This is a genomic window from Aeromonas sp. sif2416 (assembly GCF_019218665.1).
In the GTDB taxonomy this organism is placed as follows: domain Bacteria; phylum Pseudomonadota; class Gammaproteobacteria; order Enterobacterales; family Aeromonadaceae; genus Aeromonas; species Aeromonas encheleia.
The window spans coordinates 345,193-396,798 of sequence record NZ_JAHUXC010000004.1 but is presented as its reverse complement, the minus strand read 5'-3'; the positions used below and the strand labels follow the sequence as shown (position 1 = coordinate 396,798).

At 61.6% G+C, this 51,606-nt stretch carries 40 protein-coding genes and 1 other annotated feature (1 of these 41 only partly in view); of the genes, 26 read left to right on the top strand and 14 right to left on the bottom strand.

Annotation, left to right across the window (positions count from 1 at the left end; all coding sequences use genetic code 11):
- From tssH to KW821_RS10915, 15 genes are all read left to right on the top strand, one after another.
- A partial coding sequence (gene tssH / locus KW821_RS10985) for a type VI secretion system ATPase TssH (protein WP_218291475.1) occupies window positions 1-2,096 on the top strand: 2,096 nt, incomplete at its 5' end.
- Between the two features lie 2 nt (window positions 2,097-2,098).
- The gene (locus KW821_RS10980) at window positions 2,099-3,679 is read left to right on the top strand and encodes a sigma-54-dependent Fis family transcriptional regulator (protein ID WP_218291474.1); all 1,581 of its coding nucleotides are present in this window, start codon (window positions 2,099-2,101) and stop codon (window positions 3,677-3,679) included.
- Complete coding sequence (gene vasI, locus KW821_RS10975; RefSeq protein ID WP_218291473.1) at window positions 3,676-4,272, top strand: type VI secretion system-associated protein VasI; 597 nt, start codon at window positions 3,676-3,678, stop codon at window positions 4,270-4,272. The genes KW821_RS10980 and vasI overlap by 4 nt, the downstream gene beginning before the upstream one ends.
- 7 nt (window positions 4,273-4,279) lie before the next feature.
- Window positions 4,280-5,701 carry a type VI secretion system protein TssA gene (gene tssA, locus KW821_RS10970; RefSeq protein WP_218291472.1) on the top strand — a complete coding sequence of 474 codons (1,422 nt, stop codon included), beginning with the start codon at window positions 4,280-4,282 and terminating at the stop codon, window positions 5,699-5,701.
- Between the two features lie 30 nt (window positions 5,702-5,731).
- A complete protein-coding gene (gene tssM / locus KW821_RS10965; RefSeq protein WP_218291489.1) occupies window positions 5,732-9,223 on the top strand; it encodes a type VI secretion system membrane subunit TssM in 3,492 nt (1,163 codons plus the stop codon).
- A gap of 45 nt (window positions 9,224-9,268) precedes the next feature.
- Complete coding sequence (locus tag KW821_RS10960; protein WP_218291471.1) at window positions 9,269-10,681, top strand: VasL domain-containing protein; 1,413 nt, start codon at window positions 9,269-9,271, stop codon at window positions 10,679-10,681.
- A 344-nt stretch (window positions 10,682-11,025) separates the two neighbouring features.
- The gene (gene hcp1, locus KW821_RS10955) at window positions 11,026-11,544 is read left to right on the top strand and encodes a type VI secretion system effector Hcp1 (protein ID WP_218291470.1); all 519 of its coding nucleotides are present in this window, start codon (window positions 11,026-11,028) and stop codon (window positions 11,542-11,544) included.
- A 198-nt stretch (window positions 11,545-11,742) separates the two neighbouring features.
- Window positions 11,743-12,030, top strand: coding sequence for a type VI secretion system PAAR protein (locus KW821_RS10950; protein ID WP_218291469.1), 288 nt, complete (start codon window positions 11,743-11,745; stop codon window positions 12,028-12,030).
- An 11-nt stretch (window positions 12,031-12,041) separates the two neighbouring features.
- Window positions 12,042-14,984, top strand: coding sequence for a type VI secretion system tip protein VgrG (locus KW821_RS10945; RefSeq protein WP_371317603.1), 2,943 nt, complete (start codon window positions 12,042-12,044; stop codon window positions 14,982-14,984).
- A 330-nt stretch (window positions 14,985-15,314) separates the two neighbouring features.
- Window positions 15,315-15,584, top strand: coding sequence for a hypothetical protein (locus KW821_RS10940; RefSeq protein ID WP_218291468.1), 270 nt, complete (start codon window positions 15,315-15,317; stop codon window positions 15,582-15,584).
- Window positions 15,581-16,375 (top strand): DUF4123 domain-containing protein, encoded by a 795-nt coding sequence (locus KW821_RS10935; protein WP_218291467.1) that lies wholly within the window; start codon window positions 15,581-15,583, stop codon window positions 16,373-16,375. The genes KW821_RS10940 and KW821_RS10935 overlap by 4 nt, the downstream gene beginning before the upstream one ends.
- Window positions 16,375-18,318: a DUF2235 domain-containing protein gene (locus tag KW821_RS10930; RefSeq protein WP_218291466.1), complete on the top strand. Its 1,944-nt coding sequence runs from the start codon at window positions 16,375-16,377 to the stop codon at window positions 18,316-18,318. Before KW821_RS10935 ends, KW821_RS10930 begins: the two co-directional genes overlap by 1 nt.
- Window positions 18,315-19,004, top strand: coding sequence for a DUF2931 family protein (locus KW821_RS10925; RefSeq protein WP_218291465.1), 690 nt, complete (start codon window positions 18,315-18,317; stop codon window positions 19,002-19,004). The genes KW821_RS10930 and KW821_RS10925 overlap by 4 nt, the downstream gene beginning before the upstream one ends.
- Window positions 19,005-19,043: 39 nt before the next feature.
- A complete protein-coding gene (locus tag KW821_RS10920) occupies window positions 19,044-19,220 on the top strand; it encodes a hypothetical protein (protein ID WP_218291464.1) in 177 nt (58 codons plus the stop codon).
- Between the two features lie 133 nt (window positions 19,221-19,353).
- On the top strand, window positions 19,354-20,733 hold the full coding sequence (locus KW821_RS10915; protein WP_218291463.1) for an SEL1-like repeat protein: 1,380 nt from the start codon (window positions 19,354-19,356) through the stop codon (window positions 20,731-20,733).
- 325 nt (window positions 20,734-21,058) lie between these two features.
- On the opposite strand, the gene hisIE is transcribed toward KW821_RS10915, so the two are convergent.
- The 10 genes from hisIE to hisG all read right to left on the bottom strand — a co-directional run bounded on the left by hisIE (window position 21,059) and on the right by hisG (window position 33,341).
- On the bottom strand, window positions 21,059-21,694 hold the full coding sequence (gene hisIE / locus KW821_RS10910; protein WP_218291462.1) for a bifunctional phosphoribosyl-AMP cyclohydrolase/phosphoribosyl-ATP diphosphatase HisIE: 636 nt from the start codon (window positions 21,692-21,694) through the stop codon (window positions 21,059-21,061).
- Complete coding sequence (gene hisF, locus KW821_RS10905) at window positions 21,687-22,460, bottom strand: imidazole glycerol phosphate synthase subunit HisF (RefSeq protein WP_218291461.1); 774 nt, start codon at window positions 22,458-22,460, stop codon at window positions 21,687-21,689. Before hisF ends, hisIE begins: the two co-directional genes overlap by 8 nt.
- Before the next feature lie 199 nt (window positions 22,461-22,659).
- Window positions 22,660-26,079: a PAS domain S-box protein gene (locus KW821_RS10900; protein ID WP_218291460.1), complete on the bottom strand. Its 3,420-nt coding sequence runs from the start codon at window positions 26,077-26,079 to the stop codon at window positions 22,660-22,662.
- 117 nt (window positions 26,080-26,196) lie between these two features.
- Window positions 26,197-27,306 carry a two-component system response regulator gene (locus KW821_RS10895; protein ID WP_218291459.1) on the bottom strand — a complete coding sequence of 370 codons (1,110 nt, stop codon included), beginning with the start codon at window positions 27,304-27,306 and terminating at the stop codon, window positions 26,197-26,199.
- 127 nt (window positions 27,307-27,433) lie between these two features.
- The gene (hisA, locus tag KW821_RS10890; protein ID WP_042654819.1) at window positions 27,434-28,183 is read right to left on the bottom strand and encodes a 1-(5-phosphoribosyl)-5-[(5-phosphoribosylamino)methylideneamino]imidazole-4-carboxamide isomerase; all 750 of its coding nucleotides are present in this window, start codon (window positions 28,181-28,183) and stop codon (window positions 27,434-27,436) included.
- 5 nt (window positions 28,184-28,188) lie between these two features.
- On the bottom strand, window positions 28,189-28,815 hold the full coding sequence (gene hisH / locus KW821_RS10885; RefSeq protein ID WP_218291458.1) for an imidazole glycerol phosphate synthase subunit HisH: 627 nt from the start codon (window positions 28,813-28,815) through the stop codon (window positions 28,189-28,191).
- A gap of 79 nt (window positions 28,816-28,894) precedes the next feature.
- Window positions 28,895-30,028, bottom strand: coding sequence for a bifunctional histidinol-phosphatase/imidazoleglycerol-phosphate dehydratase HisB (gene hisB / locus KW821_RS10880; protein WP_218291457.1), 1,134 nt, complete (start codon window positions 30,026-30,028; stop codon window positions 28,895-28,897).
- Between the two features lie 11 nt (window positions 30,029-30,039).
- Window positions 30,040-31,110 carry a histidinol-phosphate transaminase gene (hisC, locus tag KW821_RS10875; RefSeq protein WP_218291456.1) on the bottom strand — a complete coding sequence of 357 codons (1,071 nt, stop codon included), beginning with the start codon at window positions 31,108-31,110 and terminating at the stop codon, window positions 30,040-30,042.
- Complete coding sequence (gene hisD / locus KW821_RS10870) at window positions 31,107-32,432, bottom strand: histidinol dehydrogenase (RefSeq protein WP_218291455.1); 1,326 nt, start codon at window positions 32,430-32,432, stop codon at window positions 31,107-31,109. Before hisD ends, hisC begins: the two co-directional genes overlap by 4 nt.
- A gap of 12 nt (window positions 32,433-32,444) precedes the next feature.
- On the bottom strand, window positions 32,445-33,341 hold the full coding sequence (gene hisG, locus KW821_RS10865; RefSeq protein ID WP_042654814.1) for an ATP phosphoribosyltransferase: 897 nt from the start codon (window positions 33,339-33,341) through the stop codon (window positions 32,445-32,447).
- Between the two features lie 28 nt (window positions 33,342-33,369).
- Window positions 33,370-33,494, bottom strand: a sequence feature (His leader region).
- Window positions 33,495-33,679: 185 nt separating this feature from the next.
- Between hisG and KW821_RS10860 the strand changes: the two genes are divergently transcribed.
- The 7 genes from KW821_RS10860 (at window position 33,680) to rnd (ending at window position 41,351) form a co-directional block, all read left to right on the top strand.
- Entirely contained in the window at window positions 33,680-33,922 is a 243-nt protein-coding gene (locus tag KW821_RS10860; RefSeq protein WP_218291454.1) for a hypothetical protein, read from the top strand.
- Window positions 33,923-34,066: 144 nt separating this feature from the next.
- Complete coding sequence (locus tag KW821_RS10855) at window positions 34,067-35,977, top strand: ATP-dependent DNA helicase (RefSeq protein WP_218291453.1); 1,911 nt, start codon at window positions 34,067-34,069, stop codon at window positions 35,975-35,977.
- 179 nt (window positions 35,978-36,156) lie between these two features.
- On the top strand, window positions 36,157-36,870 hold the full coding sequence (gene tsaB, locus KW821_RS10850; protein ID WP_218291452.1) for a tRNA (adenosine(37)-N6)-threonylcarbamoyltransferase complex dimerization subunit type 1 TsaB: 714 nt from the start codon (window positions 36,157-36,159) through the stop codon (window positions 36,868-36,870).
- A 48-nt stretch (window positions 36,871-36,918) separates the two neighbouring features.
- Window positions 36,919-37,434, top strand: coding sequence for a Slp family lipoprotein (locus tag KW821_RS10845; RefSeq protein WP_042654810.1), 516 nt, complete (start codon window positions 36,919-36,921; stop codon window positions 37,432-37,434).
- A gap of 2 nt (window positions 37,435-37,436) precedes the next feature.
- Window positions 37,437-38,279 (top strand): alpha/beta fold hydrolase, encoded by an 843-nt coding sequence (locus KW821_RS10840; RefSeq protein ID WP_371317605.1) that lies wholly within the window; start codon window positions 37,437-37,439, stop codon window positions 38,277-38,279.
- A gap of 198 nt (window positions 38,280-38,477) precedes the next feature.
- Entirely contained in the window at window positions 38,478-40,154 is a 1,677-nt protein-coding gene (gene fadD, locus KW821_RS10835) for a long-chain-fatty-acid--CoA ligase FadD (RefSeq protein WP_126623320.1), read from the top strand.
- A gap of 84 nt (window positions 40,155-40,238) precedes the next feature.
- A complete protein-coding gene (gene rnd / locus KW821_RS10830) occupies window positions 40,239-41,351 on the top strand; it encodes a ribonuclease D (protein WP_218291450.1) in 1,113 nt (370 codons plus the stop codon).
- A gap of 140 nt (window positions 41,352-41,491) precedes the next feature.
- On the opposite strand, the gene KW821_RS10825 is transcribed toward rnd, so the two are convergent.
- Window positions 41,492-45,301: an S-layer family protein gene (locus KW821_RS10825; RefSeq protein ID WP_218291449.1), complete on the bottom strand. Its 3,810-nt coding sequence runs from the start codon at window positions 45,299-45,301 to the stop codon at window positions 41,492-41,494.
- An 80-nt stretch (window positions 45,302-45,381) separates the two neighbouring features.
- Entirely contained in the window at window positions 45,382-45,675 is a 294-nt protein-coding gene (locus KW821_RS10820; RefSeq protein WP_256353433.1) for a PilZ domain-containing protein, read from the bottom strand.
- A gap of 187 nt (window positions 45,676-45,862) precedes the next feature.
- On the opposite strand from KW821_RS10820, the gene KW821_RS10815 reads away from it, so the two are divergent.
- Window positions 45,863-46,519 (top strand): response regulator transcription factor, encoded by a 657-nt coding sequence (locus KW821_RS10815; RefSeq protein WP_218291447.1) that lies wholly within the window; start codon window positions 45,863-45,865, stop codon window positions 46,517-46,519.
- Window positions 46,520-46,790: 271 nt separating this feature from the next.
- Here KW821_RS10815 and KW821_RS10810 read toward each other — a convergent pair whose 3' ends face one another.
- Both KW821_RS10810 and dusC read right to left on the bottom strand, forming a co-directional pair.
- Window positions 46,791-47,159 carry an RNA polymerase-binding protein DksA gene (locus tag KW821_RS10810; protein WP_042654804.1) on the bottom strand — a complete coding sequence of 123 codons (369 nt, stop codon included), beginning with the start codon at window positions 47,157-47,159 and terminating at the stop codon, window positions 46,791-46,793.
- A gap of 96 nt (window positions 47,160-47,255) precedes the next feature.
- On the bottom strand, window positions 47,256-48,200 hold the full coding sequence (dusC, locus tag KW821_RS10805) for a tRNA dihydrouridine(16) synthase DusC (protein WP_218291446.1): 945 nt from the start codon (window positions 48,198-48,200) through the stop codon (window positions 47,256-47,258).
- Window positions 48,201-48,433: 233 nt separating this feature from the next.
- On the opposite strand from dusC, the gene KW821_RS10800 reads away from it, so the two are divergent.
- From KW821_RS10800 to dnaX, 3 genes are all read left to right on the top strand, one after another.
- Window positions 48,434-48,811 carry a YbaN family protein gene (locus tag KW821_RS10800; protein WP_042654802.1) on the top strand — a complete coding sequence of 126 codons (378 nt, stop codon included), beginning with the start codon at window positions 48,434-48,436 and terminating at the stop codon, window positions 48,809-48,811.
- A gap of 132 nt (window positions 48,812-48,943) precedes the next feature.
- Window positions 48,944-49,489: an adenine phosphoribosyltransferase gene (gene apt, locus KW821_RS10795; protein ID WP_042654801.1), complete on the top strand. Its 546-nt coding sequence runs from the start codon at window positions 48,944-48,946 to the stop codon at window positions 49,487-49,489.
- 182 nt (window positions 49,490-49,671) lie between these two features.
- On the top strand, window positions 49,672-51,606 hold the 5' portion of the coding sequence (dnaX, locus tag KW821_RS10790) for a DNA polymerase III subunit gamma/tau (RefSeq protein WP_218291445.1). It continues 675 nt past the right edge of the window; 1,935 of the gene's 2,610 nt are visible here — the first part of the coding sequence; the start codon lies at window positions 49,672-49,674; the stop codon falls past the right edge of the window.

The window sequence follows — 51,606 nt, the reverse complement described above, 5'->3', positions numbered from 1 at the left end:
TCACCGTCAACGTGACCGAGCAGGCCCGTCAGGGCAGTCTGGATCCTGTGCTGTGCCGGGATCACGAGATCGATCTGATGATCGACATCCTCTCCCGCCGTCGCAAGAACAACCCCATCGTCGTGGGGGAGGCCGGGGTCGGCAAGAGTGCCCTCATCGAGGGGCTGGCGCTGCGCATAGTGGCGGATCAGGTGCCCGAGAAGCTGCGAAGCGTCGAGCTGATGACGCTCGACCTTGGCGCCATGCAGGCCGGTGCCTCGGTCAAGGGGGAGTTCGAGAAACGCTTCAAGGGGGTGATGCAGGAGGTGAAAGACGCGGTGCGTCCAGTCATCCTGTTCATCGACGAGGCCCACACCCTGATCGGGGCCGGCAATCAGGCCGGTGGGCTGGATGTCTCCAACCTCATCAAACCCGCCCTGGCGCGGGGTGAGCTGCGCACCATAGCCGCCACCACCTGGGGCGAGTACAAGAAATACGTGGAGAAAGACGCCGCCCTGTCGCGCCGCTTCCAGCTGGTGAAGGTGGGTGAGCCCTCGGCCTCTGAGGCGACCGTGATCCTGCGCGGCCTGCGCAGCATCTACGAGAAGGCCCACGGGGTGCTGATCGACGAGGAGGCGCTGCAGGCCGCCGCCCAGCTCTCCGCCCGCTACATCTCCGGTCGGCAGTTGCCGGACAAGGCGATCGACGTGCTCGACACCGCCTGTGCCCGGGTCGCCATCAACCTGACCACGCCGCCGCGCGCCGTCAGCCATTTGCAAAACGAGCTGCGTCAGCGTGAGCTGGAGATCCGCCAGCTGGAGCGCCAGAGCCTGATCGGCCTGGGTGACAACGTCGAGCGGCTGGCCGAGCTGCAGGCCGCCCAGCAGCGCTGCCGCGAGACCCTGCGCGAGCAGGAATCCCAGTGGCAGCAACAGCAGGGGCTGGTGCACCAGATTGTCGAACTGCGCGCCGCCCTGCTCGCCGATCAACAGGATGAGCTGCTGACCAGAGAGGCGCTGGACCTTGCCGATGCGCCGCTGGATCCCCAGGCCGCCGCCGAGGCGCTGGCCGGGCTCGAGCGCGAGCTGGCCGCCCTGCAGCAGGGGGCCGTGCTGGTCTCGGCCCACGTCGACAAGACCCAGGTCGCGGCGGTGATCGCCGAGTGGACCGGGGTGCCCCTCAATCGCATCTCCCAGGGGGAGCTGGACGTGGTGACCCGGCTGCCGGAGTACCTCGGCTCCCTCATCAAGGGGCAGGATGTGGCGGTGGCCCACCTGCACAAGCACCTGCTGACCGCCCGCGCCGACTTGCGCCGTCCGGGTCGCCCTCTTGGCGCCTTCCTGCTGGTGGGGCCGAGCGGGGTCGGCAAGACCGAGACCGTGTTGCAGATTGCGGAGCTGATGTTCGGCGGGCGCCACTACCTCACCACCATCAACATGTCCGAGTATCAGGAGAAGCACACGGTCTCCCGCCTGATCGGGTCTCCTCCCGGCTATGTGGGCTTCGGTGAAGGTGGCGTGCTGACCGAGGCCATTCGTCAGAAGCCCTACTCGGTGGTGCTGCTGGACGAGGTGGAGAAGGCCCACCCGGACGTGCTGAACCTCTTCTATCAGGCGTTCGACAAGGGCGAGCTGGCGGATGGAGAAGGGCGCCTCATCGACTGCAAGAACGTGGTGTTCTTCCTCACCTCCAACCTCGGCTTCCAGACCATAGTCGATCATGCGCAGCAGCCAGAGGCGCTGCTCGATGCGCTCTATCCCGAGCTGGCCGCCTTCTTCAAGCCGGCGCTGCTGGCGCGGATGGAGGTGATCCCCTATCTGCCGCTCGGCCACGACAGCCTGATCGAGATCGTGGGAGGCAAGCTCGACCGGCTGGTCAAGCTGCTCAAGGAGCGTTTCGGTGCCGAGGTGGTGCTGGAAGACGAGGTGGCCGAGGAGATACTGCGCCGCGCCAATCGCAGCGAGAACGGGGCTCGCATGTTGGAATCCGTCATCGACGGGGCCCTGCTGCCACCGGTATCGCTGCAGTTGCTGCAACGGCTGGCCGCCGGTGAGCCCATCAGCCGGGTGCGATTCAGTGTGGCCGAACAGCAGTTCGTGGCCGAGGTGGAGGGCTGAACATGGAACAAGCCCTCGCCTTCGCCCTCGCACTGACGCAGCAGCGCGACGAGCCGCACCTGTGTCACTGGTGGGCCTCGACCTTGCATGCCAGCTTCCAGCCCAAGGGGCTCCTGCTCGGCATGCTGGATGTGAGCGGTCGCCAGCTGGAGTGTCAGGGCTGGGTCAAGGGGCAAGCCGTGTCGCTGGCGTTGGCGGTGGATGATTTCTCCCACCCGCTGGCCTATGTGCTGCACAAGGCCCAGTCCCGCACCTGGGACTCCCTCCATGGCGGGGCGCGCATCGAGCACGCCGCCTTTCGCGCACTGCTGGCCAACCTCGGCCAGCAGTGCGGCCTGCACGCCTTCCCCCTCAACGATGGCAATGGCAAGCCGTTCGCCGTGCTGGCCATGATGGACGATGCCGAGCGGCTGCAGGAGTGGGTGACCCGTCCCGAGCTGGCCCAGTTGTCCCAGGTGTTTTGCAACCAGCTCACCCTCATCCGCGATCTGGGCCGCAGTCGCCGGGATCAGAGCGTGCTGCGCGACTCCCTGCGTCAGATGAAGGGGGAGGGGCAGATCAAGCGCCAATACGAGAAGCTGCTGGCCGATCAGCTGATCGGTCAGTCGGCGGTGATCCGCGGGTTGCGCGAACAGATAAGCCTGGCGGGTCAGCACAAGCTGACCGTGCTTATCCAGGGGGAGACCGGCAGTGGCAAGGAGGTGGTCGCCCGGCTGGTGCATCAATGCTCAGATCGTGCCGGCAAACCCTTCGTCGCCATCAACTGCGCCGCCATCCCGGAGAACCTGATCGAGAGCGAGCTGTTCGGTTATCAGAAGGGGGCCTTCTCCGGCGCCTTGTCCAACAAGGCCGGGCTGGTGGCCCAGGCCAACGGCGGCACCCTGTTCCTGGATGAGGTGGGCGACATGCCCGCCGCCATGCAGGCCAAGCTGCTGCGGGTGCTCGAGACCCGCAGCTACCGGCCGCTCGGTGCCGAGCAGGAGAGCCACTCCGATTTTCGCCTCATCGCCGCGACCCATCAGCCCCTCAGCCGCCACGTGGAGGAGGGCCAGTTCCGGGCCGATCTCTATCACCGCCTCTGCCAGTGCCTGCTGCTGATCGCCCCCCTGCGCGAGCACATGGATGACGTGCCCATGCTGTGCCAGCACTTCATGGCCCAGTTTGCCGAGCAGGATGGCAAGGCGCTCGGCGGCTTGCATCGCAAGTTCCTGAAGCAGCTGCAGAGCTACGACTTCCCCGGCAACGTGCGCGAGCTGCGCAACCTCTTGGAGGTGGCCTGCGCCCACACCCGCCACGGTGAGGAGGTGCTGCTGGAGGCGTTGCCCCCCGAGCTTAGGGAGCGGGTCTGCGTCGAGCTGTCGGGCTATCTTGACGATTACAGCCATATCCGGGATCTGCGCCGCGCCATGCAGCAGTACGAGGCCTCGGTCATCGAGGCCAGGCTGCGCCATTTCCAAGGAAACAGGGTTCAGGCTGCTGAGAGTCTGAATATGCCGCTAAGAACCTTTTACAACAAATGTGAAAAATTTTGTGAAGAGAGAGGATTACAAGATACGCGGCTTGAAGAGAAGGAGAGTGTATGAAGTGCTGTCGAGTAACTTCAATTTTGTTGGGACTCATTGCTTTAGGTGTAAATGGTGCTGATTTACAGACACAACTGGATCAATGTTATTTGCAAGCGGAGCCGACCGTACGTTTGAGCTGCTATGACCAACTGAGCACAGCCCAGCAATCTCAGCCAACATCACACTCCTCTGCTTGGCATGAAATTTACAAATTGGAACATGTTCGTACGCCTGAAATGCCCCCTTTCATGCTAAGTCAGAATGATGTGCATGACACCCTCTTCCTGACGCGGCCCGCGCTACATGGAGCGACCCTTTCTATTGGATGCGTTAACAGCATTACCCACATCCGAGTACAGCTCGACGCGCCTTGGCCAGGGGATAAAGTAACCGCACGCTTAGATGGAGGTGATGTTAATGATAATTGGTTCGTGCGCGATCATGGGAGTCTGCTCGAGTATGGTCGCGGCCTGCCTGCAATTGAGGAGCTCAAGCGTTGGATCCTGGGACGTGAGCTAACACTGCAATATGTTGATGCCCCAGTGTTGCGCTTTGATCTGAGTGGGTTGGCTGAAGCACTTAACCCGCTGCGTCAGCAGTGTCGCTGGTAGGGGCGCCATGAGCTATCAACATCCCTGGTGTCATCAACTGCTGAGCAGCCTGCCGGACGAGCAGATAAAGAGCGCGGTGCTGGCCGATGAGCCGCGCTGGGACTTTGTGGAGACCGAGCTGATCAAGCTAGGATCGCTCGCCCACAGCCAGGTGGATCTCAATGCGGTGGCCAAGGCCTGCCTCGGTCTGCTGGAGAGTCGCACCAAGGACATGCGGGTGCTGGCCCAGTTGCTGCGCTGCCTGCAACACCCGGCCAAGGCGACCCCCATGGGAGCCGCGCTTAGCCTGCTGGAGGCCTGGGTCCGCGCCTACTGGTTGCAAGCCTGGCCCGCGAACGGGAGCCAGAAACAGCGGCTGATGGTGCAGATCGTCAAGCGCTTTGAGGGCGCCCTGCCGCGGGTGAGCGAGGGCGCCTCGGCGGCCGAACTGGCCCAGCTGCTGGCCCAGGCCGAGCAACTGGAAGCCTGCTGGTTGGCCCAGTGCCCGGACAAGGGTGAGCTGCTCGATCCCCTGCTGATGGGACTGAAGCGAGCCCAGCGCCAGCAGGTGGCCCAGGCGCAGGCCGATCGGGGCGAGGTCTCTGGTGCGGCGAGCGCTCATGCCAACCAGGTTGCTGCGAGTGGCGCCATGGTGCTCAGTGGCGGCGCCAAGAGCGCTGGCATCGAGCTCGACAGCTCCAACGACAGGGCCTGGCGACAAACCCAGCTCAAGGTGGCACAACTGCTGATCGAGCGGCAGCCGGAGGCGGCGGTGGGTTATCGCCTGCGTCGCCACGCCATCTGGGCCGGGATCACCACAGCTCCCATGAGCGGCCCGGGCCATAAAACTCAGCTGGCGCCCATGTCGGTGGACATGGTGGACGAATACCGCGCCGCCATGGCCGCCCCGGATCTGGCGCTCTGGCAGCGGATCGAGCAGAGCCTGACCCTGGCGCCCTACTGGTTCGAGGGGCATCGCCTCTCGGCTCAGGTGGCGGACAAGCTCGGGTTCGGCGCGCCGGCCCAGGCCATCGCCCAGGAGCTCGAGAACTTCTTGCTGCGGCTGCCTGCCCTGCGGGAGCTCGGCTTCAGCGATGGCAGCCCCTTTCTCACCCCCGAGTGCGGTCGCTGGCTGCAACCCGCCAGGGGCGGTGCGGGTGATGACGGTGGCAGCTGCCTGGCCGAGGAGATCGCCCTGCGTCATGGCGAGCAGGGGGTGGCCGCGGCCCTGGCCCTGCTGGATGAACGGATGGCGCAGTTGAAGGAGCCAAGAGCCCGCTTCCATGCCCAGTTGGTGCAGGCGGAGCTGTTGGCGCAGGAAGGCATGAATTCGCTGGCTCGCCAGCACTATCAACACTTGTGGCAAGAGGCCAGTCGCCTTGGATTGGCGCAATGGGAGCCTGGATTGGTCAGCCGTCTGGAACACCAGGCGGCCCCGCTGTCGAAATGAGTCATTGAGTCGGAGTTGAATCACAATCTTATGTTCAAGACCATCTTTACCTTGTCGCGGCAACAGCTGCCGAAATTGAAACTCTCCTGGCCCCTGCTCGGCGTGGTGCTCTGGGTCGTCGCCCTGATCCTGGTGTGGTGGCTTGGCCCCCGCCTCGAAATCCGGGAGGTCAAGCCGCTCGAGCCGCTGTGGGGCCGGGTGGTATTCACCCTGCTGTGGCTCTGGCTGCTGCTGGGCATCCTCTCTTGGCGCATGTGGCGCAAGATGCAGCAGCTCAAGGCCGAGCGCCAGCACGAGGTCGTGCTGGAGCAGGATCCGGTGAAGGGGTTGCTCGATCGGCAGGCGCTGTTCCTCGGTCGCTGGTTGCAGGCTCTTGACGAACACCTGGGTAAGGGGGCGCTCTACGCCATGCCCTGGTACCTGATGCTGGGGCTGCCCGGCAGCGGCAAGAGCAGCCTGATCCACCGCGCCAACCCGGCCAACAAGCTCAACCCCAGGCTCGACACCGAGCTGCGGGACGTGGCGCAGGATCAGCTGATCGACTGCTGGCTGGGGGAGCAGGCGGTGATGCTGGATCCCGCCGGTGAGCTGCTGTCTCAATCCGAACCCGAGCTGGATCCGCTGCCGCGCAAGCACGAGCGGCTCTGGTTACACCTGCTGAACTGGCTCAGTGAACACCGTCGCCGACAGCCCCTCAACGGCCTGGTGCTGACCGTGGATCTGGCCTGGCTCTCCCACGCCAGCGTGGCCGAGCGCAAGGCCTATGCCCAGCTGATGCGCGCCCGCCTGCAGGAGGTGTCGGCCACCATGAACACCCGCTTGCCGCTCTATGTCACCTTCACCAAGCTCGATCGGCTGTGCGGTTTCAATGTGGTGTATGAGCAGCAGGACAAGGAGGCCCGCGAGGCCGTGCTGGGGGTGACCTTCAACCCGGCCGATGACAACAGCTGGCAACAGGAGCTGGCCCTGTTCTGGGATCAGTGGGTGGACAACCTCAACCAGAACCTGCCCGAGCTGATGCTGGCCCGGCTTGATGCTGCCCAGCGCAATGCCCTGTTCTCCTTCGTGCGCCAGTTGGCGGGGCTGAAGGATTATGTGACCAGCCTGCTCGACGAAACCCTGGCCATCGAGGAGAGCAAGCCGCTGCTGGTGCGCGGTGTCTACATCAGCTCCGTCTATCAGCAAGGGGTGCCGTTCGATGCGTTTGCCCAGGCCGCCTCCCGCCGCTACAACCTGCCGGAGCCCATTCACGCGGCCCTGCGCGGGGAGTCCAACACCTATTTCGTGCGCAAGCTGTTCTCCTCCATCATCTTCCCCGAGGCCCATCTGGCCGGGGAGAACCGGCTGCATACCCTCTACCGCCGCCGTCGCATGGCCATCGGCCTTGGGTGCCTGTCGCTATTCTCGGCGCTCCTCATCGGTGGTTGGCACCATTTCTATCGGGTCAACGAAGAGGCAGGTCGCAACGTGCTGACCAAGGCGCAGGCCTTCACCCAGACCAACGAGCTGGCCGATGAGCACGCCTTCGGGGTGAGCCAGCTGCCACGGCTGAACCTCATTCGCGAGGCGACCCTCTCCTTCGGCAACTACCGCGAGCGCACCCCGCTGGTGGCGGATCTCGGCCTCTATCAGGGGGACGAAATCGGTCCCTATGTGGAAGGCTCCTACCTGCAACTGCTGAGCCAGCGCTTCCTGCCCGCTCAGATGCAGGGGCTGCTGGAGGATCTCGAACAAGCACCGGCCGGCAGCGAGGAGAAGCTCTCCATCCTGCGGGTGATGCGGATGCTGGACGATGCCTCGGGTCGCAACAAGGACCTGGTGGAGCAGTACATGGCGAGCCGCTGGCAGCAGGCCTTCCCGGGCCAGGGGGCGGTGCAGGAGCAGTTGATGGGTCACCTCGGCTATGCCCTCGATCACACCGACTGGTACGGCGCCCGAGTGGCGCGGGATCAGGCCGCCATCACCGCCTTCGTGCCGTTCAAGGAGCTGGTCTATGGCGCCCAGCACGAGCTTGGCAAGTTGCCCATGTATCAGCGGGTCTACCAGAACCTGGTGTTGAAGGCGGGCGACGTATTGCCGCCGGATCTCAACGTGCGCGACGAGGTGGGGCCGACCTTCAACACCGTCTTTGCCCTGCGCAGTGAGAACGCCGGTCAGGTGCCGCGCCTGCTGACCTACCCCGGGTTGAGCGACTTCTTCCTCAAGCAGGACAAGGCGCTGATCGACTTGACCGCCATGGATGCCTGGGTGCTGGGCCAGCGCAAGCTGAGTCAGCTGAGCGAGGCCGACCGCGAGGAAATCACCCGTCAGGTCAACGAGCGCTATGTCACCGATTACGTCAACCAGTGGCAAAAACTGCTCACCAACCTAGACGTGCAACCCCTCGAGAGCCCGGAGCAGGCGCTGGACGTGCTGACCGCCATCACCGGCAACGATCAGCCGTTCCAGCGGGTGCTGGCGGCGCTCGATGACAACACCCGGATCCGCACGCTCTCCGACGTGGAAGGGGATCCGGCGCAGGCCATCACAGCCCGCATCGGGCGTCCCTTCCTGGCCACCAATGCCGCCCTCGGCGGACGTGGCGAGCAGGGCCCGCTCATCCAGGAGGTCAACCAGAAACTGGTGGAGCTGCAGCACTATCTGGAGCTCATCGTCAACGCCACCGAGCCGGGTCAGTCGGCTCTCAAGGCGGTACAGTTGCGGCTGACCAACAAGTATGCCGATCCTGTCTTCGCCCTGCAGCAGTACGCCCGTGGCCTGCCGGCCCCGCTGGATCGCTGGGTGGGACAGCTCTCCGATCAGAGTTCGCGGTTGGTGATCGATCTTGCCATGTCGTCCCTCAATCAGGAGTGGCAGGACAAGGTGCTGGCGCCGTTCAACAGCCAGCTGGTCGGTCGCTATCCGTTCGAGCCCGACTCCGCCAAGGATGTGCCCCTCTCCGAGATGGAGCGCTTCTTCGCCCCGAACGGCATCCTGGACAGCTTCTATCAGGTCAATCTCAAACCCATGGTGGAGAGCGGCCTGATGGAAGGGGAGTTCAGCTCGCCGATGCAGGCCGAGTTGGTGAAGCAGCTGGATCGCGCGGCGCGCATCCGCCAGACCTTCTTCAGCCAGCAGGGCAACCTGGAGGTGCAGTTCGCCCTTGAGCCCATCGAGCTCACCGCCAACAAGCGGCGTAGCGTGCTGAACCTGGACGGCCAACTGCTGGAGTACGCCCATGGTCGGCGCACCAAGATCCCGCTGGTGTGGCCCAACACCATGCGTGACGGTGCCGAGAGCAAGATAACTTTGGTGCCGGCCGCCCGCGAGCGCTCCCCGCGCAGCGAAGGCTTCGTCGGCCCCTGGGCCATGTTCCGGCTGATGGACAAGGGCGAGCTGACCCAGGTCAATGAGGCCACCTTTGATGTGCGCTTCCCGGTGGATCAGGGAGCCATGACCTATCGCGTCTATACCGACAGCGCGCAGAACCCCTTCACCGGCGGCCTGTTCAGCCAGTTCAGATTACCTGAATCCCTTTATTGATGATGTCGGGGGACACCTTGTACCCCCGCAGTGTTGGAAGCCCATATGTCAAATAACCAGCAAGGCCAGCAGGCGCTGAAAGTGGGGCGCGACCCCAGGATGTTGCCGGAATACGAGGCGCTGCGCAGCGAGATCAACAAGCTCAGCCACGCCTCCCGTCCCGAGGTGGACTGGCCCAAGATCCATCGGCTCGCGAGCCTTATCTTCGAAAAGCACGGGGTGGATCTGCAGACCGCCATCTACTTCACCCTGGCGCGCTCCCGTCTGCAGGGCTTAAGCGGTTTCACCGAAGGGTGCGAGTTTCTGGCCAACCTGATCGTGACCCAGTGGGAGAGTTTCTGGCCGCCGGTGAACCAGGAGCGGGCCCGCATCGAGATGCTGGACTGGTTCATCGCCCGCATCAGCGACGTGATCCGCCAGTACCAGATAAGCCATGAGGACAAACGTCTGATCTACCGCTGCGAGCGGGCGCTGCAGCTCATCAGCGAAAAGTTGCACAACGTGGATCTCAGCCGCATTCCCCGGGTCGAGAACCTGGTGCACTTCATTGAGGGTTACACCCACCTGTTCGATGAGACCGAGATCGTCATCGTCTCCGATGAGCCGGGTCTCAAGGAGGCGTTGCAGATCCCGCCCATGGTGTTCTTCAAGTCCGACCTGGATCAGGACGGCGCCGCCTCTGCTTCGGCCACGCCGCACCTGCCCCAGGGCAGCATACTGATCGGTCGCGAGAAGGGGCAGGTCAAACCGACGGTGCTCAAGATTGAGCAACACCGCAGGCAGCGTCCCGCCTGGTTCTGGTTTGGCTGCGGCCTGCTCAGCTGCGCCCTGCCGGCGATGGCCTGGCTGGGCTGGCAACATCAGCAGCAGGAGAAAACGCAGGCCGCCCAGCGCCTGCAGCAACCGGCCGCCGAGCTGCCACGGGCGCTCAGCTATGACGATATCCGCCAGGCCCGCATCGTGCTGGGGGAGCAGACCCTGCAGGGGATGGAAAGCGATCTGGTGGCGCGCTATCAGAGCCAGCTTGCCCGGCTGGAGCAGACCTCGCCGCTCAACTGGTATCGCTATGGTGAGGGGCTGCGCAGCTCGCTGCAGATGCTCTATCCCGATTCACTGGCGGTCAAGGCGCTGGACAAGCAGTGGCAGACGGCGTTGGCCAGTCAACAGGGGGATGCCATCGGCGTGCCGACCTATCTGGATGCCCGCGCCGGGGTGGATGCCCTGCTCGAACAGCTGCTGGAGCTGGAGCGCCAGCGTAAGACGGTGACCATCTCCTACTTGAAATCCCAGCTCTATGAGGTGCAGAAGAATCTGATGCAGGACATCCCGTTCAGCCTGCGTTTGAGCGAGCTGGAGGCGAGAAAGGCGGCGCAGGAGCCCATCACGGCGGCGGATCTGAAGAGGCTGGAGAACGACCTGAAGGCGCTCAATATCCGTCTTTACTGGCTGAGCGAATAGTCTCAAACCTGCCCTTGGATGGGTTGCCGGCGGTGATGGAGAACTATGTTGCTTCTTAAATAAGATATTTTCTGCGCTTGTACCAAGGAGGGGTGCCAAAAATAGCAAACAAAAAGGACCCGAATGGTGGCCTTTTTGCCAAAAAAGGCAAAGATATCGAGGCCCTCCCCTTTTTTTGCCAAAAATGGCGATAAAAGGGGGTTAAATTTGCTCCCAAGCTCATGTTTTTGTGACTACTCGAATAGGTTTATTTGTAAGTAATTGTATTTAAATGTTTTTTTATTTTGGCATAGACATTGATATAGCGAGAGTGAAACGTTACACAATCACAATGGAGCTTTATCATGCCAACACCGTGTTATATCAGCATTGAAGGGAAAACCCAGGGTAACATCACTGCTGGGGCCTTCACCTCCGAATCCGTCGGCAACATTTTCGTGCAGGGTCACGAGGACGAGATGCTGGTACAAGAGTTTAAGCATCAGGTTACTGTACCGACTGACCCGCAATCCGGTCAGCCTGCTGGTCAGCGTGTCCACAAGCCATTCAAGTTTACCGTCGCCCTGAACAAAGCGGTGCCGTTGATGTACAACTCACTGGCCTCCGGCGAAATGCTGCCGAAAGTGACCCTGAAGTGGTATCGCACCTCTGTCGAGGGCAAGCAGGAGCACTTCTTCTCTACTGTATTGACCGATGCCACCATCGTTGACATCGACTGCCAGATGCCGCACTGCCAAGACCCGGCAAAGTCTGATTTCACCCAGCTTATCCAGGTCTCTCTTGCCTATCGCAAGATTGACTGGGAGCACACAGTTGCAGGCACCTCCGGTGCGGATGACTGGCGTGCGCCTATCGAGGCCTAAGCCTCACTTTCTTACTTTGGTATTCCTTGTAAGTAACTCTGTACCTTATGGCCGGTGTGTAACCGGCCCTTTATCCCGCATTTTCTCCAGTCAGTTTGGCTGTTGGAGCTTATATGTTTTGTCATTCCCCCGCCCCGGTGCTGACGCCGTGGTAGTGAGTGCGGAGTGATGACAAAACATAGCAAGAGGATTTTGGTTATGTGTCCCACGATTGTACTGCTCGGTGATATCGGTACCGACCATGAAGGCTTTCCCCCTTCCCCGGTGATTGCTGCCAGCCCGGATGTCTTCCTCGATGGCAAACCGGTAGTCCGCCAGGGCGACACGCTGGCTCCGCACGAAAAACCCAACCATCCTCCACATCCGCGCACGATTGTCGGTGGCATCGGTTCTGTACTGGTCAATGGTAAGCCCATTGCCGTGACGGGCACCGCCATCGGCTGCGGTGGCATGGTAATAGGCGCCAGCAGCGGACAGGCAGGATAAGGAACGAGGTCATGGCAAACAGCACAGGATTACAATTTACCGTTAACGTCGGCGCCTTGCCCGAGAGCACCTTTGCGGTAGCAAGCTTCAAGCTTGATGAAGGTTTGAACCGCCCTTTTAACCTTCATCTGGAGGTGGCCAGTCACCAACCCGATATCGACTTCGGTGATGTGCTAGACCAGCCGTGCGAGTTGCTGGTGTGGTACCAGGGCGCGCTGCAGCGGCGGGTATGTGGGGTCGTGAGCGAGTTTGCCCAAGGGGACAGCGGCTTTCGCCGCACCCGCTATCAGTTGCTGGTGCAACCAGCGCTGTGGCGGTTATCCCTTCGCCACAATTCCCGCATCTTTCAGGCCCTGAAACCGGACGAAATTCTCTCCATCTTGCTGCAAGAGCACGGTATCATCGACTACGCCTTCGCGCTGAAGAACGATCATGCGAAGCGGGAGTACTGCGTCCAGTACCGTGAGACAGACCTCGATTTCCTCAATCGTCTCGCAACTGAAGAGGGGATGTTCTACTTCCACGAATTCGAAGCTGACAAGCACAGGATTGTTTTTGCTGACGATAGCGCAGTACTGACCCAAGGTCCTGAATTGTTCTTCAATCTCGGCAATCGCTCGCTAGAGCAAGGGCCTTATGTGCGTCAGTTCCACTATCGCGAATCGGTGCGGCCAAGCGATGTGGAGCTGAAAGACTACAGTTTCAAGACCCCGGCTTACGGTCTCTCCCACAAGAAGGCGGGAGCAGAACTGGGGCACCAGCGCGACACCTACCCGCATTTCGACTATCCGGGACGTTTCAAGCAGGACCCGAGTGGCAAGGCCTTTGCCCAGCATCGGCTCGATGCGCTGCGCAATGACGCCATGATGAGCACCGGGCAATCCAACTGCGCCGCGTTGTTACCCGGTCAAACCTTCACGCTCACCGAACATCGCAATGCAGTCCTCAACATCGTTTGGCAAATTGTCAGTATCACCCATACCGGCACTCAGCCGCAGGCGCTGGAAGAGGAAGGGGGGGATGGTCCCACCACCATCAGCAATGATTTCTCGGTGGTGAAGGCCCAGCAGACCTGGCGCCCGAGGCTTGAGAACAAACCCATGGTGGATGGCCCACAAATCGCCAACGTGGTCGGCCCTGAAGGCGAGGAAATTTATTGCGACGAGCATGGCAGGGTGAAGCTGCAATTCCCGTGGGACCGTTACAGTGAAGGCCATGACCAGAGCTCTTGCTGGGTACGGGTCAGCCAAGGTTGGGCGGGAGGCCAGTACGGCATGATGGCTATTCCACGTATCGGTCACGAGGTCATCGTTTCATTTCTGGAAGGTGACCCCGATCAGCCCATCGTGACAGGCCGCACTTTCCACGCCACCAACCGACCCCCGTACGAATTACCGGCCAACAAGACCCGCACCGTGCTGCGTACCGAGACCCATCAGGGAGAAGGCTTCAACGAACTGCGCTTTGAAGACCAGGCCGGTCAGGAAGAGATTTATATCCACGGTCAAAAAGACCTCAACGTGATTATGCAGAACGATGCGGCATGGCATATCAAGCACGACGAGCGCCGGGACATCGACAACCAGCGAGTGACCCGCATCAAAGCCAATGACCACCTGACAGTGCAGGGTGAGAAGCGGGACCATATCAAGGGCGATTACTCCCTCACTGTGGACGCATCGCTCCACCAGAAAATCGCGCAGGCGCTACTGGTGGACGCTGGGCAAGAGGTCCACATCAAAGCGGGTAACAAGATAGTGCTGGAAGCGGGCTCGGAGTTGACCCTCAAAGTTGGCGGCAGTTTTGTGAAGGTGGATGCCAGTGGGGTGACCTTGGTCGGTCCCACCATCAAGATGAATTCGGGAGGCAGCCCGGGTAATGGTTCTGGCTGGGCGGGGCAGATGCCCGGTTTACCGGGGGTTGTGAAGGTGCCGCTAGCACCTCCTGCCACCATTGCTGCGCACGCAATTCAAAAGAGCATGGAGTCCATCGCGCCGCTGGTAAAGCTTTGTTCTTTTACCAAGGGAGGCCATAAGGGGGACCATACTGCTATTCAGCAAACTCCAACTAAATCGACACCTGAGACAGTTCAAGAGTCAGGCCATCCCGACGAAAAAGACGCTTCAATCTTAGCAACAGATGTGAGCAATATAAAGATATCACAAAAAAGGTTTGTATATTCACCGTTTGTGAATAATACCGATGTGCTACTTTATGATTCGTTGGCCAAATTTATCGATGGGAAACATTTCCCAGAGATAGTTTTCGTTAACACGCTACAAAGGGATAATTTTTTCAAACAGCTTACAAATGAAAAGTCGCTCATTATTGACATGATTTCCCTGAAGCCGAAAAGTAAAGGTGAAAACCATTCCCTCGTCGACGCCACTGAAAAATACGAAGAATATTGCTTGTTTCACAAAAAAACAGAACATTATAGCTTCGGTAAAGAGCCTCAACCCGTTATCTATGTTGTTGGCCATGGTGGCGCGGGTGATGAAATACTCTATCCCACACCAGTTCAAAACACCAAAAAGGGGAAGTACAGCTTTGAAATAGTCGATAATCTGGTGAAAAAATTGGGTCTGCCAGATGATGCCATTATTAAGCTAGATTTTTGCTGGAGTGGCGCAGGTCAATCACCAGAAGGTGTTACTAAAGAAGAAATAATTAAGGCATTCCATGATGATAATATGGAAGCCATCACGGGCAGTGTCGATGACAGTTTTAGCGGTATGTTTATTCAGGATTTGAAAAAGGCAATGCCACATTTTTGTGGAGAAGTACACTCTTATCTTGGTGTTGTCCACTCTGGACGAGGTCATGGCACTATTGGGAAAAAACCATCTGATAATGATCACTATATTGTTTCTCTGACAGAAGAAGATAGTGATGAGGAAATAAAATTCCGAAAATCAGATATGCGAATTAAACATATAATGGAAAAATCATAGTTAAATCTCTCATGACAAAGCGCTTCTGCTGAGAAGTAAATTATATCGGATAACTAGCCTTGGCTGGCAATGCCGGGGGCCCTCCCCTGAAAACAAGGGGGGCATAAAGGTGTTGTAGGGCGAAATATGTACTGCATTGTGTTGATGGTAATACCCTACGTTCATCCTCAATGTTGAAACTGCATAACGTGAGTTTCCGGTCAGTATTGTTTCCCTAGGATGTTCTACCCCGTAAGCTGGAATGTTAATGCCTTGCTATTCAGTTGCTTGGAAATCGTTGTCTTCATGGTGGGTTCGACGTAGTGGCAAAGCGCCTAAGAGGTTTAGATTATGTGTCCTTCCATTGCCCCGCTCGGTGACATCGGCATCGGTCACAATGGCTTTCTCCCATCACCGGTGATAGCAGTTGGTCCTGATGTCTTTCTCGATGATAAATCGGTGTCTCACCGAGAAGACCTGCTGGTTGCACTCAGGCCGCAGCCCAAGTGCAGTTCACGTGCTGTCTCCAGCGACCATCCCGGCGAGCGTTATCCAAAAGAGCATGAGTCTATTACTCCATCAGTGAAGCCTTGTTCCTTCGTCAAGGAAGGTAAAATATGACGTTCCAAATATGGCGTAACCAACAGCCTGGCCAGCTGTTTGCCATCGTCGATGCTGCTCTGGATACCACTGCCGTTGCAGGCTACAGCAATATGAACGACGGCAACGCTATCCCCTTGTTTGCCGGTACTGCTTTTGCCGACCAAGCCGAACAAGGCCCCTGGCTCTTGCCCAGCCCCTCACCGGAGTTTATTGCCGCTCACCCACAGCTTGGCGGTGTTTACGTTGTCAGCGATGCCCTTGTCGATGTGGTCATGCTGCACTGGCAAAGCCTGATTGAGGTGGCATTTGAAGGCGAGGTGATGTGGCTGCGCTACGCCGATAATCGGGTCTTTCCCAAGATGCTGGGGACCATGAGTCAGCAGGAGCTCAATGAGGTGCTGGGCCCTTGCTCCAGCCTCTGGGCCAACGACAGCGCTTGGCAGCGCACTCCCGAGACCGAATTTATTCCCCGCCAAGCCCCCTGGTTTCGCATTCAGCCTCACCACCTGGCACTGCTGTATGACGAAAATCGTCACGCCTACATCCTTTCACGCCACCTTTGGCAGCGCATGGCGGAGATGATGGCGCGCCATCCGAACCCGAAGGCGGCCATTGTCACGGCGCTTCGCCATGTCAATCAGGCGAACCTCGAAGGCGACGTGCTCAGTGGCGTGGTGGCAGGTGCCCTCACTTTGCAGGCGAGTATGACGCTTGATGCCATCAGAACGCCCTTGATGCTGACGGATGACGAGATGGCTCAGGTGAATAACTGGCTGAACAAACACCCTGAATTGATAGGAGCCGTGTAATGGCTATTTCTCCCTACTGCATTCCCTGTGAGCAATACAACTGCTGGATTGAGATTGACGTTCGCGATGAGCACAACCACTCGTTCAAGGGGCAAAAAGCTACCTTAACCGATGCCACCGGCAATACCAAAACCGTGACCCTGAAAGACGGTCCAACGCTGGTCGAAGGCTTTGCGGTTGGCCCAGTGACAGTCAAACTGGAAACCCAACCTTGGCTCAAAGCGTCCCAGTCCCGCGAAGCCCTCAAGGAGGGAGAAACCAGCCAAGTCCCTGCCTATACCGACAAGCTCTTCGGGCACGACGATGTGAAGCGCGAGCGCGTCAAGGCGACCACTGGCGACCTTTGTCTCACTGAACCCGAGCAACCGCTGCCGGAAGGGCACCAGGCAGGGCAAGCTCAGCCCCCGCGCTTTATCACCAAGCACTCCTACGTGATTGAGGTGAAGGGCTACCAGCTCAACACCTTGCGGATCGGGGTATTTTTCGATGGCACCGCCAACAACTCAACCAAGCATGAAGAGGGCAAAGCGGCGCTAGAGGCGTTTTTGGCCCAGTGTGGCGATCCGCTGGAGCAGGAAAGGATGCGCCAGCAGTGCATGGGCGGGGCGGTATCGTTCAGCGATAACAGTCAGGCGAATGACCTTACCAATATCGGTAAGGCTTATAACTTGTACCAGTTGCCGCAACAAGGACAATTAAGCGTCCCTGTGTATATCGATGGGATCGGTACGGAGTCTGGGCAAGGCGATTCCACTTTGGGGCAGGCACTGGATAACGGCCCCACATCCAGTTACGGTAAGGTGTTGCTTGCTTGTCGTGAAAAAATTGTTAATGAAGTCAAGGGGCTATTGAAAGACGTTCTCCCAACACTGGGCTGTATCCACAAGATCGAATTTGACGTGTTCGGGTTTAGCCGGGGAGCGTCAGCGGCGCGACAGTTCGTGAACACCCTCGATCAGCAGGCCGATCATCTGTTAGCCGAGGCGGTGGCCAAGGAGCCCAGCCTTCGCCTGAAAGCAGGCTTTGACTGGGCCAGCCGGGAGGATTGCCGGATCAAGTTTGTCGGGCTGTTCGATACGGTGTGCTCGTCGTTGCTGGAGGCGCGTAGCGTCACGCTTGCCCCGGATTGCGCTGAGCGTGTTGTTCACCTGACGGCCAAGGATGAATGGCGTTATTTCTTTGCCCTGACCCGGATCACCGACGATGCAGCGGGTAAACAGATTGCCCCCAACTTTACTGAGCTGGCGTTGCCGGGTTGTCACTCGAACATTGGTGGCGGTTATTACAGCCGCTGGAGCTTGCGCAATCCCAATAGCGAACCAGCCCTGACGGAGCAAAAGGCTATCAAGCTATTTCAGAGCATGGAGCCCACAGGAACCCGCCCTGAGCAAAGCGCCGCCTATCAGCGTGCGATGGACTATGCCCAAGCCAAATTAAGTCAGGGGTGGGGGAACGGGGTCACCGTGTTACCGTCTCCTGTCAGCGGTCCGATAAGGGGCAAAGTGAGCTTGCGGGTGCGCACGTTGAACCGACCCGAGTTTGGCCGGGAAAAACCGTTGGAAGTCAGTGTTACTGTGCTGCTCAACCGGGTGGTGGAGGGGGAATATTCGCGAATCCCGCTGCATATCATGGTGGAAGCGGCACGGGCGGCAGGGGTACCGTTTCGTGAGTGGGATAGAACGGACAAGGCCTTGATGCTGGAGAGTGGAGCTCCGATGCGGCCACGGGTTGATTTAGCCAAGCTGGATGGGCATTGGGTCAACGCGGGCTCCGAGGAAGGGGTTGCCAAGGATTTAAGTCTGCAGCTCCCGGACGAGGTCTATCGATACTTGCGCTTTGAGTACCTGCACCACAGTGCGGATGATGGTGTCGTGAACGGAGCAAACCACATAAAGGGGCGAGAGGCTCGCCGGATCATCAGCAACTTGGAGGCTGGAAAATGAGACGCTGGTTATGGCTAGCCCTGTTTCTGGGGCTGGTGGGGTGCAATGACAATGGCCCTACCAAGATGGATTGGAGCTACAGCGTTGGGTCAAATACAGATGAAATCTGGCATACCCGCGCCCTGTTTTCTCGGGAAGGAGTGAGAACGCATGAGTCTAGTAATGGAACCGTGTCTGCTGTGAGCGAGCGGCTTTTAAAAGAAAAGAGCTATCGCTGGTTTGTAGGAAAAGGTCGGAGTTTTTATGGTCAGCCGGTGGCTGACAAGGTAGAGATTGAGTGGGTGTCATATCACGACAAAAAGCGTTACGGCATTACGCTGGATTTACCCAAGGATTTGGGTAAGCAGATGGCTCAGCGTTATCGCCTCAAAGACGATCGGATTGCCCAGCGAAATGTCCTTGCGCTGGGCTTGGCACCAGGAGGGTATGTGGAGCTGTTTTTAATGAGCCCTGATCCGCTTCCTGATGTTCTGGTCGCCAGTGGCATGGCCCATGAAGTCACTGACGATTGGTATGACAAGAAAGTGCCTTTGGACAGCCAATATCAGGAGCGATGGGCAAGTTTCGATAAGAATTTTCGTCCCTATTACGACAAATACCCAATCCCGACAGGCGCAGAATGGGCACCTATCATGGGCGCCTACCGCGCCGCACAGCCTAAGATGGATACTGATCCGGTCAATTGATTTGGGAAGTGCTCCAAAAGTGTGATTCGTGAGGTATCAATGAAGCAGTACCAAAACTGGCTGGCCCAGTATCTGATTTGTCGTCGTGATAGCGACCATGCAATGGCTGCCGAATTAGCGGGAAGTATCTGTGCTTTCTGGCAGGCCAGGGGTGATAAGGCCGAGCATGCCAAGTGGCTGAAGGTCTATCAGGGACATCAACAGCAAACCACCTGACAGGCAAGGCTCATGGCCAGGGAAGGCGCCGCATCAGCTTTGTGCCCATCAGGTGGCTGCATAGCATAACGGAGCCGCCTGCAAGATGGCAGTGACTCATCTTCAATCTTTTCACTCAGCGTAGATTTTTCTCATGACATACCGTGCTTTATGGCTGGCGCTGGCGACCAGCATGCTTGCCGCCTGTACTTCCACTACGTCACTCACTGACGCCGAGTTATCTCAAGCGGCAAAGCAAGGCGATGGCCGAGCCCAGTATGAGCTGGCTAAACGTCTGGTCACCCAACCCGATTACCCCAATGCCATGCATTGGATGCAGCAAGCTGCGGAGCAGTCCGGACCACAGGCAGCCGATCAGCAGATCCGTGCTAACGCCGCATGGCAAGTCGGTGACTGGTATCAGGCCGGGCTCGGTGAGCCAAAAAATCCAGCGCTCGCTACCCAGTGGTGGCAGCGTTCGGCTCGCCTTGGCAACACCAATGCCGGCTATCTGCTGGGGCTCATGTGTCAGAAACAGCATCAGGGCAAACTAGTTACTGAATGCCTCGATTGGTTTGAGCAGGCCGCAGAGCGGGATCATGCAGAGGCACAGTTGATCCTAGCCCAGTGGTACAGCAAACAACCTGGTGCAGATGCTGATGGCATCAAGTGGCTCGAGAAGGCTGCGGAGATTGGTAACCGTGATGCCCAGTACCTGCTGGGCGAGCGTTATGAGCAAGGCCGAGGGGTAGCCAAGCGGCCAGACTATGCTCAACGCTGGAATGACAAGGCTGCGGCTCAGCAGCAGCCCGATGCCTTGTTGCTGCAAGCCAAACAGGCGGCTCACGTCGACGTTTTCACGGCTTATCAACGAGCAGCCAATGCCGGTTCTGCCGAGGCTGAGCTCTGGCTCGGCATGGCTTATCTAGCTGGGGAATTGGTATCGACAGACCTCGCCTTGGGTCGTTATTGGCTTGAGCTGGCAGCCGGACATGGCTCCCACGAAGCCGAATTCCAGTTGAGTTTGCAGCAGGTAGGCCGAGAGCAGCAGGTCCACTGGTTAACTCGGGCCGCTGAGGGCGGTGTAACCAAGGCGTGGTTCGAGCTGGCTCAACTACAGCAAGAGCAAGGGGCACTGGTGCAGGCCAGAACCAGTTACGCCAAGGCTGCCCAACAGGGACACGCGGCGGCGCAATACGCCTATGGTGAAACGCTGCGCCTGGGGCAAGGGGGCAAAGAGAATTACGCACTGGCCTTCAAGCAGTATCGCCTGGCTGCACAACAAGGGGACCGCATGGCCCAATACCGGATGGGAACACTTCGTGAAGAAGGCCTCGGGGCTCCCCGAAACCGTGTACATGCCTATGCCTGGCTCTCATTGGCCGCCACTGGAGGGATGCCTGAAGCAGTACAGGCTCGTGATGAACTGGAAGTTGCGATGACCAAACAGGAAGTCAAACAGGCTCAAAAATTGTCGGAACATTGGTTTGGTCAGATACCAACACTGGCTGCAAGCAGCTCTCCTCGGGGTTGAGCTGCTCTTGGTGCTGTCTTGTTCGCACCTTCCCTCGCTATATCATGGCTAGTCTCGCTAAACACTGAAACAGCGGCTCTCTTGGGTGGTTGTCACTCATTTCACATCATTCATCTAGAGCTCCCAAACGTTGGGCAAAACGCTCACCGAACTGCGATGAGCGTTCTCGGGTTTGTCTAACAAATGTGCGATATCCTAACCGCCTATAACTATGTCTCACCGGCTATAACCGGGTTTTTAACTGATTTGCTATTCGGAAATAGATTGATCCAGAGTAGGAAAATAAGATGATCCACCCTACCGTTTTTTTATATCAGTTCAAAGACTACTTGTTGTGGCGCTCATAGAGCCGTTGCACCACGTCTTGCAGGCCGAGGCCTTCGTTTTGCAGCAACACGGTGAGGTGATAGAGCAGGTCGGCGGATTCGTTGATGAGCTCTTCTCTGTCCTTGGCCATGGCGGCCAACGCCACCTCCACACCCTCTTCACCGACCTTCTGAGCGATGCGCTTGGTGCCCTTGCCGTAGAGGCTGGCGGTGTAGCTGGTGGCGGGGTCGGCACCCTTGCGCGCCGCCAGGATCTGCTCGAGTTCCGCCAGGAAGCCGAGCGGCGGCAGCGGGTGACCGTCGAAGCAGGAGGGGGTGCCCAGATGGCAAGTGGGGCCCACCGGGTCGGCGGCGATCAGCAGGGAGTCCTGATCGCAGTCGGTACTGATGGCGACGAGCTTGAGCACATGGCCCGAGCTCTCGCCCTTGGTCCAGAGCCGCTGCTTGCTGCGGCTGAAGAAGGTGACCTGACCGGTGGTTTGGGTTTTTTCCAGCGCCTCTTTGGTCATAAAGCCCTGCATCAGCACCTGGCCGCTCGCGGCGTGCTGAACGATGGCGGGGATCATGCCCTCACATTTGGTCCAGTCCAGGCGCTCGATGAGCGGGACCTGGTTCATAACATCTTGATTACTCACGGATGGCGACTCCTTCGTTTTTCAGCCAGCGTTTCAATTCGGGAATGGGGATAAGGCCCTTGTGGAACACTGAGGCGGCGAGGGCCCCGTCCACATCGGCCTGGGTGAAGGCATCGAGAAAATGCGCCATGGTGCCGGCACCGCCGGAGGCGATGAGGGGCACCTTGCACAGGGCCCGCACCAGTTTCAGCTGTTCGAGATCATAGCCCTGGCGCATGCCGTCCTGATTCATCACGTTCAGCACGATTTCGCCCGCGCCGCGGGCCTGCACCTCCTTGACCCACTCGAGGGTGGTCCAGGCGGTGGTGCGGGTGCGACTCTCGTCGCCGGTAAACTGCTTGACCTGATACTGGCCGCTCTGCGCGTCGAAGTAGGAGTCGATGCCCACCACCACGCACTGCACGCCGAAACGCTCGGCCAGCCGGCTGATCAGGCTGGGATCGGCCAGGGCAGGGGAGTTGATGGAGACCTTGTCGGCGCCAAACTCCAGGATCTGGCGCGCATCCTCCACGCTCTTGATGCCGCCGGCGACGCAGAACGGGATGTCGATGACTTCCGCCACCCGGCTCACCCAGCTCTTGTCCACCACCCGGGCATCGCTCGAGGCGGTGATGTCATAGAACACCAGCTCGTCGGCGCCCTCCTCGGCGTAGCGGCGGGCCAGTTCGACTATGCCCCCCATGACTTCGTGATTTCGAAATTGCACTCCCTTGACCACCACGCCGTCTTTGACGTCGAGACAGGGGATAATACGCTTTGACAACATGCTCGTTGCTCCATGTAAAGCACGGTTAACAAATCGATTCGGCCAGCTGACGCTGGCGTTCTCGCGATCCTGGATAAAGCGGGTTGGCATGGTGCAACCGCAGGCCCCATCTGGCGAAGTGGCAAGGCCGGCCGCGGCGGGAGAGCCCACACTATAAGCATGAGTGAGTACCCCGATCCAACCCTTTCTCCGCTATTCCTCAATGCCGGGTGATGGCGCCGGATCCCTCCGAGTGGAAGGCCAGCAGGCCGTCTTCTGTCTGTTTCAGTCCCCTGACGGTGAGCAGGGCACCGTCGAAATCGAATCCTTGCAGCTGCTGTGCCAGCAGGGTGCCTCGCTCGCCGAGACCGGTGAGCAGGGCGCCGGCATGTTGCTCGAACAGCGTGATGGCGGCGGTGTCGCTCTGGGCCAGCAAGGCCTCCAGCTGGCGCAGCAACTGCTGCTGCCAGTGGCTGCTCGGCAGGGGGGAGGCGGCATCCTCCGGCTCGTCCTCGCTGCCCAACCGGTTTGCCAGCTCGAGCAGATCCCGGCCAATGCCGCCGATCAGGGCGGCCAGCAGATCCTCTTCTCCTGCCCTCAGGACCCGCTCCAGCTGCAGTCCCTGCTCGGCCAGACTGGTCAGGCCCAGGGTCGCGGCGGCGCCGCGCAGGCTATGGGCCAGCCCCAGGGCCCCGGCGTGATCGCCCTCGGCCAGACATCCGGCCAGGCGCTCGGTGTCGGCCTGATGCTGGACCGCGAAGAAGCGCAGCAGCCTGAGGTACTTCTGTTGATCCCCCTGCAGCGCCGCCAGCCCCTGCGCCATATCCCAGCCGGGCAGCTCCTGCAGACGGGCGAGGGGAGGAGACAGCTGTTCGACCTGACGGCTGGGGGCCTGCGACGGGGCGCCCGCCGGCAGCCACATCCGCAGTGCCTCGAACAGCCTGGCGGGGGTCACGGGCTTGGTGATGAAGTCGTTCATGCCGGCGCTCTCGCAGGCCTTCCTGTCCTCCTCGAACGCGCTGGCGGTGAGCGCCAGTATGGGCACCTGATCCTGACCCGGCAGGGCCCGGATGGCGCGGGTGGCGCTGTAGCCATCCATCAGCGGCATCTGTATGTCCATCAGGATGAGATCGAACGACTGGTCGCGGATCTTGTCCAGCGCCTCCAGGCCGTTGACCGCCGTCTCTATGGTGAGGCCGCTGCCGGTGAGCAGCTCGGTGATCACCTCGCGGTTGATGGCGTTGTCCTCCACCAGCAGCAGGCGCGCCGGGTGGGGGCAGAAAAAGGGCTGCTTGGGCTGACTCGGCAGCACCGCCGGCAGGGGGATGCTCTTGCCCGGGGCGAGCTGGGCGGTGAACCAGAAGCAGCTGCCCTTGCCGGGGGTGCTGTCGACCCCGACTTCGCCCCCCATCAGCCTGGCCAGCCGGCTGGTGATGGCGAGCCCGAGGCCGGTGCCGCCGTACTTGCGGGTGGTGGAGACATCGGCCTGCTCGAAGGCCTGGAACAGCTTCTCGCGCTGGAACTCGGTGATGCCGATGCCGCTGTCCTCTACCTCGAAGCGCAGCAGATAGCCGCTGACCAGCTTGCGCAGCATCCGCACCCTCAGGGTGATGGTGCCCGCATCGGTGAACTTGATGGCATTGCCGGCATAGTTGAGCAGGGCCTGGCGCAGCCGGGTGATGTCGCCATTGAGCCAGACCGGGGTACCGCCGAGATCGACCTGAATGTCGAGCCCCTTGGCGCTAGCCTGCTCGTCCATCAGGGCGCAGACGTTATCCAGCATGGCGACGAGGGAGAAGTCGTGGCATTCCAGCACCATCTTGCCCGCGTCTATCTTGGAGAGATCCAGGATGTCGTTGATCAGGGTGAGCAGGTGCTGGGCCGCGTTGTCTATCTTCTCCAGCCGATTGTGCTGGGCGATCTCCTTGGCATCCCGCTTGAGCAGGTAGGTGAGGCCCAGGATGGCATTCATGGGGGTGCGGATCTCGTGGCTCATGTTGGCGAGGAAGGCGCTCTTGGCCTGGTTGGCGCTTTCGGCGCGCTGATGGGCCTGTGCCAGCTGCTGGGTGCGCTCGCTGACCATCTCCTCCAGGTGGAAGCGGTACTGATCCAGCTCCTCCCCGAGCTGCTTCTTCTCGGTGATGTCGGCCTGCACCGTCACGAAGTGCGTCACCTGGGCATGCTCCCGTCGGATGGGGGAGACGGAGGCCATCACCTGATAGTGGGAACCATCCTTGCGCCTGTTGGTGAACTCCCCGTGCCAGCGCTGGCCCTGCTTGAGGGCATCCCGCAGGGCGACATGGGTGGCTGGCGGGGTGAGGCCGGAGTCGAACAGCTGGGGGGTCTGCCCCAGCACCTCCTCCTCCTGGTAGCCGCTGGTGGCCAGGAAGGCGGCGTTGACATATTCGATGCAGGATGCCGTGTTGGTGATGAAGATCCCGTCCGGGCTCTGCTCCAGGGCCAGTGACAGCTGCCGCAGTTGCTGCTCGGCCAGCTTGCGCTCGGTGATGTCCTGCACTGTGCCATACAGCTCCACGATGGCGTCGCTGTCGTCCCGTATGGCGGCGCCACGGGCGATGATCCAGACGGCTTCCCCGCCGGGGGTGACGACTTCGGCATCACACTCATAGGGGGTGCCATCTTGTAGGCAGCGATCCACGGCCTCGCTCAGGGTGCGCCATGCCTCCTCGGTGAAATAGTCCTTCACCTCGGGATAGACGGCGGGGGGGAGCACCGGATCCCGGCCATAGATGCGAAAGATCTCCGGGGACCAGTAGTGGCTATCCTGGCCGATGTGCCAGCGCCAGTTGCCGATCTTGGCCAGCCGCTGGGATTCGCGCAGGATCACCTCGTTCCGGCGCAGGGCCGCCTCGGTCTCCTTGCGCTGCTGGTGGTCCTCGATGATGGAGATGAAGTAGTCCGGCTTTCCCTGGGGATCCTTGACCAGAGTGGTCGTCAGGGTGATCCAGAATGCCTCGCCCCCCTTGCGCAGGTAGCGCTTCTCCAGGGCGTAGTGCTGGCGCTCGCCGGCCAGCACCTGATCGACATAGCTCTGATCGATGAAGAGGTCGTCCGGGTGGGTGATCTGCTGAAAACTCATCTCCATCAGCTCATCGGCCCGGTAGCCCACCATGTCGCACAGCCGCTGGTTGACCCGCAGCCAGCGCCCCGTGGGGGAGACCAGGGCGATGCCGACGGCGGCCTGCTCGAAGGTGGCCTGGAAGCGCTTCTCGCTCTGCTGCAGTCGGGACTGGGTGTTCAGCAGCTCCTGCCAGCGCTGGTTCTCCCGGGTGCGGGAGCGGTGCATGGCCGCGCTCAGCAGGCTGATGAGGCAACCGTTGGCGATGAGCAGACCCCACTGCACCTGATCCTGCCCGCTGGCGATGAACAGCTCGTAGCGTGGCGGCAGGAGGAGGTAGGCGGTCATCAGGGCCACGCTGAGGGTGCTGATGAGCCCGGGCAGCAGCCCTCCCAGCAGGGCACAGATGATGATGGGCAGCATGAAGAGTACCAGCAGCGGCCGCTCCTCGATGGGAATGGGCAGCTGGAGCCGGATCAGCAAGACGAACAGGGGCATCAGTATGGCCAGCAGGCAGGCGCCTATCCGTTGATGTCTATCCAGGGGGAATGACCACTTCATGGGGCAGGCTCCGCAGGCAGCTTAGGGATCTCGGGGGATTGGGGGCTTTGTCCCGGCCGGATGGCGAGGAGATGGCGCCGCCGCAGGGGGGATGCAGGCATCCTGAGCGGGAGACGCTTAATCATGGGGCACCTCGTGATCGTCCCGGTAGCGCTCGGCGATGGCGATGAACTGCTCGAAGTGTTCGATGAAGGCGGCCACCACGTCCGGATCGAAGTGCAGCCCGCAGCCCTCTAGGATCAGGCTGCGCGCCTGCTGGTACGACATGGCGGGCTTGTAGACCCGGGCGCTGATGAGGGCGTCGAACACATCGGCCAGCGCCATCAGACGGGCCGACACCGGGATCGCATCGCCGTTCAAGCCGTCCGGATAGCCGCTGCCATCCCACTTCTCGTGGTGCCAGTGCGCTATCTCCTTGGCCAGGGTGAGGAAGGCCAGCGGCTGTTCTATGTCCCGCTCCGCCTCCTCGATGGCGTCGCTGCCGAGCTTGGCATGGGTGCGCATGACGGGCCACTCCTCGGGGGTCAGCTTGCCCGGCTTGAGCAGGATCTGGTCCGGGATCCCCACCTTGCCGATGTCGTGCAGGGGGGCCGAGCGGCTCAGCAGCTCTATGTAGGCGGGGGTCAGGGTATCGGTGAAGCGGGGATGGCTCGCCAGACCGATGGCGAGCTGGCGCACATAGAGCTGGGTGCGCAGGATGTGATTGCCGGTCTCGGGATCCCGGATCTCCGCCAGATGGGCGAGGGCGCGGATGGAGGCCTGCTGGATCAGATCATTTTCCGTCATGCGCCTCGCCACTTCGGCCTCCAGCAGCGCGTTCTGGCTTTGCAGCCCATCCCGTGCCTGCTTGGCCTCCAGCTGGGTGCGCACCCTGGCCTGGACGATGGCGGGGTTGATGGGCTTGGTGATGTAATCGGTGGCGCCGAGGGCCAGCCCCTGCTCCTCGCTGCGAGGATCGGAGAGGGCGGTGAGCAGCACCACGGGAATGGAACTGGTGGATGGATCTGACTGCAGCCTTCGCAGCACCTCGTAACCGTCCATGTCCGGCATCATCACGTCCAGCAGGATCAGATCCGGCCGGGCCGAGCCGGTGGCGATGCGCAGGCACTTCTCGCCCCCCTGGGCGGCCAGCACGCGGTAGGTGGGGGTGAGCAGATCGGTCAGTACCATCAGATTCTCGGGTGCATCGTCGACGATCAGGATGGTGGCGGCTTGGGCTGTGAACATGGCGCCTCCGCGACGCAAATGGGTCAGTCGAGTATAGAGTCGATTGTTATTAAGGGATAAATGATGGTTCAGACTCGACGGTGCGCCAGTCGTGAGCCCGCGGGCAGCGGGCTCACGTTGCCTTTGCTCAGCGGCTGCTGGCCTCGTCGGCCCAGCAGGCGATGGCATCACCCGCCGAGAACTTGCCCTCCAGCAGGGCGCGGCCGAGGATGATCCCCTTGACGCCGGAGCCCTTGAGCGCCTCTATGTCCTGCAGGCCTCCGATGCCGCCGGAGGCCTGGAAGGCCACGCTGGGGAAGCGGGCGCAGAGATCCTGGTAGAGGGCGACGTTGCAGCCCTGGAGGGTGCCATCGCGGCTGATGTCGGTGCAGAGCACGTGCCTGAGGCCGGCGGGGAGGAAGCGCTCGATCAGTGCTTCGATGGTCACCCCGCTGTTCTCCTGCCAGCCCGCCACCGCGATCTGGCGATTGCCTTGCGGGTCTATGTTGACGTCCAGCGCCAGCACTATCTGCTCGGGGCCGTATTTCTCCATCCAGCTCGCCACCAGCTCCGGGGACTTGACGGCGGTGGAGCCGATCACCACCCGATTGGCACCGGCGGCCAGCAGATCGGCCACGTCCTGCTCGGTGCGCACGCCGCCACCGACCTGTACCGGCGCCTCGGTGGCCGACAGCAGCTGGGTGATGAGCGCGAGCTGGCGCGCCTTGGCATCCTTGGCGCCGTCCAGATCCACCAGGTGCAGCTGCAGCGCCCCCTGGGTCACATACTCATCGAAGCGCGCCTGGGGGCTGCTGCTGTATTCGGTCTTCTGGCCGTAGTCGCCCTGGTAGAGGCGAACGACCTGGCCGTTAATCAAATCAATGGCGGGAATGATCATCCTTGTCACAGCTCCAGAAAGTTTTGTAGCAAACGGGCCCCGGCCGCGCCGGAACGTTCCGGGTGGAACTGGGCGCCGAAGAAGTTGTCTTGCCCCACTATGGCGGTGAAGGGGGTGCCATAGTCGCAGCTGGCCAGGGTCGCCGCCGTCACCTCCAGGGCATAGGAGTGGACGAAGTAGAAGTAGCTGCCGCTGGGGATGCCTTTGAGCAGCGGGTGAGTTTCATCGTGCTCGATCTGGTTCCAGCCCATGTGGGGCAGGCGCAGGTTGCCCACCTTCATCAGCCGGATCCGGCCCGGTACTATGCCGAGGCAGTCGATCAAGCCCTCACCCGGCTTTTCATTGCCACACATGGTCTCCTCGGAGGCCTGTGCCAGCATCTGCATGCCGAGGCAGAAGCCCAGCAGCGGCTGGCGGGCGGCGCGGATCAGCGGTACCAGGTTGCGCTCGTTGAGGTTGCGCATGGCGGCGACTGCGGTGCCGACCCCGGGCAGGATCAGCTTGTCGGCCCGCTCGATATCGGCCGCGTCGCGGCTCACCAGCGGCGTGACGCCGAGGCGCTCAAACGCCATCCGCACCGAGGCCAGGTTGGCGCAGCCGGTGTCGATGATCACCAGTTTCTGATTGCTCATCGGGTACGCCTCCCCATGGATGTCTGCGAGCTTGGCACCATCAAGGCATCATCGGTGATAACGAGGTTCTGGTTAGCCATCACAGCACCCCCTTGCTGGAGGGCAGCTCGCTCCCTTCCACCCGGATGGCCTGGCGCAGGGCGCGGCCGAAACCCTTGAACAGGGCCTCCACCTGGTGGTGGGTGTTGCCGCTGCCGACCTTCATCTGCAGGGTGATGGCCATGGCATCCGACAGGGAGCGGAAGAAGTGGGGCACCATCTCGGTGGCCATCTCCCCCACGCTGTCGCGACCAAAGCCGCTCGGGCAGTCGAACACGAAGTAGGGGCGGCCGCTCAGATCCAGTGCGGTGGCTACGTCCAGCTCGGTGAGGGAGGGGGCGTCAGCGGCTTGACGAGGGCGGCCATCGATCACCGCCTGCACCTCGTCCATCGCCAGCACGAAGCCGAAACGGCCGATGCCGCGCTTGTCACCCAGCGCCTGGCGCAGGGCCTGACCGAGCGCCAGCCCTACATCTTCCACCGTGTGGTGATCGTCGATGTGCAGATCGCCGCTCACCTTGAGCCTGAGCCTGAAACCGGCGTGGGTGGCGATCTGATCCAGCATGTGATCGAAGAAGCCGATGCCGGTGGCGATCTGGTTGCCACCGCTCTTGTCGAGATCCACCGCCACCTGGATGCGGGTCTCCTTGGTGTAGCGCTCCACCTCGGCGACACGGCCCTTGGACAGCAGCTGATCACGGATGGCGAGCCAGTCGTGATCCTGAGGCTGGTAGCGGATGCCACGGATGCCCATGTTCTCGGCGAGCTGCAGATCGGTCTGCCGGTCGCCTATCACGAAGGAGTTGGCAAAATCGATGCGACCCGAGGCGAGATACTCCTTCACCAGCCCGAGGTTCGGCTTGCGGCAGCTGCAACCGTCGGTGGGGAAGTGGGGGCAGATCAGCACCCGCTCCCAGTGAACCCCCTGGGATTCGAAGAGGTGCATCATCAGGTCCTGGGGCGGCTGGAAGTTTTCCAGCGGCAGGCTTTTGGTGCCCAGCCCATCCTGGTTGGTCACCATCACCAGCACATAGCCGGCGGCCTGCAGCTCGCGCAGCACCGGGATCACCATGGGCTCGAAGCGCAGCTTGGCGAGGCTGTCCACCTGCTTGTCGGTCATCGGCTCTTCGATCAGGGTGCCGTCGCGGTCGATAAACAAAAACGGGGTCTTCATGGGTTACATCCTTATAAACGAGGGGCGGGCAGATCGCGCAACACGGCGAGCACGGCGTCCATCTCACCCCGATAGCCGATGGTGATGCGGATGCTGTTTTCGAGGCCCGGCTTGGTGGAGAAGTCCCGCAAGATGATGCCGGCGGCCTTCATGGCGGCGAACACGGCGGCGCCATCGACGAAGCGCACCAGCACGAAGTTGCCCTTGTCCTCGAAGATCTCGCGCACACAGGGCAGCGCCATCAGCTCGGCCTTGATGAGGGCCTTCTGCAGGTTGAGCTCGGCCACCCGCTCCTGCATCAGTTCCAGCCCCATGGGGCTGAGGGCCTGTGCCGCAATCTGGGCGATGGGCTCGGGGATGGGGTAGGGGGCTATCACCTTGGTCAGCATGGCGATGACCTCGGGATTGGCCAGGGTGAAGCCGCAGCGGATCCCCGCCAGGGCGAAGGCCTTGGAGAGGGTGCGGGTCACCACCAGGTTGGGGAAGCGTGCCAGCAGATCTACCACCGATGCCTCAGGGCAGAACTCGATGTAGGCCTCGTCCACTACGATGATGGCGCGATCCTTTACCTTCTCCAGCAGGGCGATGAGGCCGCCGCGGCCCACCAGATCCCCGGTGGGGTTGTTGGGGGAGCAGAGGAACACCAGCTTCACGTCGGACAGGCGATCGGCGATGGCGGGCCAGTCCGGCTGGCGGCTGGCCGTCAACGGCAGCTCGACGATGCCCACGCCGCAGGTCTCGGCGCTGATGGCGTACATGCCGTAGGTGGGCGGGCAGATGAGGATCTGATCCTGACCCGCCTCGCAGAAGGTGCGGATCAGCAGCTCGATGGCCTCGTCGGCCCCTCGGCTCACCAGCACCTGCTCCGGATCTACTCCGGCATAGGCGGCATAACCGTTCACCACCGCGGCCGGCTGGCACTCTGGATAGCGGTTGAGGCGGCTGCCCTCGATGGTGAAGGGGTAGGCCAGCGGCGCCTCGTTGGCGTTGAGCCAGACGTGGCCGTTGCCGCCGATGCGGCGGGCGGATTGATAGGGGGTGAGGGCCCGCACCACACGGCGAGCCAGGTTGGCGATGCTCATGACAAATCCTTCTGCGGCTTACTTTTTTGAGAGGCGTCGGCGAGGGCGTTCAACCTCAGGGTGACGGCGTTCTTGTGGGCGTCGAGCCCCTCGGCCTGGGCGATGCGCTGGACAATGGGGCCCAGGCCTGCGATGCCCTCGGCGCTCAGCTCCTGTACCGTGTAGCGGCGCTGGTAATCGGCCAACCCCAGGCTGGAGCAGGTGCGGGCATAGCCGTAGGTGGGAAGGGTGTGATTGGTGCCGCTGGCGTAATCCCCCACCGACTCCGGTGTCCACTGACCGAGGAAGATGGAGCCGGCGTTCTCGAGCCGGTCCAGCAGATCCCGCGGCGCCTTGGTCTGCACTATCAGATGTTCGGGGGCATAGGCGTTGGAGATGGCGCAGGCCTCATCCAGGTCATCGCACAGGATCACCAGGCTGGCCCCCAGCGCCTTGGCGGCGATGTCGCGGCGGCTGAGCAGGGCGAGCTGGCTTTTGATTTCCCCTGCGATGGCATCGGCCAGCAGCGGCGAGGTGGTGACCAGCACCACCTGACTGTCCGGGCCGTGCTCAGCCTGGGAGAGCAGGTCTGCCGCCACGAAGGCGGGGTTGGCGCTCTCGTCGGCGATGACCAGCACCTCGGAGGGGCCGGCCGGCATGTCGATGGCGGCACCGCGCCAGTCGCGGGAGACCTGGCCCTTGGCCTCGGTCACATAGGCGTTGCCCGGGCCGAAGATCTTGTCCACCTTGGGAATGCTCTGGGTGCCATAGGCCATGGCGGCGATGGCCTGGGCGCCGCCGATGGCGAACACCTTCTCCACGCCGCAGGCGCGGGCGGCAAACAGGATCTCGTCGCTGGCCGGGGACGGGGTGCAGAGCACCCGCTCCCGGCAGCCGGCGATGGCGGCCGGAATGGCCAGCATCATCACGGTGGAGGGGAGCGGGGCGCTGCCCCCCGGCACATAGAGGCCGACCCGGTTGATGGGCTGGGTGCGCAGCTCGCACAGCACGCCGGGCTGGGTCTCGACCCGGATCACCGGCTGTGCCTGGGCGGCGTGGAAGGTGCGGATATTGGTGATGGCGGCGTTGATGGCGGCCTTGATGTCGTCATCCAGCCGCGCACAGGCGGCGTCTATCTCGGCCTCGCTGACCCGCAACTGCTCGCGGGGGGCGCGCTCGAAACGCAGGCTGAGCTCTTGCAGGGCCTCGTCGCCCCGGCTGCGCACGGCACCGATGATCTCCTTCACCACGGCGCCGATGTCGGCCTCGTCGCCAAGGGCGGGCCGGGTCAGCACGTCGGCCTGCTGGGCGGGGGAGAGGGTCTTCCAGATCAGGGTCTGCATGGTGTCCCCTCCTTATTCCATCATCTTCTCGATGGGCAGCACCAGAATGGAGCTGGCACCGAGGGCCTTGAGCTGTTCCATGGTCTCCCAGAACAGGGTTTCGCTGGATACCACGTGCAGCGCCACCTGATTGGTGTCACCGGCCAGCTGCATGATGGTCGGGCGCTCGGCGCCGGGCAGCAGATCGGTGATGGCCGCCAGCTTGTCTTTCGGGGCGTGCAGCATGATGTACTTGCTCTCGCGCGCCTGCTGCATGCCCTGGATGCGGGGCAGCAGCTTGTCGATGATGGCCTGCTTGGCGTCGTTCAACGGATTCGGCGCCTGCACCAGCACCGCCTTGGAGCGGTAGATCACCTCCACCTCTTTGAGGCCGTTGGCCTCCAGGGTCGCGCCGGTGGAGACCAGATCGCAGATGGCGTCGGCCAGGCCGGCGCGCGGCGCCACTTCCACCGAGCCACCCAGCATCACGCTCTTGAAGCTCAAGCCCTGCTCGTCGAAGAAACGCTTGAGCAGACCGGGGTAGGAGGTGGCGATGCGCTTGCCCGCCAGGCTGGCGGGGCCCTGATACTCCACGTCATCGGGAATGGCGAGGGAGAGACGGCAGCCGCCGAAGTCGAGCTGCTTGAGGGTCTTGACCGCGAAAGGCTGACCCTGGGCGGCGCGGATGAGCTGCACCTCTTCGAGTACGTTCTCGCCTATGATGCCAAGATCGACCACCCCTTCCATCACCAGGCCCGGGATGTCGTCATCGCGCACCCGCAGGATGTCGATGGGCATGTTCTCCACGTGGGCGATGAGGCGCTGCTCGCGCAGGTTGATCTTGAGTCCGCAGCTCTTGAACAGGGCCTGGGAGTCCTGGCTCAGGCGACCGGACTTTTGCATGGCGATGCGTAGACGTTGTGTTTCCATTGCTCGATTTCCTTCTAGTCAAAAACGAAAAAACCCTCGGAAGTGTGTGCTTCCGAGGGTTTATGAATCTTGCGGTCCTTTTGGAAGTCACCAGTTAAGTGTCTTCCAGCAGTCAACCTCCTGAAAGACTAGTCGGGATGATGATGGTGATGGTGAGTCTTCAGCAGGGTGAACTTCATGTAATCAATCCTTTACAAATAAGATGTCGTAGTTGACGCCTGATTTAAACTACCTGCCTTGACAGAAAATGCAACCTGAAATTGTGATTTGCCCGATTAAAGTGGAGAAAACGGTTTTCTGGTCGATAACTAAACAAGATAGCCTGAGGAGTGATCACTATGCCCAGCCAGGACCTGTTATTCCCCATCTTGCCGCGGGCACCGGCCGCGCCGAGCCCGGACGACATCAAGCGGGAGGTGACCCAGATCAGCCAGAAGCATAAGTTGCGCAAAACCAGTGCAGACGGCGAAGGCTCCCAGCCACGGCAGCAGCCTCAGTCGCAGGCAAAGTATGATCAGAAAGGATCTAAAAGCGATGATCACAAACCCGATCCCGAGCATCGCATCGATCTCTTCGTCTGAGCCTGGTCAGCATTCCGCCTCTCCCGCCCAGAGGAAAGGGAGCATGATCGCCCCTAGGGGGAGACCCAGAGTCGGGATGAGATTTAGCGATCCCGCTTTCCCCGCTCTTTTGGCATAATGCCCGCTTTTGCGCGGGACACCCCTTTGACCATACAGACCCTGTTCAAGCCTGACGGCCCCCTGGCCAGCCACATCGATGGCTTCGTCGCCCGTGCGCCGCAACTGGCCATGGCCGAGGCGGTGGCCCGCGCCATCCAGAGTGGCGGGCGCCTGCTGGTGGAGGCGGGAACGGGGACAGGCAAGACCTATGCCTATCTGGTACCGGCGCTGGAGTCCGGCAAGCGGGTGGTGATCAGCACCGGCTCCAAGAATCTGCAGGAGCAGCTCTTCTACCGGGACCTGCCCACCATCACGGCGGCGCTCTCCTACACCCCGCCGGTGGCCCTGCTCAAGGGGCGCAGCAACTACCTGTGCATCGAGCGGATGAACCGCCTGCTCGGGGAGTCCCATCTGCAGAAGCCGGAGGTGCTGAGCGATCTGGTCAAGGTGAAGTCCTGGTCCACCGCCACCGAGACCGGCGATGTGGGGGACATTCCTGGGCTGCAGGAGAACGCCGAGATCCTCGCCCACGTCACCAGCACCAACGATAACTGCCTCGGCCGCGACTGCCCCTATTACGATGACTGCCACCTGGTGGTGGCCCGCCGCCGCGCCATGGATGCCCAGGTGGTGGTGATCAATCATCACCTCTTCTTCGCCGACATGGCGGTGAAAGACACCGGTTTCGGCGCGCTGGTGCCGGAGGCGCAGGTCTATGTGTTCGACGAGGCGCACCAGCTGCCGGAGATCGCCACCAACTACTTCGGCAAGTCGGTGGGCAGCCGCACCATCCAGGATCTGGCGCAGGACATCCAGCTTGCCTATCGCGCCGAGGCCCACGACATGGGGCAGCTCGGCAAGGCGGCGGACCGGCTCGCCATCGCCAGCCAGGATCTGCGCCTCGCCTTCGGGGTGGATGGCGGTCGTGGCAACACCCGCGACATGCTGCGCCTGCCGCTCTGGGCTCAGGCGCTGGCCCGGCTCAACGATGCGCTCGGGCTCTGCTACGAGGTGCTGAAGCTGGCGCTGGGACGTGGCGAGCAGCTGGATCATGCCTTCGAGCGGATCTGCGAGCTGCGCACCCGCCTCGGCGAGGTGCTGGCCATCAACCAGACCGGCTTCTCCTACTGGTATGACTGCTCGCGGCTGCACTTCTCCCTCAATCTCACCCCCTTGTCGGTGGCCGAGCGGTTTGGTGCCGAGGTGCTGCGCCCCGAGGTGGCCTGGGTGTTTACCTCGGCGACCCTGACGGTGGACAACCGCTTCGATCACTTCAAGACCGAGTTGGGGCTCGCCGGCAGCGCCGAGCTGATCCTCGACAGCCCGTTCGACTATGGGGAGCAGGCGCGGCTGTGCGTGCCCCGCTTCTTGCCTGAGCCCAATGCCTTCGGTAGGGGCGAGGCGCTGGCCCAGCTGATGATCCCGCTCATCAACAAGACGCCGGGAGGCTGTTTCTTCCTCTGCACCAGCCATCAGGTGATGCGGCAGGTGGCCGAGGTGCTGCGCCGGGAGATAGGCCGCACCGTGTTGCTGCAGGGGGAGGACAGCAAGCAGCGGCTGCTCAAGACCTTCGTGGAGAATGGCCGTGCCGTGCTGGTGGCCACCAGCAGCTTCTGGGAGGGGATAGACGTACGGGGGGCCGCGCTCTCCTGTGTTATCATCGACAAGCTGCCGTTTGCCAGCCCAGACGACCCGCTGCTCAAGGCGAGAGTCGATGATTGCAAGCTCAAGGGCGGCGATCCCTTCGCCGATATCCAGCTGCCCAAGGCGGTGATCGCCCTCAAGCAGGGGGTGGGGCGGCTTATTCGTGATCGCAGTGATCACGGGGTGCTGGTGATCTGTGATCCACGGATGGTCAACAAACCCTATGGCGCCACCTTCATCAAGAGCCTGCCCGCCATCCCTCGTACCCGGGAGCTGGCGACCCTGGGTAATTTCTTCGAGCGGGGCGAGTGAGCCTGCCGGTGACGAGCCCTGTATCAGGGCGTAGGGTCCTAGGGCGCCTTCCTTAATCGGCCCAGGATTTGACTGAGTCACTGTGGCCTGCTTGGTAAAAAGAGACAGATTTGAACAACCGCCGAGCATTTGTTGCTTGCCGATTATGTAATTGACTGATTTTATAGAGATTAGAAAGCATGAACGAGTTGAAGATCCTGGCCGTTGATACCGCCACCGAAGCCTGCTCCGCCGCGCTGCTGGTGGGCGACAAGCTGTTCTCCCGCTGGGAAGAGGCGCCGCGGGATCACACCCGTAAAATCTTGCCCATGGTTCAGGCTGTGTTAGACGAGTCCGGACTATCGTTGGACCAACTCGACGCCATCGCCTTCGGTCGCGGTCCCGGCTCCTTCACCGGGGTGCGGATCGGGATCAGTGTGGCGCAGGGGCTGGCCTTCGGCGCCGGGGTGCCGCTCATCGGCATCTCGACCCTGGCGGCCATGGCGCAGGGGGTCTATCGACTGGAGGGGGCAGATAGCGTGCTCAGCGCCATCGATGCGCGCATGAACGAAGTCTACTTCGGGCGCTATGAGCTGCAGGCCGGTTGCATGCGGCTGGTGGGCGAGGAGGTGGTGAGGGATCCGGCCCAGCTGGTGAGCGAGCTGACTGGTGAAGGTGCCCTGCCGGGCCGCTGGCTGGCGGTGGGTACGGGGTTTGAGACCTATGGCGAACAGCTCAATGGGCTGGCCGAGGCGCTGGTTATCAGCCAGCAGGTGCGTTTCCCGGCGGCGCTGGACATGTTGCCGCTGGCGCGTGCCGCATGGCTGGCCGGCGAGGCGGTGCCGGTGGAGCAGGCCAGCCCTGTCTATCTGCGTGACAAGGTGACCTGGAAGAAGTTGCCGGGTCGCGAATAACATTGGACCACGGGCGAGTCGCCTGAGGATCCGGATGAGGAGAGGCGAATGATGAAACGCACGATCATGTTGGGGATGATGGGGCTGCTGCTCAGCGCGTGCAGCACGGTGCCCAAGGAGCTGGCCTATGAGCCGGCGGATCAGCTGGTGGCCTATCAACCGGCGCTGCAGGGCATGGATGGCAAGCCTGCCCGCTGGAGCGGGGTCATCTCGGCGGTACACAACGAGCAGGATCAGAGCGTCATCGAGGTCGTCTACCTGCCGCTCAAGGCCAACGGTGTGCCGGAGCAGACCGAGCAGAGCCCCGGCCGCTTCCTCGCTATCATGAAGGGCTTCGTCGATCCGACCCTGTATGCCAAGGGGCGCAGCCTGACGGTGCTCGGCACCCTGGCGGCGCCGGTGGACAGCCAGATCGGCAGCCACAAGTACCGCTTCTCGGTGCTCAAGGTGACCGCCAGCAAGCTGTGGCCGCCGGTGAAGGAGGTGGAGATCCGCTACATGGATCCCTATTTCTACGACCCCTTCTATGATCCCTTCTGGCCGCGTCACCGCTTCTACCGCTGATGATGATGCGCGAGCGGTCCATCAGCCTCGATGACGGGCGCCACATCGCCCTGCTGGACAATGATCAGCAGGGCAAGCCGCTGCTGATCGCCCTGCACGGCTGGCTCGACAACGGCGCCAGCTTCCTGCCCCTTGCCCCTCATCTCGCCGAGTTCCACCTGATCTGCGTCGATCTGCCGGGGCACGGTCACTCGGATCACAAGTCGACCCCCTATGTCTTCGTCGACTGGCTGGACGATCTTTATCAGTTGAGTCAGGCCGCCGGCTGGTCGCGCTTCATGCTGCTCGGCCATTCCCTCGGGGCGCTCATTGCCAGTGCCTATGCGGGGGTCTTTCCCGAGCAGGTGACGCGGCTCGTCATGCTGGAGGGGCTGGGACCCCTCAGCCAGCCCGATGAGGCGGTGCCGGCGCAGCTGCGTAAGGCGATCTTGAATCGCAGCCGCACCCGCGAGCGGGCCTCCAATGGTTTTGCCTCCCTGGATGAGGCGGTGGCCGCCCGTTGCAAGGTGGCAGACATTACCCCGAGCGCGGCGCGACTCATCTGCGAGCGGCAGCTGATGGCGCGGGACGGGCGCTGGCATTGGCGCAGCGATCCGCGGCTGCGGGATCTGTCGCCGCTGCGCATGAGCGAGGGCCAGGCCCTGGCGCTGATCCGGGCCATCGTCTGCCCGGTGCTGTTCATCCGGGGAGAGCAGGGCTTTGCGACGCTGCTCGAGCAGTGGCAGCTGCGGGCGGGGGCCTTCGGGCAGATAGAGATGGCGGTGGTGGCAGGAAATCACCATTTCCACATGGAAAATTCAGTCCAAACCGCCGTTTATATCGAAAAATTCTGCCAGAGCCGTTAGAATCAGCGGCTTTACATCATTCCAGGTTTGCTTTCTCCCTCACACTTTCGCCTTGTTAATTTGCTGTTAATCGATGTTGCCTTATGTAACTATGTGCGGCATTAGAGCATGAGCTTAAAACAGCTGATTGAATTGGATGTGAACAGGGACGGAGGCAACACAGTGAGCGCACAGGTGCTAGTTATGCAGGAGAAGTTCGTGGACAAAGTCTGGCTGAAGCGTTATCCGGAAGGGGTTCCCGCCGAGATCAATCCAGACCAATACGGCTCTCTGGTCGAGATGTTTGAAGAGTCGGTGAGCCAGTTTGCCGATCAGCCCGCCTTCGTCAACATGGGGCAGACCATCACCTATCGTCGGCTGGAGGAGCAGTCCCGCGCCTTTGCCGCCTATCTGCAAAACGAGCTCAAGCTCGGCAAGGGCGATCGGGTGGCGGTGATGATGCCGAACCTGTTGCAGTACCCCATCGCCGTGTTCGGCATACTGCGGGCCGGCATGACGGTGGTCAACGTCAACCCGCTCTACACCCCGCGCGAGCTGGAGCATCAGCTCAAGGACTCCGGCGCCAAGGCCATCGTCATCGTCTCCAACTTCGCCCATACCCTGGAAAAAGTGGTGCACGACACCCCGGTCAAGCACGTGATCTTGACCCGCATGGGGGACAACCTGGGGCTGGCCAAGGGCTCCCTGGTCAACTTCGTGGTGAAGTACGTCAAGAAGCTGGTGCCCAAATACAACCTGCCGCACGCCAGCACCATGCGCCAGGCGTTGGCCAAGGGGCGCTACCTGCAATACATCAAGCCCGAGATTAGCAACCTGGACATCGCCTTCTTGCAATACACCGGCGGCACCACAGGCCTCTCCAAGGGCGCCATGCTGACTCACCGCAACCTGATCGCCAACGTCGAGCAGTGCCTCGGGGTCTATGGCCCCGTGCTGGAGCGGGGCAAGGAGTTCGTGGTGACCGCGCTGCCGCTCTACCACGTGTTCGCGCTGACCGTAAACTGCCTGCTGTTCATGCGCCTGGGGGGTAACAACCTGCTCATCAGCAATCCGCGCGACATCCCGGGCTTCGTCAAAGAGATCAGAAAGTACCCCTTCACCTGCATCACCGGGGTCAACACCCTGTTCAACGCCCTGGTCAACAACGGGGAATTCCAGAGCATGGACTTCTCCGGGCTGAAGCTGACCATAGGCGGCGGCATGGCGGTGCAACGGGCGGTGGCCGAGCAGTGGAAGGGGCTGACCGATACCCCGCTGCTGGAAGGCTATGGCCTGACCGAATGCTCGCCGCTGGTGAGCGTCTGTCCCTACGATCTGGTGGACTATAACGGCTCCATCGGTCTGCCGGTCTGCTCCACCGACATCCGTCTGGTGGACGATGCCGGCCAGGTGATCACCGAGCTCGGCGCCCCTGGCGAGATGCAGGTGCGCGGCCCCCAGGTGATGACTGGCTACTGGCAGCGACCCGAGGCTACCGCCGAGGTGATGCAGGATGGCTGGCTCTGCACCGGTGACATCGCCGTGTGTGACGAGCAGGGCTTCTTCAAGATCGTCGATCGCAAGAAGGACATGATCCTGGTCTCTGGCTTCAACGTCTATCCGAACGAGATAGAAGACGTGGTGGCGCTGCATCCCAAGGTGCTGGAAGTGGCCGCCGTCGGCGTGCCCCACAAGGTTTCCGGCGAGCTGGTGAAGATCTTCGTGGTCAAGAAAGATGCAAAACTGCAGGAAGACGAGATTATTGCCCACTGCCGCAAACATCTGACTGCCTATAAGGTGCCGAAACTGGTAGAATTTCGTGACGAACTTCCCAAGACCAATGTGGGCAAGATCCTGCGCCGCGTGCTGCGCGACGAGGAGATTGCCAAGCAGTAACGGGCAGACAGCTGATGTCATGCAAAACCGTGGGTCATGCCACGGTTTTTTCTTTTTTGGGCCCCGACCAACGTGCAGGCAAAGATGCAATATCAACTCATTTCACAGCAAGCCGAACTGGAACAGTATCTCGCTTCCCTGGCCGACGTTCCCCTGGCCATCGATACCGAATTCGTTCGCACCCGTACCTATTATCCCCAGCTCGGCCTGTTCCAGATCTACGATGGCGAGCGGCTGGCCCTGCTGGATCCGCTGACTCTGGAGCTGTCCGGCCTGTGGCAACGGCTCGGCCGGGCAGGGCAGATCGCCATACTGCACGCCTCGGGTGAAGATCTGGAGCTCATCCAGCATCAGGCGGGCCATCTGCCCAACCGGATGCACGACACCCAGCTGGCGACGGCCTTCCTGGGGCACGGCGTCTCGGTGGGCTTCGGCGCCCTGGTCAAGGAGTTCCTCGGGGTGGAGCTGGAGAAGGATCAGGCCCGCACCGACTGGCTGGCCCGCCCGCTCACCGAGCGTCAGCTTGAATACGCGGCGGCGGATGTGTTCTACCTGATGCCACTCTACGAGAAGGTGATGGCCAGACTGCACGAGAGCGGCAAGTTCGCCTGGTTCGAGCAGGAGTGCCAGAACCACTCCGCCCGCAAGACCCAGGGCAGCGATCCCATGCAGGCCTATCTCGAGATCATCAACGCCTGGCAGCTGGGGCGGCGTGAACTCGCCATCCTGCGTGAGCTGGCCGCCTGGCGCCAGAAAGAGGCGGTGCGCCGGGATCTGGCCCTCAACTTCGTGGTGAAGGAGCTGCACCTGTTCAAGGTGGCCGAGCGTCGCCCGACCTCCCTGCGCGACCTCAACGAGCTGGGGCTGGCCCCCATCGAGATCAAGATCCACGGCAAGCGGATGCTGGATATCGTCGCCTCGGCCCAGCAGAGCGATCCTTCGAGCTGGCCAGAGCCCATTCGCCGGCTGGTGGATTTCCCCCAGTACAAGGCCGAGCTCAAGCGCATCAAGGCCATGGTGGAAGAGAAGGCCAAGGCCAGCAACATCCCGCCTGAGCTGGTGGCCAGCAAGAAGATCATCCACCAGTACTTCACCTGGAGCTGGCGCATGAGCGAGGAGGAGCGTGCCCGCGCCGACAAGCCCATGCTGCTGCAAGGCTGGCGCCACGAGCTGGTGGGTCACCTGCTGGCGCAATAAGCCCTGGTTGCCTGATCGGCGCTGAACCATGAAGAGAGCCCCAAGTGTGAATGACACTTGGGGCTCTTTTGTTTCCATGCTGGCGGCATGCCATCGGCAAGGGGAAAGGGCGAAGAGCGCATGTTCTTCGCCGTGACAGATCAGGCACTCAACTGATGCTCGGCACCCTCAAAGTAGGTGCGCACCAGATCGGCTCCGCTGGTGCCATAGCCGATCAGGGTCGCCACGTCGACGAAGTTGGCCCCACCGGCGCTGCCGTTTGTATCCACCTGTACCCTGATGTTGCTGCCGGTTTGCGCCACCTGGACGAAGTCGGAGACCTGGCTACCGCTGACGAAATTGCTGTCGAGCAGCGTCGACAGATCGAGGCTGTCACCCTGGCTGAAGCTGTAGTCGAGTACCGTGTCCAGGTTGAGCGGGTCCGCTTCGGCAAAGGCGAAGCGGTCGGCGCCTGCACCGCCGGTGAGAGAATCGCTGCCAGTGCCACCGATCAGCAGATCGTTGCCGTCGCTGCCGCTCAGAATGTCGTTGCCGCCACCGCCGATCAGCAAGTCGTCGTCGTTCTGCCCGGACAGCGTGTCGTTGCCCGCATTGCCAAACAACAGGTCCCGGCCGCTGGCCCCGCCGCCGCCGTCTATGGTCTGGTTGCCGGAGGTGCCGGCGACCACATCGTTGCTGCTGCCGTTGCCGGCGTCAAAGTTGCTGCCGGAGAAGATGCTGTAGGTACCGGCCAGTGCATAACCGAAATAGCTCTGCCCGGCGGCGAAGGTAATATTGTCGACCGCATTGCCTGATGCACCGTAATGGTTGAGTACTGTGATGTCCTGGCTGCCGACATCGATCAGCAAGTCGTTACCGGATCGCTCGAAATTCAGCGTGGTCAGCTTGCTGTTGTCCCCGGTGATCCGGATCGCATCGTTGTTACCACCCGGATCGGTGATCGTATAGACCCCGCTGCCCGTGGCGCTGAAGTCATAATTGTTGTTACCCGTCGTGCCGGTGAGTGCGGTGTTGTCGTTCAGCCCCTGGATGGTCACCTGTACCGACTGCGAATCGCTGCCGTCGAGTGAGTGGGCGACGAAGCTGTCGAGCAGCGATTGACCGGTGCCCAAGGCCTGGATCACCGCCAGACTGTTGTTCACCGAGTAGGTCCAGTTGCCCGTCGCCGTGAGGGTGAAGGTACCGTAGATTCCGGCCACCGTTGGCTGGGCCAGGAAGCCTGATTGGCCAGTATCCGCATCGCTGACAGTCAGTGAACCACTGGTATTCAGCAGGCCGCCGACGACGTTGGTGTCTTCCTGAACGTTGCCCGTCGCAACGCCGGCAATCACCGCCGCATCGTTGCTGCCGGTGATGGTGATGTCTATCGTGCTGGTTGAGGTCGCCCCGTGCTCGTCTTGCATTGAATAGCTGAGTGTCACCAGCTCTTGCACACCTTGCGCCAGATGGTCGAAAGCCGTGCCCGGATTGAACACCACCTTGTTGTCCAGGATGTTGGCGGTGCCCTTGTCGGATGGCGCATTGACGCTGTTGAGTGTGAACGCATGGCCGTCGTCGATGTCGGTATCATTGCCCAATACGTCTATGGTCAGGGTCTGATTTTCGGTACCGGCGGCGGTGTCAACCACGGCCACCGGACCATCGTTGGCGCCGGTGATGGTGATCTTCACTGTACTGGGGGTACCGTCGACGCTGGTGACCTGATAGGTCTCGGAGACGGAGTCGTCGACATTCAGTTGATCGAACGCGCCGTTGGCGGTGAAGGTCCAGGCGCCAGCAGCGTCGATGGCGAAGTTGCCTATGGTGCCCAGGGTGGTGCTGGCGTTAAAGGCATTGTCGGGATTGTCGACGTCGTCGCTGGTCAGGGTGCCGCTGGTGCTCTGGGCAGCATTGGTTTCGGTCAGGCTGGCGGTGTTGGAGCCGGTGATGATGGCGGCGTCGTTGGTGCCGTGCATCGTTACCGTCAACATCCGGCTGGTGCCGTCGGCGGTGGCCACGGTGATCGAGTCGGTGTAGTCCTGCCCGGCCGCGAATTCGTCGTGGGCGCTGCTCATGGTGTAGGTCCAGGCGCCGCTGGCATCGATGCTGAAGGTGCCATAGTTGTTGCCGCCGGCCACGTTGGTCTGGATGACGAAGGCGGCGGAGCTGTCCACGTCGCTGGCGTCGAGGTTGCCACCGGTGCTCTGGGCGGCATTGGCCTCGGTCAGGCTGGCGGTGCTGGAGCCGGTGATGACAGCAGCGTCGTTGGTGCCGTGCATCGTCACCGTCAACACCCGGCTGGTGCCGTCGGCGGTGGCCACTGTGATCGAGTCGGTGTAGTCGACGCCCCCCACGAACTCGTCGTGGGCGCCGTTCATGGTGTAGGTCCAGGCGCCGCTGGCATCGATGCTGAAGGTGCCATAACCATTGATGCCGGCCACGTTGGTCTGGACGACAAAGGCCGCGGCGCTGTCTACGTCGCTGGCGTCGAGGTTGCCACCGGTGCTCTGGGCAGCATTGGTTTCGGTTAGCTCCGCGGTGCTGGAGCCAGTAATAATCGCAGCGTCGTTGGTGCCGTGCATCGTCACCGTCAACACCCGGCTGGTGCCGTCGGCGGTGGCCACGGTGATCGAGTCGGTGTAGTCGACGCCTCCCACGAACTCGTCGTGGGCACCGTTCATGGTGTAGGTCCAGGCGCCGCTGGCATCGATGCTGAAGGTGCCATAGTTGTTGCCGCCGGCCACGTTGGTCTGGACGACGAAGGCAGCGGAGCTGTCCACGTCGCTGGCGTCGAGGTTGCCACCGGTGCTCTGGGCGTCGTTGGTCTCGGTCAGGCCAGCGGTGCTGGAGCCGGTGATGATGGCGGCATCGTTGGTGCCGTGCATCGTCACCGTCAGCACCCGGCTGGTGCCGTCGGCGGTGGCCACTGTGATCGAATCGGTATAGTCGACGCCCCCCACGAACTCGTCGTGGGCGCCGTTCATGGTGTAGGTCCAGGCACCGGTATCGTCGATGCTGAAGGTGCCATAACCATTGATGCCGGCCACGTTGGTCTGGACGACGAAGGCAGTGGAGCTGTCCACGTCGCTGGCGTCGAGGTTGCCACCGGTGCTCTGGGCGGAGTTGGTCTCGGTCAGGCCAGCGGTGCTGGAGCCGGTTATGACCGCCGCATCATTGGTGCCGTGCATCGTCACCGTCAGTACCCGGCTGGTGCCGTCGGCGGTGGCCACTGTGATCGAGTCGGTGTAGTCGACGCCCCCCACGAACTCGTCGTGGGCACCGTTCATGGTGTAGCTCCAGGCACCGCTGGCATCGATGCTGAAGGTGCCATAACCATTGATGCCGGCCACGTTGGTCTGGACGACAAAGGCGTTGGAGCTGTCTACGTCGGTGGCGTCGAGGTTGCCACCGGTGCTCTGGGCGGCGTTGGTCTCGGTCAGGCCAGCGGTGCTGGAGCCGGTGATGACCGCCGCATCGTTGCTGCCGGCAAAGGAGACCTGCGCGGTGGCCCAGCTCAGGGTGCCATTCCCGAGGCGGATCGAATAGGTGAAGGTGTCGCTCAGCGTCTGTCCTGCCGAGAGCGCCTGCAGGGTGTTTTTGAACGCTGCCGACAGCGTGCCGGCATCGTAGCCGACCTTGCCATCCGTGGTGATCCAGATCCTGGCGCCATTCAGGCTGGTGTCATTGCTGACGTCTTCGAATCTGGCGGTGTCCTGGGTGAGGAGATCGGTGGGAGCATAGCTCTTGGTGGTGGCGGACAAACTCTCCGCGTTGTCCAGTGACCAGAGCGTCTTCGCGTTGCCGCCCAGGTCGTTGGCCATGACATCCAGATAGACGACGCCCACGAGATCTTCGGTGATGAGACTCCCGCTCAGCCCGTCGATAAGGCCTGTGGTGAAAGTGTCATCCTTGGCTTGGGGACTGTTAGAGAATGAGGTAACGGTTCCGCTGCTGGTCGTTGTGGTGGCCATGTCTGCTCTCCTTGAACCTATGATAAAAAACAACCTCGTTGGCTATCCGCCCGATCGGCAGGTTTTGAAGGCTCGAAAACCTAATTCACCAACAGTTGCAATTCCCTGATCTTTACGGCGACGCCTATCAGGCCGCCGATACGTTCCGTTCGCACAACCTGGCCACGGCACTTCATCTTCATGGTCCTGTGCGCCGCCCCCAGATCGAGCTCGAAGCAGACTTCACCGTCATGAATGTCGGTGTCGTCCACTTCCAGATAGAAGCCGCCGACGCTGATGTCCCTGGTGAAGCCGCTTTGGCCTGCGAGCCGTATTGGCATCACCACCTGGACGCGTTCATATCGACGCGCGTTGCCGTTCGATGTGTTTGTCATGGGGTTTAGCCTAGGCCAGAAGAGGGGGCCGAAAAATGGAAAAATCTGGCCTATTTATCCGGGAAAAAGAGTCGTTCGATTTAGGACAAAAGCAGGACATTTCGACTAGTTTGAGAAGGGGGAAAAGCAGCCATAACGCGAGGGGATTGCTTGCAACGCCGCCGTCGGCGGTAAGAGGAGCCAGGGTATGGATACCAGAGTCAACGTCATCTTGATCTGCGACTTGCCGATCGTGGCATGGGGCCTGCGAGAGATGATCGCCGCGCAGCCGGATCAGATGGAACTCATCGCCTCGGTGGCGCATGCCTCCGAGGTCGCCCAGTGGATCGACAGTGACAAGCGCTATGTCGCATTGCTCGATCTGGATGGCCGCCATGGCATCGAGCAGATCCCCGCCTTGCTGTCCGGTTCGAACGTACGAGTACTCACCCTCTCCAGCCGCGATGAGTTCGAGTTACAGGATAGGGCGGTATTGGCCGGGGCCTGTGGTGCCATCTGCAAGCACGAGCCGATCGAGGTGTTGTGCAAGGCCATCCAGAAGGTGCATGGGGGAGAGTATTGGGTCGATCGCGCCGCGACGGAACGCATCCTGATGGCGGTCGTCAGGGAGCTGGGCGCCAGCCATGCCGAGCAGGAGAAGATCGCACGGCTGACCCGTAAGGAGAAGCAGACCATAGCCGCCATCACCCTGGGATTGGATGCGAGCACCCTGGAGATTGCGGAGCGCCTCAACATCAGCGAACACACCTTGCGCAACCACCTGACCTCCATCTACGCCAAGCTGGGGGTACGTAACCGGGTGGGCTTGTATGCCTATGCGCAGAAGCATGCCCTGACCGGATGACAGAGCCGCCCGGCCCAGGATGGCGAGGCGGTATCCACAAGCCTCGCCACCTGGCAGCACCGCTTTAACCCCTGATTAGCCAGTACCAAGGGCCTCGAGCAAGGCGCAGCCATTGCCAGCCCCAGCAGAGCTGTTCAGGCGGGGAGGGGATGATCCTGGCGTGATGAAGAGGCCGCAGGCGCGGTTTCATCATGCTCGGCAGTCAGGCTGCGGGTAACGGCGGGATATTTTGGTCAATCAGGAAGAGAGGATGCACTGAGGTGCACCCTTATCAGAGTTCGTGGGCGTGGAATCCCTTGCGATAGCGGGTCTCACAGCGGGGACAGCGTTGCAGGGTTGGATCCTGCTCGAGCTGGGCAATGGCCAGCGGCTCCTCACAATCGGAGCAGAGGCCATAGAGACCCAAGTCCATCTGGCACAGCGCCGCGTCGAGCCGCTTGAGGTGCGCCACGCTCTGCTCTACCTTCGGCAAGTCGAGGCGACTGGTCAACTCCACCAGCTGATCATGCTCACAATGATCCACCTTCTCCGCCCATTCATCACGCCGACAGGCCTTGAGCTGACCTATCAGTTCTTCTCTTACATGCGCCCAGTCGGCCTGCAGGCGCTCACGCCATTCGGCCAACTGGGCTTGCGTCATTTCACACACAACAGCCCCCACAGACGAATTATAAAACTCGGTCAGTATAGGGAATCGAGTGGTTTATCAAGATGACATGAGTCAAGTAAAGGCCGGTTAGATCACAGTTTTCGCGGCTTGCAGCAATGCTTCCCGGATAGGTCCCGTCTCCTTGTGCAGACGAATATCCCGAAACAGCAGGTCGGCCTGGGGGTATTCACGCTTGAGGTAGCTGAACCACTGCTTGATCCGGCTGGGGTAGTAGTCGGCCTTCTCGCTCGCCAGATCCTGCTCGGTATAACCCACCATCAGCTGCAGCACCTCGGCCCAGCTCATGTGGGCACAGCCGGTCTTCATCACGTTGGCCAGATTGGGCAGGGAGATGGCGCCGCGCCCCACCATCAGGGCATCACAGCCGGAGACCCTGGCGCAGGCGAGCGCGTCGGCATGGTGCCAGATCTCGCCATTGGCGGTCACCGGAATGGGCAGGGCGCGGCGGATGGCATCCACGTACTCCCAGTGCGCCGGCGCCTTGTAGCCTTCGCGCTTGGTGCGGGCATGCACCGCCAGCTCGTCGGCCCCTGCCTGATGGACCGCATGGGCATTGTCCAGGTAGAGCTCCTTGTCATCGTAACCGAGGCGGATCTTGGCGCTCACCGGCAGATGGGCAGGCACCGCCTCGCGCACCGCCTTGACGATGCGGTGGATGGTCTCGGGCTCTTTGAGCAAGACGGCGCCGCCCTTGCTCTTGTTCACCGTGGGGGCGGGGCAGCCAAAGTTGAGATCGACCCCGGGGGAGCCGAGCTCGATGGCGCGCACCGCGTTCTCGGCCAACCATTCGGGGTGCTGGCCCAGCAACTGCACCCGCACCGGGGTGCCGGCACGGGTCTTGCCATCCTGGCGCAGCTCGGGGCAGAGACGATAGAACACCTTGGCAGGCAGCAGCTGATCGACGACCCGGATAAATTCGCTGACGCAGAGGTCGTAATCATTGACGGAGGTGAGTACCTCCCGCATCAGGTGATCCAGCACCCCCTGCATGGGGGCCAAAATAACGCGCATAGCTGCTTCCGAAGACAAGGGGAGAAAAAAGAGCGCAGATTGTAGAGGGAATAGGTGAAGCTGTCAGCCTTTTGCCCACGGTGGGGGCAGGGGAGATCGGCCAAAGACAGATGGTATGGGGGCGAGGAGGTAGCGCTCCGTCCAAAACAGGGAGAAGAGAGAAGAAGGAGACGCTGTCGGCGTCTGGGGCAACTCTGCTAGGCTAGGCGAAGATGCACTGAAAAGGAGTACGAATGAAGCGTTGGTGTCTGATGGCCCTTGGCTGGGCAGCATTTGCCACGGGCATAGTCGGAATCGTCTTGCCCCTGCTGCCGACCACGCCATTCATGTTGCTGGCGGCGGCGCTGTTTGCCCGCTCGTCCCCCCGTTTCCATCGCTGGCTGCTGGCCCATCCCTGGTTCGGGCCGCCCATCGTCGACTGGCAGCAGTATCGTGGCATCCGTCGTCATGCCCGGCGCCGCGCCATCATCTTCATTCTGCTCTCCTTCTCGGTGTCGCTGCTGGTGGTACCCATGCCCTGGGTGCGCCTGCTGCTGGTTGCCATAATGGTGATCCTGCTCACCTGGTTAATGCGCCTGCCGGTGCTGGAGCCAGTTGCAATGGAGAAGTGAAATCCCTAAGCTATTGCGGCAATAATGCTATGGAGTCGGCCTGTCATTTTTTGCATGACGGGCCTTTTTATTGCCCACTGGCGGCATCGCAAGAGACGCCACATCAGGGCTCAAAAAATAAGCGGTCAAATAATGAATCCGGATACCCTGAAATTTATCGAAGCGAGCATCAAGACCATCCCCGACTATCCGAAGCCGGGCATACTGTTTCGCGACATCACCAGCCTGATCGAGAACGCCGAGGCCTTCAAGGCCACCATAGATCTGCTGGCTGCGCATTATCGTGATCAAGGGATCACCAAGATCGTCGGCACCGAGGCCCGCGGTTTCATCTTCGGTGCGCCTGTCGCCTTCGCCATGGGCCTGGGGTTTGTGCCGGTGCGCAAGCCGGGCAAGCTGCCCCGCGCCGTGATCGAGGAGTCCTATGCCCTCGAGTACGGTACCGACACCCTGCAACTGCACACCGACGCCATAGTGCCGGGTGACAAGGTGCTGGTGGTCGACGATCTGCTGGCCACCGGTGGCACCGTCGATGCGACCGTCAAGCTCATCCGCCGTGCCGGTGGTGAAGTGGCCGATGCGGCCTTCATCATCTCCCTGCCGTCTCTGGGGGGCGATGCCCGCCTGACGGCGGCCGGCATCAAGGTGGTTTCACTGGTCGAATTGGCCGGCGAGTAAGGCTCCCGCCAGCGCGGCGTGCAGGCTTCGTCCGTCTGCCGTTCGCCCCCAAACCGGTGCCCCAGCGGCACCGGTTTGAAAATCAAGCGATCCCTCCCCAAGCGGCCGATAGCCGATACAGACCGCCCTGCATTTGTGTTAGCATCCTGCCTCAATGCCTCGTTTTCCCAGCATCGAGATCTATGAGCTATCAGGTTCTGGCGCGTAAATGGCGCCCCCATACGTTTGAACAAGTGGTTGGCCAGCAACATGTGCTGACCGCCTTGACCAATGCCCTGGATCAGGGACGGCTGCATCACGCCTATCTGCTCAGTGGCACCCGTGGAGTCGGCAAGACCACCATTGCCCGCATTCTGGCCAAGAGCCTCAACTGCGAGCAGGGGATCAGCAGCCACCCGTGCGGCGTATGCGATACCTGCCGCGAGATCGACCAGGGCAACTTCGTCGATCTGCTGGAAATCGATGCGGCGTCGCGCACCAAGGTGGAAGACACCCGCGAGCTGCTGGACAACGTGCAGTACCGCCCGGCCCGCGGCCGTTTCAAGGTCTACCTCATCGACGAGGTGCACATGCTGTCCCGGCACAGCTTCAACGCGCTGCTGAAGACCCTGGAAGAGCCGCCCCCCTATGTGAAGTTCCTGCTGGCCACCACGGATCCGCAGAAGCTGCCCATCACCATCCTCTCCCGCTGCCTGCAGTTCCATCTGAAGAGTCTGGATCAGAGCCAGATCGCCAAGCAGCTGGAGTGGGTGCTGGATCAGGAGGGTCAGCCGTTCGAGCCGCGGGCCCTGCTGGCGCTGGCCAAGGCGGCCGATGGCAGCATGCGCGATGCCCTGAGCCTGACCGATCAGGCGCTGGCCCATGGCAACGGCAGCGTGCGTCTCGACAGCGTGCTGACCATGCTGGGCACGCTCGACCACCATCATCTGCACCAGTTGCTGGAGGCCATCCTGCGCCAGGATGCCCCGGCCACCATGGCCAAGATCACCGAGATCGCCACCTTGGGGCCGGATTTCGACCAGCTCCACGCCGAGCTGGAAGCCCTGCTTCATCGCGTCGCCATGGCGCAGCTGTTGCCTGCCAGCGTGCAGGAGCAGGGGGCGGATGCCGATGCCCTGCTGCAGCTGGCGGGGGCCATGAGCCCGGAAGAGGTGCAGCTCTGCTATCAGATAGTGCTGGGGGGACGCAAGGATCTGCCTTGGGCGCCGGATGGCCGTACCGCCCTCGAGATGACCTGCTTGCGGATGCTGGCGTTCTCGCCGCGCCGTGAGCCGCTGCACCCCGCCAACCTGACGGCCTTGCCCCCGTCCATGGCGGGACTCCCTGTGGCCATGCCTGCCGCAGGGAGGGAGGCCGCACCGGCCCCCTTGGGAAAGCCCCACGGGGCTGAGCCAGCCCCGAACCAGGCCGTCGCCACGCCGGTCCGACCGGCTGCGCCGACTAGCGCCCCGGTCGCCGTAGCGGCGCAGGCCGCGGCCATGGAAGAAACACCCGCCGTCACGGCCGCAGCGGTCGATGCCAGCGAGCAGGACAGCCTCGACGATGAGCCGAGTGCGCAACTGTTTGCCGAGCAGGACGAGCTGCTGCACGAGGCGCAGCGGATGGGGTATGAGGCGCCGGCGGCCAGGCCCGAGTCACTCGACCAGGCTCATGCCTTGGTGGCTACCGATGACGCGGCGCCGATGGAGCCGCCTCAGCCAGAGCCATCGAATGATGAGCCTCTGCCGGCGAGCGCCCCGGAGCCCCTGGCCGTCACTCCGGCGCTGGAGGCCGCCCCGTCGGCGGCCTCCAGCATGCAGAGCCTGCTGGGCAAGCGCAACCTGCTGCGCAGCCGGCTGCGGGCTGAGCCCGGGGCGACGACCACTGCCCCTCGGGTGGCACCGACCAAGCCGGCGGCGCCCCAGCGTCCCGAGGTGCAACCGGCGACTCCGGCCGCCGCTGCCAGGCAGCCTGCGGCTCCAGTGCCTGCCTATGCCGCGCCCCAGATGGACTATGATGAGCTGCCGCCGCTCGATGCCTATGAGGACGGTGGCAACGATTACGAAGAGTACCTGAGCCAGGGCTTTGGCGACGGCGTTGCCACTGCCCCCACTATGGCCCCCGTGGCCCCTCCACCA

Coding starts and splice junctions, on each gene's coding strand:
- tssM (WP_218291489.1), top strand. CDS start 5,732: ATGTTCAAGACCATCTTTACCTTGTCGCGGCAACAGCTGCCGAAATTG.
- hisF (WP_218291461.1), bottom strand. CDS start 22,460: ATGTTGTCAAAGCGTATTATCCCCTGTCTCGACGTCAAAGACGGCGTG.
- hisH (WP_218291458.1), bottom strand. CDS start 28,815: ATGAGCAATCAGAAACTGGTGATCATCGACACCGGCTGCGCCAACCTG.
- hisD (WP_218291455.1), bottom strand. CDS start 32,432: ATGCAGACCCTGATCTGGAAGACCCTCTCCCCCGCCCAGCAGGCCGAC.
- KW821_RS10960 (WP_218291471.1), top strand. CDS start 9,269: ATGTCAAATAACCAGCAAGGCCAGCAGGCGCTGAAAGTGGGGCGCGAC.
- KW821_RS10825 (WP_218291449.1), bottom strand. CDS start 45,301: ATGGCCACCACAACGACCAGCAGCGGAACCGTTACCTCATTCTCTAAC.
- tssA (WP_218291472.1), top strand. CDS start 4,280: ATGAGCTATCAACATCCCTGGTGTCATCAACTGCTGAGCAGCCTGCCG.
- KW821_RS10860 (WP_218291454.1), top strand. CDS start 33,680: ATGCCCAGCCAGGACCTGTTATTCCCCATCTTGCCGCGGGCACCGGCC.
- dusC (WP_218291446.1), bottom strand. CDS start 48,200: ATGCGCGTTATTTTGGCCCCCATGCAGGGGGTGCTGGATCACCTGATG.
- KW821_RS10840 (WP_371317605.1), top strand. CDS start 37,437: ATGATGCGCGAGCGGTCCATCAGCCTCGATGACGGGCGCCACATCGCC.
- KW821_RS10845 (WP_042654810.1), top strand. CDS start 36,919: ATGATGAAACGCACGATCATGTTGGGGATGATGGGGCTGCTGCTCAGC.
- vasI (WP_218291473.1), top strand. CDS start 3,676: ATGAAGTGCTGTCGAGTAACTTCAATTTTGTTGGGACTCATTGCTTTA.
- KW821_RS10915 (WP_218291463.1), top strand. CDS start 19,354: ATGACATACCGTGCTTTATGGCTGGCGCTGGCGACCAGCATGCTTGCC.
- KW821_RS10820 (WP_256353433.1), bottom strand. CDS start 45,675: ATGACAAACACATCGAACGGCAACGCGCGTCGATATGAACGCGTCCAG.
- KW821_RS10810 (WP_042654804.1), bottom strand. CDS start 47,159: ATGACGCAAGCCCAGTTGGCCGAATGGCGTGAGCGCCTGCAGGCCGAC.
- KW821_RS10925 (WP_218291465.1), top strand. CDS start 18,315: ATGAGACGCTGGTTATGGCTAGCCCTGTTTCTGGGGCTGGTGGGGTGC.
- KW821_RS10940 (WP_218291468.1), top strand. CDS start 15,315: ATGTGTCCTTCCATTGCCCCGCTCGGTGACATCGGCATCGGTCACAAT.
- KW821_RS10920 (WP_218291464.1), top strand. CDS start 19,044: ATGAAGCAGTACCAAAACTGGCTGGCCCAGTATCTGATTTGTCGTCGT.
- KW821_RS10930 (WP_218291466.1), top strand. CDS start 16,375: ATGGCTATTTCTCCCTACTGCATTCCCTGTGAGCAATACAACTGCTGG.
- KW821_RS10980 (WP_218291474.1), top strand. CDS start 2,099: ATGGAACAAGCCCTCGCCTTCGCCCTCGCACTGACGCAGCAGCGCGAC.
- KW821_RS10815 (WP_218291447.1), top strand. CDS start 45,863: ATGGATACCAGAGTCAACGTCATCTTGATCTGCGACTTGCCGATCGTG.
- hisA (WP_042654819.1), bottom strand. CDS start 28,183: ATGATCATTCCCGCCATTGATTTGATTAACGGCCAGGTCGTTCGCCTC.
- tsaB (WP_218291452.1), top strand. CDS start 36,157: ATGAACGAGTTGAAGATCCTGGCCGTTGATACCGCCACCGAAGCCTGC.
- KW821_RS10935 (WP_218291467.1), top strand. CDS start 15,581: ATGACGTTCCAAATATGGCGTAACCAACAGCCTGGCCAGCTGTTTGCC.
- hisG (WP_042654814.1), bottom strand. CDS start 33,341: ATGGAAACACAACGTCTACGCATCGCCATGCAAAAGTCCGGTCGCCTG.
- apt (WP_042654801.1), top strand. CDS start 48,944: ATGAATCCGGATACCCTGAAATTTATCGAAGCGAGCATCAAGACCATC.
- hisC (WP_218291456.1), bottom strand. CDS start 31,110: ATGAGCATCGCCAACCTGGCTCGCCGTGTGGTGCGGGCCCTCACCCCC.
- KW821_RS10950 (WP_218291469.1), top strand. CDS start 11,743: ATGTGTCCCACGATTGTACTGCTCGGTGATATCGGTACCGACCATGAA.
- KW821_RS10900 (WP_218291460.1), bottom strand. CDS start 26,079: ATGAAGTGGTCATTCCCCCTGGATAGACATCAACGGATAGGCGCCTGC.
- rnd (WP_218291450.1), top strand. CDS start 40,239: ATGCAATATCAACTCATTTCACAGCAAGCCGAACTGGAACAGTATCTC.
- KW821_RS10895 (WP_218291459.1), bottom strand. CDS start 27,306: ATGTTCACAGCCCAAGCCGCCACCATCCTGATCGTCGACGATGCACCC.
- hisB (WP_218291457.1), bottom strand. CDS start 30,028: ATGAAGACCCCGTTTTTGTTTATCGACCGCGACGGCACCCTGATCGAA.
- KW821_RS10945 (WP_371317603.1), top strand. CDS start 12,042: ATGGCAAACAGCACAGGATTACAATTTACCGTTAACGTCGGCGCCTTG.
- KW821_RS10800 (WP_042654802.1), top strand. CDS start 48,434: ATGAAGCGTTGGTGTCTGATGGCCCTTGGCTGGGCAGCATTTGCCACG.
- hcp1 (WP_218291470.1), top strand. CDS start 11,026: ATGCCAACACCGTGTTATATCAGCATTGAAGGGAAAACCCAGGGTAAC.